A 57,671-nucleotide genomic window follows, 5' to 3' on the forward strand; every position below is an offset into this window, starting at 1 on the left:
TGCCATAGCAACAAGGAAAAGCCGATTCTTTTTTTCTGTGCGTAGAAAAAATAGTCATTAAAAATGAGAAAGGATTCGTACAAATTGGTGAAGTATCGAATTTTGCTCACGATAAAATATCTACAAGGTATTTTATTGTCCTGTTTCATCAAAAGGTGAGGAACAAAAGATACTTGTATGAAACGCTTTTTTTGTCAGCTCTTTGAAAAAAGGATAAGCTAATAATAAGAAAGTTATTTTAGTGGAGGGAATCTGAAATGAAAGAAGTACCATTGATTGATGTAAAAATAACCGAAATCAAAAAGCGTTACCAACAAGGGTATCATATGTTAGAAGAGTTACGAAAAGAAGCCAATTCACCGGTTGTAAAGGCCAAGATTTTTAATAAAGAAGCCATTGTCATTTATGGAAAAGATGCAGCTAAAATTTTTTATGATCCACGAAATTTTAAACGCAAAGGAGCGATGCCCAAGTTAGTATTAAAAACTTTGTTTGGAAAAGATGGCGTACAAACATTAGATGGGGCAAAACATCATCATCGCAAAGCCATCTTTATGGATTTGATGACGCCTGATAAAATGGAAGAGTATCATCTTATTCTAGATAGAAATTTAGCTCATGCGCTAGAGGCACAACATGGTCAATTTGAATTATTTGATTTAAGTAAGCAAGTGTTATTTACATCCATTTGTGAATGGGCAGGAATCAACTTATCCGAATGGTCAAGTGAAGAAATCGATCAACTAGCTGATTACCAAATTTCAATGATTAGTGGAACTTTCACTTCTCCGATTGATCACATTAAAGGTGTAGAAAATCGCAAAAAATCAGAAAAATGGGCGCAAAAATTGATCGAATCAGCACGACAAAATCCCGTACCAGGAAAAGAAAATGTTGCTCTTTATGCGTTTGCTCAAGCAACCGATTTAGACGGCAGTTTACTTCCGATAAAAGTTGCTGCTGTGGAATTATTAAATATTATTCGTCCAACAGTAGCATTAACGGTTTGGGTTGCTTTGATGGGACATGCGCTATTTAGTCGTCCCGATTTAAAACAACAATTAAAGAACCATTTTTCTGAACTACAAGACCCATTTATTCAAGAGATGCGACGCTACTATCCGTTTTTCCCAATGCTACCAGCATTTGCTTTACAAGACGTAGTAGTAGATGGCTACCTTATTCCAAAAGATAGTTGGGTTATTTTGGACTTATATGGAACAAATCATGACGAACGAACAATTGAAGCACCAGAAGCATTCATGATCAAGCGCTATGTAGGAAAAGCAAAAGATATTTCTTATAAGGAAGAGTATGAAATGATTGCACAAGGTGGCGGCGATTTTCGACAAATGCATCGTTGTGCAGGAGAATGGATTACGTTGCACAGTTTACGTGTTTTTTCTGATCAGTTAGTCAACGACTATGATTTTGCTGTGCCTGAGCAAGATTGGACCATCCCAATCAATCAATTCCCAACTTATCCTAAAAGCCGAGCCTTGTTGTATAAAGAGTAAAAATCAGATGAAATGAGGTTAGGGCAACAATCTTCTCAAAAAACTTAATACCAAAAACGGTATGTGTTCAAATGAGTTTCTTCATAAGCTTATCCAAAATAAAATGGAAACAGTCATTTTATTTTGGATAAGCATCTTATTTACTCAAGTAAATTCGCTGAGCAAACCACTTCATTTTAACCTTTTTTCTCAAGGATTCACTTAAAATTCTTTAAATAGCTGATCAATGGTTTGATAATCTTCATTAGACAAATGGATATCTAAAGCCCGAGCATTGTCAGCTACTTGTTCTGGTTTTTTTGCGCCTGGGATAACGATAGAGATGCCAGGATTTTTCATATACCAAGCTAAGACAAGCTGAGAAATTGTTGCTTGTTTGTTTTTTGCTAGGGGGGCTAATTGTTCCACGGCTTGAATGATTTTTTCAAAGCGCTCTCCTTGAAAGTCTGGCTTTTGTCTTCTGGGATCATTTTCAGACATTTCTTGAAGGCTATTCAAATGATACTTTCCTGTTAATAAGCCAGAAGCCAGTGGGAAGTAAGGAACAAAACTGATATGATGTTGTTTTAGATAAGGCCATCTTTCTTTTTCAGCTATTCGGTGAATCAAACTGTATTTATCTTCAACGACATCCACATAGCCTTGTGCATTGGCTTCTTTTAATTGCTCGATTGAAAAATTAGAAACACCGATTGCTCGGATTTTCCCTTCTTCTTTTAGACGATGCAAAGCTGCGACAGCCTCATTTTTTGGCGTTTCTTTATCAGGAAAATGAATATAAAAAATATCAATATAATCTGTTTGCAAACGACGTAGCGCCTCTTCAACAGAATGAGTCAAAAATTCTGGGGAGTTGTTAAAAATGCCTTTTTGGTCTGGCACATGAGCAGCTTTGGTAGCAATGATTACACGAGAACGATCAAATTCTTTTTCTTGAAGTACTTCTCCGATCAATTCTTCCGAGCGACCATTCCCATAAGCATAAGCCGTATCAATTAGATTGATTCCGTTATTCAAGGCGGTTCGAACGACTGCTTTTCCTGTTTCATCAGTTAGATTAGCAAAGAGATTGTGACCGCCAACCGCATTTGCACCTAGCCCTAATTGTTCTGCATAAACTTGAGAGTGACCAATTCTTATTTCTGCCATTATCAATTCCTCCTTTTCATTTAGTCTAAAACAAAAGGATAAAAAGCTAAACTAAAAGAACTTCAAAATGATAGTGGATTTATCAAGTAAGACATAGAAAATGAAATCCTAGGAGTAATGAACAAATACCTCTTAAATTAAAAGAAATTTATCCGCTTTTTGGTTTTTTGGGGAAGCTTCTTTGCTTTTTAGGGCTAGAAGATCGCTATTCTGATTAAAAGGACAGATTTTTCTTGACTTTGGTTCTTGTTTTTAGTAGGTTATAGATAATATTGAAAATATCTATGAAAGAGCGAGTAAGTTTCTAATGCTTAATAAGAGAGGATCATCTAGGCTGAAAATGATCTAAAGTTTTTAGGTTCTAAAAGACACTCTGGAGATGGACGAGTGAAAAGCCGTCCCGTGTACGAGCGTTAATCGTAAGAGGAAAGAGCAATCTTTCGAAAATAGGTGGTACCGTGTATGAAATAGTCATTCACCCTTGTTCATAGTGAACAAGGGTGAATTTTTTGTTTACATAGAAAAGAAAAGGGGAGAAAAAAATGAGTTTCCAAAGACCAAAAGGAACAAATGATATTTTGCCTGGTGAATCGGAGAAATGGCAATTTGTAGAAGAAACTGCACGTTTGTTGTTTAGAGATTACCAATACAATGAAATTCGCACACCAATTTTTGAACACTACGAAGTGATTTCTCGAAGCGTCGGAGATACAACCGATATCGTGTCAAAAGAAATGTATGATTTCTACGATAAAGGAGAGCGTCATGTTACTTTACGCCCAGAAGGTACAGCACCAATTGTGCGTTCGTTTGTAGAACATAAATTGTTTGGACCGGAATATGCAAAACCATATAAAACATTTTATATGGGACCTATGTTTCGTTATGAACGTCCGCAAAAAGGGCGTCTACGTCAGTTCCATCAAATCGGCGTAGAGGCTTTTGGTTCAGACAATCCTGCAACTGATGTCGAAAGTATGGTGATGGCATTAGATTTCTTCAAGCAGTTAGGCATCACACAAATTCGTTTAGTGATCAATTCTCTAGGTGATAAAGACACTCGTCAAGCGTATCGTCAGGCATTGATTGATTATCTTGTGCCGTTTCAAGAAGAGCTAAGTGAAGATTCGCAGAGACGTTTGCATGAAAATCCTTTACGTGTCCTAGATAGTAAAGATAAACGCGATCAAAAATTTGTGGAAAATGCACCTTCTATTTTAGATTTTTTAAGTGAAGCAGCAAAAAAACATTTTGAGACAGTCGTGGCTATGTTGGATGCGTTGAATGTTCCATATGAAATCGACAGTACGATGGTTCGAGGATTAGATTATTATACACACACGATTTTTGAAATCATGAGCGATGCACCAAAAATGGGCGCGCAAGCAACTATTTGTGCAGGTGGTCGTTACGATAACTTGGTTGAAGAACTGGGAGGACCACAAACACCTGGTTTTGGTTTTGCTATGGGAATTGAACGCTTGCTTTTAACAATGGAAGCAGAAGAAGTGGTTATTCCTGCATTTAATGAGCTAGACGCTTATGTCGTGGCTTTAGGGGAAGAAACCAATATTGAAGCGTTAAAACTCGTGCAAACGATTCGTAACTTTGGTTTTTCTGCTGATCGTGATTTTATGGATCGTAAAGCAAAAGCTCAGTTTAAGACGGCGGATAAAGCAAACGCTAAGTTAGTGTTAGTGATTGGCGCAGATGAATTAGAAAACCAAACAGTGACAATTAAGTCAATGGCTAAAAGAAAAGAAAAAAGCTTCCGTTTAGCAGAAGTATATGAACATTTCGATGAAGTTTATGATGAAATGACTTTATTCGAGTAGGAGGAAAAAGGAAAATGACACAAAGAACAACTTATTGCGGTTTGATTTCAGCAAAAGAATTAGACCAAACTGTTACATTAAAAGGCTGGGTGCAAAAACGCCGAGACCTTGGTGGCGTGATTTTTATTGATTTACGTGACCGTGAAGGGATCGTTCAAATCGTTTTTAATCCAGAAGTAAACAAAGAAGCTTGGGAAATTGCTGACAAATGTCGTAGCGAATATGTGATTGAAGTGAGAGGCGTTGTTCGTAAACGTGACGATTTAGCGATCAATCCTAAAATGGCAACCGGTGAATTTGAAGTATTTGCTAGTGAAATTGTCATTTTAAATAAAGCGAAGACACCACCATTTTTGATTGAGGACGATCAAACAGTGGGTGATGAAATTCGCATGAAGTATCGTTATTTAGACTTACGTCGTCCAAAAATGACAAAAAATATCAAAATGAGATATGCAACAACAAAAGCGATTCGTCATTATTTAGACGACAATGACTTTATGGACATTGAAACACCTTATTTAGGTAAATCAACGCCAGAAGGTGCACGTGACTATTTGGTTCCTTCTCGTGTGCATCCAGGCCATTTTTATGCGTTACCTCAATCACCACAATTATTCAAACAATTATTGATGAATGCCGGTTTTGATCGCTATTATCAAATTGTTCGTTGTTTCCGTGATGAAGATTTACGTGGGGATCGCCAACCAGAATTTACTCAAGTAGATATTGAAACAACTTTCTTAACTGCTGAAGAGATCCAAACGTATACAGAAGGTTTAATCGCTAAAGTAATGAAAGATGTACGAGGAATTGAAGTTACTTTACCGTTTCCTAGAATGACTTACGATGAAGCAATGAATCGCTATGGTAGTGACAAACCAGATACTCGCTTTGCTATGGAATTAATTGATTTAAGTGAAACAGTCAAAGACGTTGATTTTAAAGTTTTCCAAATGGCACTTGAAAAAGGTGGCGTGGTAAAAGTTCTTAACGCTAAAAATGCTTCAAGTAAATATTCTCGTAAAGATTTAGACAATCTAGGGCAGTATGCTTCTCAGTTTGGAGCAAAAGGTTTAGCTTGGTTGAAAGTAGAAGAAGACGGATTAAAAGGACCAATCGCTAAATTCATGGGCGAGGCAACTGAAGCAATTGTTGCAAAAACAAACGCTGAAGTGGGCGACATTTTATTATTTGGCGCTGATACAAAAGAGATTGTGGCAGCAACACTTGGGGCGATCCGTACACGTTTAGGAAAAGAATTAGGACTAATTGATGAAACAAAATTCAATTTCTTATGGATCACAGAATGGCCACAATTTGAATATTCAGCAGAAGAAGGACGTTACGTATCTGCACACCATCCGTTCACTATGCCAAAAGCAGAAGACATCGAACGATTAAGCACGGATCCAGCAAGTGTCTATGCCGAAGCTTATGATATCGTATTAAATGGCTATGAATTAGGTGGCGGTTCTATCCGTATCCATACACGTGAAATCCAAGAAAAAGTACTTGAGACGTTAGGATTTACGAAGGAACAAATGGAAGAACAATTTGGCTTCCTTCTAACCGCTTTAGATTACGGTTTCCCTCCACATGGCGGTATTGCGCTTGGATTAGACCGCTTTGTGATGTTACTAGCTGGTGAAGAAAACATTCGTGAAGTCATCGCCTTTCCTAAAAACGGGAAAGCAGCTGATGTCATGAGTGATGCACCAAGTACGGTATCGGATGCCCAATTATTTGATTTGAGTATTGACGTAACCAATGTTGAATAAGTTAATCATGTACTAATCAAAAGTTTCATCATCATCTTTCATTATTATAAAAAAGTACACTAGCTTAGATAACTAATGTCGTTCTAACTATTGTACTTTTTTGTTTCATCGTTGTCTTGATTTAATTGTAAAACCCTTTATAATTAAGCCATAATATATAAAGCGAGGCCTTTTCATGAAAAAAACTTTCGAAAATTGGGCGTACCATGATTACACGACCAAACTTTCGGTATCAATCGTCTATTCTTTGATCGCGTCAGTGGCACTGAACTTTTTTTATCAACCAGGACACATTTATTCAAGTGGTATCACTGGGTTAGCACAAATATTGACCACATTATCTAAATCGTGGCTTGGGTATGAAGTGCCAGTATCCACAACTTTGTACTTATTGAATATTCCATTATTTGTACTGGCTTGGTGTAAAATTGGGAAGAAATTTACTATTTTTACCTTTATCACGGTAACATTGACTTCCCTTTGTATCCATCTCCTTCCTCAAACCGTACTTTCCACTGATCCTATTATTTGCGCACTGTTTGGTGGAGCGGTAATGGGTCTAGGGATCGGAATGGCATTGAGAAATGGGATCTCTTCGGGAGGTTTGGATATTGTCAGTATTACGATTCGCAAAAAAACTGGGAAATCAATCGGTTCAATTTCGATTTATTTTAATGCGCTGATTGTTTTTGTTGCTGGACTTCTCTTTGGTTGGCAGTATATGTTTTATAGCGCTCTTTCCATTTTTGTTAGTGGAAAGGTAACTGATGTCATGTATACGAAACAAAAGAAAATGCAAGTTATGATCGTGACAAAACACCCAGAAAGAGTGATCAATGAAATTCAAAAATGTATGCGTCGCGGTATTACAATCATCAATGAGGCAGAAGGAGCCTACAAACACGATAAGCAGACAGTGTTAATGACGATTGTCACACGCTATGAATTGCCTTTATTAAGAGAAGCAATGAAAGCTTCTGATCCGCAAGCATTTGTCAGCATCGCAGAAAATGTTCAAATTCTTGGTCGTTTTTATGAAGAGGGTATTTAAACAACAAATGAATGTCAAACAAATGAAAGTGGATGCATATACATCTAAGAGAGAATCATGACACTTTTACAGTTGGTGCTTATATTAGTGAGGACAAGTAACCACAGGAAATGTAAACCGAATCATCCGAAAATAGAAGTTCTTATTTTTGGGTTGATTCGGTTTGTTCCTTCGTTGCTCGTTTTAGTTTTTGATACCTCTCTTTTTACGTAAATGTGTCTTCATTTTTGATATAGGTAAAGCATATCAGCCATGTAGAATGAAAAATAGGATGAAATAGTTTTATAAAAATAGTTAAAAGTTTTTTTAGAAAAGGTAGGCATGTTTGAAATTTTATTAAAGTTAAGAAAATAGATATTCTTTTTTTTTAATTTATGGGATTATAAAGATGATAGTAAAAAATTAATTTAATTTTTCTTGCTATTTTTATACAATACACGTATATTACGAATGAAAAAAGTTTATGAAAAGTTGGAATATAGAATGGAAAAAAAGAAAAGGTTAAAAAATAGCCGCTATATCACTGGCTTTGATGGTATTCGTTCTTTAGCTGTGGTTGGAGTGATTTTGTATCATTTATTACCAACGAGCATGAAGGGCGGCTATTTGGGGGTTCCGATATTTTTTGTGGTATCTGGCTACTTAATTACCGATTTATTGCGGCAAGAATGGGAACAAAATGGAAAAATCAATATTTGGCAGTTTTATGTCCGGCGAATGAAAAGGTTATATCCTGGATTAGTCTTTTTGTTAGTCACTGCTTCAGCTTATATCACGTTATTTCAACGAGGATTATTAAATAATCTGCGGGGAATTGTTGTTAGCAGTTTGCTCTATTACAATAATTGGTGGCAAATTAATAATGGGCTATCGTATTTTGATCGATTCGCCAATGAATCGCCTTTTACGCATATTTGGTCATTAGCGGTAGAAGGGCAGAACTATTTGATTTGGCCCATTCTTTTTGTTATCTTTATGGTTTTTGTCCGTAAGAAGAAATGGATCGTCTATACTTTATTAGGCATATCACTTCTTTCAGCTATTTTGATGATGATCATGTATACGCCAGGTGGGGACCCAACTCGTGTCTATTACGGAACAGATACACGTTTGTTTTCTATTTGGTTAGGAAGTGCCTTGGCATTTATTTGGCCAAGTACGCGGTTAAAGAAAAACATTCCTAAACAAGCAAAAAGAGTGTTAAATTTGGCAGGTCTGATTTCACTCACTGCATTGGTTCTCTTCTTTTTCTTTTTAGATGACCATTACAGTTTTGTTTATTATGGCGGTATGCTTTTAGTAAGTATTTTTTGCATGATTTTAGTGGCAGTAACGGCACATCCTGGGGCAAGCATGAATAAATGGTTGACGAATCCTGTATTTACTTGGATCGGCAAACGAAGTTACGGTATTTATTTGTATCAGTTCCCAGTGATGATCTTTTATGAAGCTAAAGTATCTTCTATTGCTGATCATGTCTTACTGCATACGTTGATTGAAATTTCATTGATTTTGATTATTAGCGAGTTATCTTATCGTTACATTGAGCGTCCTTTAGCTCGATTTGATTATAGTAAGACGTTTTCAACAATTAAAGGCTGGTTTACTAAACCAATAATAAGCAAACAAAAGCCATGGGTTATCCCAGGTACTTTAATGCTAATCATCGCTCTCGTTGGCTTTGTGACTGCACCGAAAAACTCAGTGACTGCTGATCAAAAAAAATTGCAGGCGCAAATTGCAGAAAGTAAAAGATTAGCAGAAGAAAGTCAAAAAGATTCGGAGAACGATGCTGGTAAAGTTGATCAAGCGGTTCTAGATAAATATGATTTAACTGCTCAACAAGAAAAAAAAGCACAAAAACTAGAATTGACTGCTTTTGGTGATTCAGTGATGTTGGATGCGGCAACAGATTTAAAAGAACTTTATCCTAAAGTTGTGGTGGATGGTGATGTTGGCCGACAGTTATATGCCAGTGAACCATATATTGAAGAACTGAAAAAACAAAATTTATTAAAAGATACCGTTTTGATTGGTCTTGGAACCAATGGTGCGTTTTCTGAATCACAATTTGATAGTATTATGAGCGCATTAGGGGATCGTAAAGTTTATTGGGTAAACGTCCGTGTCCCTACAAAACGTTGGCAAAATGATGTCAATGCTTTATTAGAACAGATGACCAAAAAATACGACAATCTGACATTGATTGATTGGTATGGGTACAGTAATAGTCATAGTGATTGGTTTTACGATGATCAAGTCCATCCAAATCCAGAAGGTATGACCCATTACATCCACTTAGTAAGTGAAGCGCTGCTAGGTAAAGACAAAACGAAAAAGACAAGTACAAGTGAAACAAATAGTAAAAGTAATGAAAGCTTAAATAGTTCTGTCACTGAGAATAGTACAACTGAGTAAATGAATGTATAAAATGTGACGAGTAATCGTAAACGTAACAAGCCGAAGAATCCGAAAATAGTTTTTCCTATTTTCTGGATTCCTCGGCTTGTTTTTTAGATAGTATGAAATTTTAAACATTCTTCTTAACCAAATTTTATTTACATTCTCTTTCCATTTTTGGTAACTCACAAGAGGAATGTGTTTTTAAGTAGCGCTCTTTTTGTGGGCGGCTTAACTTTTTAAAGGCTGCTTCGGCTTTGGTAGCTTCACTTCTTGTAGCAAAACACTCGGCGTGGATCATTTTTGTCGGTCTGCGTTTTTCTAAACGAGTGTATTTTGCTCCTGTCCCACGATTATGTTCTTCTAGCCTTCGAGAAAGGTCTGTAGTATACCCCCCATAAAACGTTTGATCTTTGCAAAATAAGACATAAAAAAAGTGTTCACTTGCCATAAAGCATTTCTCTCACTTCTGGTGTATAGTTTCCCTCAAGATCGTAAGTGATTAACGGTGAAGCGACTTTAAAGCCATCCAACTTGCCATCTTTTATCCCCTCAACTAATAAAATATTGGCATCTTTTCCCATTTTAGGATAAACGAATTGGATTTTTTTAGGTGCGATATGGTATTCTTCCATTAAGTTGATGATTTCCAAAAAACGATCGGGGCGGTGAACCATTGCAAAACGTCCATTTGTTTTTAATAATTTACTAGAAATTCGGATCACATCTTCAAGTGTTGTATGGATTTCATGTCTAGCAATGGCAAGATGTTCATTGGGATTTTTTTTATTTGTCGGTAGTCCTTTGAAATAAGGAGGATTGCACACCACTAAATCACATGAATTGTGTCGAACAACGGATAAACTATCATTTAAATCAATGGTATGAATCGTCATTTGTTGTTCCAAGTGATTTAATTGAACGCTACGTCTTGCCATATCTGCTAGACGGGGCTGAATTTCGATTCCGTCAATGAAGGCATTCGTGCGTTTGCTTAAAAAAAGTCCCACGGCACCATTTCCTGCACATAAGTCAACAATTTGGCCTCTTTTTGGCACACGGGCAAAATGGGCTAATAAGACAGCGTCAAGTGAAAAAGAAAAAACGTGTGGGCTTTGAATGATTTTGATATCTTTTGCGTATAATTGGTCGATCCGTTCATCTTCGTGAAGCATTTGTTCCCTCCAAATGAAAAAAATAGTTGATTGTATTATACTATTTTTATAAAAAAGAACCAAGGTACCTTGTAAAGTTACTCGATTTTAGGCATACTATGACCATACGATCTAGAAAGGAAGAGAATATGTTCTATCGATTTATGAGAGGGCTGGTCTGTGTCATTTTAGCATTAATTAACGGAAATGCTCGTTATGAAAATAAAGAAGTTTTACCCCAAGATGAGAATTACATATTGGTTGCGCCACATCGTACTTGGTGGGACCCATTATATCTTGCGGTAGCAGCTTCCCCAAAAGAATTTAGTTTTATGGCTAAAGAAGAATTATTCAAAAATCCAATCTTGCGTTTTATCTTGACGCATTCAAATGCTTTTCCAGTGAAAAGAGAAAATCCTGGTCCTAGCGTGATTAAAACACCTGTTAAAATTTTAAAATCTACACATTTAGGTTTGATTATGTTTCCAAGTGGAACAAGGCATGCAACGGAGTTAAAAGGTGGGATGGCTCTGATTTCTAAAATGTCAAAAGCTAAAATTGTGCCAGCAGTTTATCAAGGCCCGCTTACTTTAGGAGACTTGTTTAAACGAAAACGAGTGATCGTTCGTTTCGGGGAACCGATTGATTTATCTGATATTAAAAAAACAGATAAAGAAGGCATGGCAGAAATCGAACGCCGCACACAAGCTGCCTTTGATCAATTAGATAAAGAAGTGAATCCTGACTTTAAATACGAGATCAAAAAGAAAGAATAATTCTATTTTTGATTGATAAAAAAACTGATTAAGGTTATGACAACAGCATCCATTTATTCAAAGACGACTTAGAGCGTGTTTGGAAAAAAAGGAGAGGATTGTCATGCCTTTTTTGATTTGATTAACCAATAATCGAATGTATCATGTAATGAATGGAAGTGTTATAATTATAAGAAGGACATTTTTTGAGGTGATAAGATGCGCTTTTTACATACAGCTGACTGGCATATTGGGAAAAAACTCCAAGGTTATGATCGAATCAAGGAACAAAAACATGTACTTTCTAAAATATTAGAAATTGCTAAAGAAGAACAAGTAGATGCGATTGTCATTGCAGGTGATCTTTATGATCGAAGTGTACCATCCGTTGAGGCCATTGAAGTCTTCAATCAACTGATGGTCAAGTGGAATTTAAATGAACGTTTTCCGATTTTTGCGATCTCAGGCAATCATGACAGCGGAATTCGTCTTTCTGCTGGGACTCCTTGGTTCAGCCAGACAGATTATTATTTAAGAACTAGATTAGAAGAAGCTTTTGAACCAATTGTATTTCAAGATGCGCAATTTTTTTTATTGCCATATTTTGAGCCAATTTCAGCAAGGATTTACTTTGATGACGATCAAATTCGTACGATTCAACAAGCAATGGAAAAAGTCATCAATAAAATGAGCGAACAGTTTGACCCAACAAAAAAACAAGTTTTAGTAAGCCATTTTTTTGTGATGGGAAGTACGAAATCAGATTCTGAGACGAAAATCGAAGTTGGGGGATTAGGTGCTGTTTCCGGAGAATTGTTTGAATCATTTGACTATGTCGCTTTGGGGCATTTACACAATCAAGCGGCGCTACAACAAAAAAATGCACGTTATAGTGGGTCGCCTTTAAAATTCTCTCTTTCAGAAATCAATCAAAAAAAAGGCGTGTGGATTGTTGATTTAAACGAAAATGTGATATTTAATTTTCGTGAGTTGACGCCATTATATGAAATCGAAGAAATAACGGCAAGTTTTAAAGAGTTACTTAATCCCGATTTTTATCAGTCAATTAACCGCGAAAATTATCTCCAGATTTATTTGAATGATCGGACGATTATCCCAAATATGATGAATCAATTAAGAAAAATTTATCCACGGATACTAGGCGTTGAACGTTCAAACGGCCGAGTGGAACGACTCCAAAGACAGCAAAAAAGGATTCTTACAAAAGATCCTCAAAAATTGGCGCAAGGATTCTTTAAGGAAGTGACAAAGGAAAATTTGACAGAAAAACAAGAGCTTTGGCTAAGCGAAACATTACAAGAACTCATGGAAACGGAATGAACGGTAATGAAACCTAAAAAACTACGTTTAAAAAACTTTGGACCATTTATTGAAGAGACAATTGATTTTTCGAAACTCACAGAAGTTCCTCTATTTTTGATTACTGGAAAAACTGGTGCAGGAAAAACGACACTCTTTGATGGCATGACTTATGCTTTATTCGGTGAAACTTCTGGGAGGCTACGTACCGGCAAAGAAATGCGATCGCTTTTTGCCACCCCAGAGGAAGAAACGAGTGTGTACTTTTCATTTGAGCACCAAGGAATGAGTTACGAAATCGAACGTAAACCAGAACAAATACTTGCTAAACGTAAAGGGGAAGGAAATAGAAAACAAGCAGCCAAAATCACTTTAACGATCTTTGATGACAAAGGAAAAGAAATGCGACAATTGACGAAACGAAATGAAGTAGATCAATTGATCAAAGAGCTAATAAACCTTGATGCGAAACAATTTTCTCAGATTATCTTATTGCCTCAAGGAGAGTTTCGCCATTTTTTAATTTCATCAAGCAGTGAAAAAGAGATTGTTTTACGCAATTTGTTTGGTACGCACTATTTCCAACAACTAAATGAACAATTAAAAGAAAAAGCAAAACTTTATCAAAAAAAATTAGATCACCTTGAACAAGAATTGACGATGCTACAAAAAAGATTTATACCAGTCACTGAAGAGCCCACTCATAAAAATGAAAACTTTGACGCTATCTTAACTTGTTGGCAAGAAGAACAAGCAATATTACAAGCGAATATTCTACAAGAAAAAACAGCACTTTCTGATTTACAGGAACAGCAAAAACAAATGGAAGACACATACTATCGTTTCCAGACGCTACAAACGAGACAGGAAGAAAAGCGAAGATTAGATAAAAAGAAAGAAGAACTCCTTCAACAAGAACAGGTGATTAATGAAATAAAACAGTGGATCACTCATTACGAATTTGCTGAAAAATTAATGGATTCATTAACAAGAAAGCAAGAATACCAAAGTGAACAAGAAGAATGGCAAATAAAAGAAAAAGATTGCTTCAAAGAGCTCGCTCAACAAAAAAAAACTTATCTTGAATGGGAAAAACTTGAACCACAACGGATAAATACCCAACAAGAAATGGAACAATTAGCTGATAAATTACAAGAAATGAAACGGTTGATTCCAATTGCTAAAGAATGGCAGAACAAACAGATAGAAAGAAATACTTTACGCACAGAAAAGAAAAAAAACGAAGAAACAAAACAAAACATTGTTCAAGAAAAACGACAAGTACAAGAAGAACAAAAGAAGTTGCTAGAAAAATTGGCCGATCAGGAATCATTACACGAAGACCAAATGCGCTTTGAAAAACTACGTCAAGAACAAGAAAAATATCAAGAAATTCTTGTACAATCTCAGCAGATGAATGAACAATTAAAAATATGTCAGCAGCGATTAGTAGCAATCAACGAACAACATCAAAAAAGCCAAACTTTATTAAGTGAACAAACGCAACAGGTGGCCACGTTAAAAAGCCAATGGGCAAGCCAACAAATTGCTCGATTACAATTGTTACTGTTACCTGGGGAACCATGTCCCGTCTGTGGTTCACTAGAACATCCTAAAGAACTGCGTAACCATGAACTGCCTGAAAAAAAACAAGTCATCAAACTTGAAGAAGAATTAGCCGAAGCCGAAGCTCGACTTGAGCAGATCAATCAAAAAATTGGTCGTAATAAAGCAGAAGAAACACAAATAAAACAGAGAATAAACGAGCTTTCAACCTCTATTTTAGAAAAGCAAGAAGAAATGGAGCGAATCAAAGAAAGCTTGAAATGTTCACTTGAAAAATCTTTCCAGTTTATAACGGCGGATGATCCTATCGTATCTTTGGAAGAAATTCAACAAAATTTAGCAACTCGTGAGGAGCTAATTGCAAAATCCAAAGTTTCTTATGAACAGGTGACTGAACATTTAACCGTCATTGATGATAAACTAAATAGTATAGAAGAACAACTTGCTCAAAATAAAGAAAAACTCCAACAAGGACAAGGAGAGCTTAATAGTTTAAAGAAACAGTTGGGAGATAAGGACATTCAAAATTTAGTAGATGATGTCAAACAATTAGAAGAAAATGTTTCTATGAAAGCAAAATGGCTAGCAGAAGAAAAAGAGAAGGCCATTCTTTTATCCCAAGAAATCAAACTACTGCAAGCGCAACAAGAAAATATTCATGAGCAACAAACGAGAAATATTCAGAAATTACAACTTCTTCAAGAAAAAATTACTCAGAAGTTGTTGGAACAAACCTATTTTAAACAAGAAGATGAGATAAGATCCTTTGCCCAACAAACAGATATGTATCAACATAATCGTCAAGCCATTGCGTCCTATGAAGAAGAACGATTAATTGTGGAGGATCGATTAACTCAGCTAGAAAGTTTTCCTTTAAAAGAGACACTTCCAGATTTAAATAAATTAAAACAAGAATTGTCTGAATTAAAAAGCAAAATAACAAAACAACAAGAAAACTATTATCGATTGTATGAACAAGAACGCACGAATCAGAAAATCATTGAAGAATTTTCTGACATCTATCAAGCAAGTCAAGAGCAATTGGATGAATTGATTCAACTTCAACAATTATCACAAACCATTAACGGAGAAAATCCTAGAAAAACTAGTTTAGAAAGATATGTTTTACAAGTTTATTTACAAGAGGTGCTGCAAGTTGCTAATGTTCGCTTACAACGATTGACAAAAAATCGTTATCAATTTGAACTAGCAGAAGAAATCGGCAGTTATCGTGGAAAAACTGGATTAGAAATCAATGTTTACGATGATGAGGCAGGATTGACTCGTGGGGCACATACTTTATCTGGTGGTGAAAGTTTCATTGCAGCTTTGTCCTTAGCGCTAGCTTTAGCAGAAGTCATCCAAACGCAAACAGGAGGGGTATCTATCGAAGCCTTATTTATTGATGAAGGATTTGGCTCCTTAGATGAAGAAGCACTTGAAATGGCGATTGAAGCATTAGAAACAATTGAAAGTGAAGGAAGAATGATTGGGATTATCAGTCATGTTAGAGAATTAAAAGAACGAATAGTACAACAAATAAGAATCGAAACAGAAGGTAGCGGCCAAAGTAAAGTACGCTATCATCTTGGATAACGGGGGGATTGGTAACTTATGAAATGGAGCATTCCAGAAAAAGTCATTGCAAGAGGACGTCAATATTTGCAAGAAGGACGCGTGTTATCGGTAGTCCCTGACCAAGAAGAAAAAGTTTGGCATGCGGAAGTCTTAGGTAGTGAATTATACATGGTCGATTTAGATGGAACCGCAAAAGAAGTTGATTTTTGCCAATGCCCATATTGGGAAGAACATAAGTATTGCAAGCATACGGTTGCCGTCGAATTGTATTTACGTTCAAAAAATCTTTCACGAATACTAAAAGCAGATCAAACAATCATAGAACCAATTAAAAGAAGCAGTGAAGGCGAAATTCTAACAAAAGGATTTTCAAGATTGAAAGAAAAATCTACTTCTCAACTACTCCAACCATTAATTATTGAATATCAAGTGGAAACCGTTGAGACCAATCATTATCACCCAGAACTAGCAACATTAGCAGTATATTTGCGTATTGGTTATTTAGAGAATCCAAAAAAAACCTATATCGTTAAAAATATTTTTGATTTTTTACATGCCTATACTGAAAATGAACGTTACACTATCAATAAACAATACCAATTTCACTTAGATAAACGGGCGTTTCAAGGAGAAGACCAAGCTATTTTAACGAACTTAGCAGGCTGTGCACAAACCCAAATTTTGCTAGGAGCAAATGGTCTTCAAGTGAAAGGGAAATTAGATAAGCGTTATTTGTTGTTGCCTATTGAACAGGCAAAACAATTATTAGAACAGATGAATCAAACCACAAGATTACAAATGAAAATGGAAGAATTCAATTATCAAGCCATTCATTTTTCAAAAAATGAGAAACCTTTAGCATTTGAAGTAACAAAAAAAGATGATGCTTATCAATTAAAAACGATAAGAGATTTTGAATTATTCTTTACCCACTATCAGTGGGGGATGATTCAAGGAACATTTTTCTCATTAACAAAGCATCAGCAAGCCATTTATTTGACGTGGAAACAACTGATGAGACGATTTGAAGAGCCAGAAATTTTATTTATGAAACAGGAACTTTCTTCCTTATTCAAAGAAATACTTCCTTTACTCTCTGAAATTGGAGATGTCAATGTTAGTGAGGATGTAAAAGCAGAAGTTGCAGATGTACCCGTAGAATTTGTCTTTTTCTTTAGAAAAGCGAAAGGCAAAATTCAAGCTCGGATTGATTTTGTTTATCAAGATGTTATTTTTTCAACGGATGAAAAACATGAAGTGATTCCTGAAAACTCTTCAGAAATTTTGCGGGATAAAGCACAAGAACAACGTGTATTGGATTTATATAAAATGTATCATTACCGAAAAAACGAGACCGGTTATGAACGTGTATTACCTAAAGGCGAAGAGTTATATGCCTTTTTCCGAACAGAATTAGCTGTTTTTCGTCAATTTGGCGAAGTTCGTCTTGGGAAAAAACTCCGAGAACTATATTTAGATGCGCATCGACATCAACCAAAAATTGAAGTCGAAGAAACAAATTCATGGCTAGATATCCGCTTTGATGTAACAGGTATCGAGGAACAAGAAATTGATCAAGTACTACAAAGTTTACTACGTAATGATGCTTTTTATACTTTAGAAAATGGGCAAGTTTTATCATTTGATTCAGAAGAATTTCAACAAACAAGTCAAATTTTACAACAATTCCGAGAATCTATACGTATGGAAGCAGGGACCATCCATGTACCAAAAAATCAAGGTTTGATTATTCAAGATAAATTATCAGGTAGTGAAGCAACGTTTGGCGATTCTTATCAAAAAATGATCCAAGACTTAATTCAACCTGAACAATATCAAGCAACTTTGCCTACAGGTTTACAAGCTGATTTACGGGATTACCAAAAGCAAGGCTTTAAATGGCTTAAAATGTTGGGAAATTACCAATTTGGCGGGATTTTAGCAGATGAAATGGGACTTGGGAAAACCTTACAAACGATTGCTTATTTACTTTCTGAAAAAGAAGAAAAAGGTGAACTTGCTGCTTTGATTGTCGCTCCTGCAAGCTTGATTTATAACTGGCAAGCAGAAGTGAAAAAATTTGCGCCTACTTTAAGTGTTCAGGTAGTGAATGGCAATAAAAAAGAAAGAGAAGAACTACTGTCACGCGACGTAGATATCAGAATTACTTCTTACGCTAGTCTAAGGCAAGATTTAACGGATTATCAAAAACGTTCGATCAACTATTTAATCCTTGATGAGGCACAAATGGTTAAAAATAGTAGTACGAAGACTGCTCAAGCGTTGCGTGAACTAAATGTACCACAACGTTTTGCATTAAGTGGTACACCAATTGAAAATAATTTAGAAGAATTGTGGTCTTTATTTGGAACAATTATGCCTGGATTTTTCCCGAATAAAACACGTTTTAGAGAGTTGTCGCCAGAAGAAATTGCACAAATGATCCGTCCTTTTGTGTTACGCAGAGATAAGCAAACAGTATTAAATGATCTTCCTGAAAAAACAGAGATGAATCTCTATTCTGCCCTTACGGAAGAACAGAAAACAGTGTATCTGGCTTATTTACGACAAATGAGAGAAGAAATTTCTTCGATGGATTCAGAGTCCTTTAAAAAGAATCGAATTAGCATTTTGGCTGGTCTAACAAGATTGCGACAAGTTTGCTGTGATCCACGACTGTTTCTTGAAGATTACCAAGGTGGTTCTGGAAAATTAGAACAAGTCAAAGATTTATTAGTAGCAGCAAAAGAAAACAATCGCAGGGTCCTTTTGTTTTCTCAATTTACAGGAATGTTAACCATCTTACAAGAAGAATTAGCAGAATTGGGATTGTCTACCTTTTACTTAAGAGGAAGCACAAAACCACAAGATCGTTTAACAATGGTTGATGCCTTTAATGAAGGAGAAAGAGATGTCTTTTTGATTTCATTAAAAGCAGGCGGTACCGGATTGAATTTAACTGGAGCAGATACCGTTATATTATATGATCTTTGGTGGAACCCAGCGATTGAAGAACAAGCAGCAGGTCGTGCGCATAGAATTGGGCAAAAGAATGTAGTTGAAGTATGGCGAATGATCGCTGAAGGGACAATTGAAGAACGAATGGACTCCTTGCAACAAGAAAAAAGAGAGCTATTCCAAAAAGTGATCCAAGGCAGTGAAGAACAATTGACAAAATTAACAGAAGAAGATATCCGCATGATTTTAAGTGCAGGAGAATTAGAAGCTTGAATGCTTGGTGAAAAAGAATTATATTTACAGCCATTAAAAAAAGAGGCAGGGACAGAAGCGTTTAGCTCTGATAAATAAGCCGAAACTCACGAAATTTGTTTTTCAAATTTTTGTAAGTTTCGGCTTATTTTTCGAAGGAATTGCTGTTGTTCCCACCATTTATGACATGTGGTCGTGAAAGTAGTGGTCAGCTTCGAGCAAATGAACGCTAAATTTTTAAAATAGCTCCACATATTTTAGAAATTTAGCGCTTATAGTTGAGGAGTTGCTACTTGAATACCGTTGATAGGTTGTAAAGAGGCTACTCTTCATCAAGCGATAAGAACGAATAAGAGAAGCTTTTCATATTTTCCTTTGCTTGGTCACCGCAGAAGTAATACTTTGAGCTCCGTTTAACCGTTTCTAAATGTTTGAAATAGACAGATTTGACACTTTCATATTCTTTTATTTACCTCTATCTAGTAGCTTATTGTTGCTAAGTAGAAGTTATCCAAAAATAACTTTCATCGTTTCTAATAATTGATCAAAGGAAGTAATTTCGATATCGCAAGTTGAAGTTCCCTCGATTTTTCGTTCACGATGGTTAAACCAAAGTGTTTTCCAACCGGCACCTTTCGCTCCTAAAACATCATTATCATAATTGTCGCCTACATATAATGTTTCTTGAGGAGAAAGATTGAAACGCTCTTCAGCAAGTTGGAAAATTTCTTTTTCTGGTTTTTGATAGCCAGTGGCTTGCGAGACAATCATATGTTGTGTAGGAATCCATTTTGCTAATTGAAGTTGTTCCAATTTTTTTGTTTGGTGATCTGTGGGACCATTTGTAATAATTCCGAGCGGGATTTCTAATTCTGCCAAAAAGTCTAATGTTTTTTTCACTTCTTCATGAAGACAAATATTATTTAATTCTTCTTCATAAACTTGTTGAAAATAAAGTCCATCAGCTTCGGTAATATGAGGATAATCTAAGTCTTTTAGTGATTGGCTAATTCGATGTGCCCGCATGTATTCCAATGTCCAATTTCCTGCCATTACTTTAGGAAAATTTTCATCACTATGATGACGGAATCTAAGATATAAAGAACTCATATCTTCATCTGAAACTAGCGGAACAACTTTTTTGACCGCATTTCTAAATGGCTGCTGTTGATCGTACATCGTATCATCAACGTCAAAAACAACTGACTTAATCAATTTCTACACGCCTTTCGGTTTTCATCATTTTTTTCATAAATCCTGAACTATTGTAACAGAAAAAATCTCGCCAAAACGTTGCTAAATAAAGGTTTTTATTACTGTATTTCTAATTGCTTGACAGAACTGGATTTATAAATTACAGTTTTTTTCACTAAAATAGAAAACAAAAGAAAATCAGTGTATTTAATGAATAAATAAAGGGGCTAGGTAAAAATAGAAAGGGGATTTTTAATTCAACGAAATTATTTTATAATAAAATTTATTTTTTTTAATACAGAGAAATTAAAAAACTTAAAATATAAAATAACGTTAATAGACAAGATACTGTCGTTTTTTAGTCGCTCATATTTTGTGAGATTTGTCATAGAGGTCATTGATTCTCTTGCGAGTGAAATAAGCGTTATGTTAAAATAAATTAATTGTTGCAATAGCGAACAAAATGAAGCATAATTAAATAAAAAACATAATTTGTTTTAAGTAAACGTTTTCTTGGATGATGATTAATTAAATAATAGTACAATTTTATTAGCTGTTTTAGTTCTTATTTAAATTTGAATAAGATTGGAAAACTCTCATTTTTTAATAGGTAATTAAACGTGAAATGCTGGTTTTAAAGCCTATAAATCTTAGATAACTTTCATTTTTTTTAAAAAATTATGAAAAAAGCCTAGCTATTTAAAAGTCATTTATGTATAATAGGGAACAGATAGAAGATTATAATGATCTTCTGTTACAAAAAAGTGACTATGGTCATGAAAAGGAGTGGTGCACGTTGTTAACACTATATACTTCCCCAAGTTGTACTTCCTGTAGAAAGGCTCGCGCGTGGTTACAAGAACATCAAATACCATTTGTTGAGCGCAATATTTTCTCTGAGCCGTTGAATAGTTCAGAATTAAAAGCAATCTTGCAAATGACAGAAGATGGTACAGAAGAAATCATTTCGACACGTTCAAAAGTTTTCCAAAAACTAAACATGGATCTTGATGACTTACCGTTGCAAGAACTACTAGAACTTGTCCAAAATAACCCTGGATTATTACGCCGCCCGATAATGATTGATGATAAACGTCTACAAGTTGGCTTTAATGAAGATGAAATCCGTCGATTCTTACCACGTGATGTCCGTCAATTAGAATTACGTCAAGCACAATTAATGGCTGGTTTATAGAAAGTAAATCTTAACTTAGAAAAACTATTTAATAGTTTTTCTAAGTTTTTTTGTCATAAAAGGAATAAGAAACATGGAATTTTCAAGATAGGATTCGTGTAGTAGATGGAGCAGAAAAATAAGGCTTGTTGCTTGTATGCAGAAGTTTTCCGTAAGCGCAGTATATTTTGTATGAATTGATGTACTTTGATTAAAATTTCTTTTCTTTAGGAAAATATCACTTATTTTTTTGAAGAAACATAAAAGAAGAATGAGTTCTTAGTAAATAAGAAAAGTAAACAAAATTTGATGGTGTCAAGTAGAAAGTCAAAACTTATTTTGATTTTAATTGTTAATTTTTTTCTTTACTTTTAAGCTTATTTCGCTACAATGAAGTTATATTGATAGTTGTGGTAAAGTGAGGTGTAGCAAGATGGAAATGGAATATATTAATGAAAACACGATACGAGTAATGATTGGTCATGAAGATTTAGAAGAGCGAGGCGTCTCATTTCTAGATTTACTTGGTAACCATAGAGAAATTGAAAATTTTTTCTATAGTATTTTAGAAGAAGTCGATATTGAAGATGAGTTTCGTAGTAGCGAAGCTGTGACTTTTCAAGTCCTTCCCAAAGGAGACGGTTTAGAGCTTTTTATTAGTAAAAATTTACCAAATGAAGAGTTAATTGAAGAAAGTGACGATTCTTTGGATTCCGATGATGTCACTGAATTTATTCAGCAACAGATCTTGAATAATGAAGAAGAAGTTGAATCCAGTGAACGCATTTCCAATGAAATAGAACACCAAGCGATTTTTGCTTTTGAAGATTTTGAACAAATGATACAATTAGCCAATAATGTAGAATTAGAATCAGCGTGGACAGATTTATATTTACTAGAGGGTGTCTACTATTTAGCTGTGCATTTTTGGATGGAAGACCTTAATCAGACCGATGTTGACAATGAAGTAGCACGTATCTTAGAGTATGCGGATAGAAGTGATCGAACCATTGAAACATTGAATGAGTATGGTCAAATGATTATGGAACGAAATGCATTGGAACGAACCAAATTTTATTTTACCTAGTGATGAATAGTAACCTTTTTTTGAGTATGAATAAAAAAATAATTAAAAGGATCTGATGATTTGTAGTCATCAGGTTTTTTTTGCGTATCTTTCTTCTAGGAGGGAAATAAATGATGATTGCAGTAGATGAGAAGAATAAGAGATACGTTGCTAGTGAATGTAATAAACATCAAACTCTTTATTGTCCAGGATGTCAAGAACCAGTTATCTTGAAAATAGGTAAACAAAAAAAGGCGCATTTCGCACATCAAAATCGAAGGAATTGTCATGGTTTAAGTGAAGGCGAAACAAGCGAACACCTAGAACTAAAAAAGATATTTTTTTATTGGTGTCTAAAAACGGTGCACGATAGACCAATTCAGCTGGAAGCCAGTCTGCCATCCCTTCTTCAAAGACCTGATATATTATGTGGACGTTTAGCTGTAGAAATACAATGTTCCTCAATAACATATAAGAAAATGGCTGAACGGACCAAAGGCTATTTAACGAATGGCTATAGTGTATGGTGGGTTTTAGGTTCTTCTTTTTAAAAAAAGATCACTTAACATCACGAGAAAAATATTTTTATCTATACAATGAAACAAGAAAGCTTCATGTGTGGAAACTGGATTGGTTAACGAAAAAATTATGGTTGTTTTATTGTGTGAAAGAATCAATCGAGGGTAAAATGACATGTGAAAAAATGAGTTGGTCTTGTGGTAGTGAATCGCCAATTCAATTACTGGCAAATGAACAGAACAGTTGCACATTAAAAAAAGTTTCTTCAAAAACAATAGGTAAAAAATGGTTACAGAAAAAACTTTATTATCGTCAAAGCAAGTATCTGTCTTTATAAAAAGAATGTTATCTAAGAGGGAAACACTTATTATATTTATCTGCTTGGATTTATGAAGATAGTCAATTTTTCTTTTATTTTCAGGAAAAAATTTTCTTTTATCGATTTCTATTTGAAGAAGTGATGAATGAACAAATGGGTCGTAGTAAGCAGTGGAGATATATAAATTGGTTACAAAAAATTGAACCAAATAAAATAAATTGGATTTTTCCTATGATTAATAAAAAGATGATTTATGCATTATTTTACAAGGAGTGTGAAGAAATATTCTTTGTATAAAACAGAATTAAGTTGTGCTAAAATAAACAGGAGTAGCTGATTTCAAGTAAGTCTATTCTTTTTTCTATCTTTATCGAAGGATAAGAAAAATAAGTAATGTAAAAAATAAAGGAGTGTATTCAATGAGTGAAGCGACCCAATTACCAAAAAGAGAAGAATTGCCTGAAGAATTAACTTGGGATTTAACCAAAATTTTTTCTAGTGATCAAGAATTTGATGAAAAATACCAAGCATTGACAGAAGAGTTAAAAAATTCCGATACTTACAAAGGAACTTTGGCAAACGGTGCGACCGCATTTTTGAATGCTCTTGAATTTGTGTTAGATGTTTATCGAAAAGTTGAAGTTATCTATGTTTATTCACACTTGAAAAATGACCAAGATACTGCAAATACTACTTATCAAGCTTTATATGCAAGAGCTGGGAGCTTATTTTCTAAAGTCAGTGAAGCTGTTTCATGGTATGAACCAGAAGTCCTTCAACTTTCAGATGAACAAATTTGGCAATACTTTGAACAAGAACCAAAATTAGAAATTTATCGCCATTATGTCAAGCAAATGGTTGATAATCGTGCACATGTTTTATCTGCAGAACAAGAATCATTGCTTGCTGGGGCTGGGGAAATATTTGGTGCTTCTAGTGATACGTTTGCGGTTTTAAATAATGCAGATTTAGAGTTTCCAACGATTATGGGAGAAGATGGTAAGAAAATCCAACTTTCTCATGGTGTTTATGGTCAATTAATCGAAAGTACCAACCGAGCAGTTAGAGAAGCAGCGTTTAAAGGGCTTTATAGTGTATATGAACAGTTTAAAAACACCTTTGCTTCTACATTGAGTACTCATATTAAAGGACATAACTATAAAGCAAAAGTTCGTCATTACAATTCCGCACGAGAAGCGTCTTTGAGTAATAATCATATTCCCGAAAGTGTTTATGATACTTTAGTAGAGGTAGTAAATAACCATCTTCCGTTACTTCATCGTTACATGGAATTACGTAAACGTCTCTTAGATGTAGATGAATTGCATATGTATGATTTATATACGCCAGTGTTAGGTGAGGCACCTATTAAGTTTACTTATGAAGAAGCGAAAGCTAAAGCCTTGGAGGCATTGAAGCCAATGGGTGAGGAATACATGGCTATCGTAGAAAAAGCTTTTTCTGATCGATGGATTGACGTTGTAGAAAATAAAGGAAAACGAAGTGGCGCTTATTCTTCAGGTAGCTATGATACCAATCCTTATATTTTAATGAACTGGCATGATACATTGGACCAATTATTTACATTGGTGCATGAAATGGGGCATAGCGTTCACAGTTATTTCACGCGTTCAAATCAACCGTTTGTTTATGGAGATTATTCTATTTTCTTAGCTGAAATTGCTTCAACTACAAACGAAAATATTTTAACAGAATATCTATTAGAGACAGAACAAGATCCAAGAGTTCGTGCCTATGTATTGAATCATTATTTAGATGGGGTAAAAGGAACAATTTTCCGACAAACTCAATTTGCTGAATTTGAACATTTTATGCATGTAGAAGATGCAAAAGGTGTACCTTTAACTAGCGAATATTTGAGTGAAAGTTATGGTCAATTGAATACGAAATATTATGGACCAGCAGTAGAAGAAGACCCAGAGATCAAATTTGAATGGTCACGTATCCCGCATTTTTACTATAATTACTACGTTTACCAATATGCAACAGGCTTTTCGGCAGCTTCTGCTTTAGCACAGAAGATTTGGGATCAAGAACCTCATGCTTTAGATAAATACCTTACTTATCTAAAATCTGGAAATAGCGACTACCCAGTTGAAGTGATGAAAAAAGCTGGTGTTGATATGACAAAATCAGACTACATTGAAGCAGCAATGAAAATGTTTGAAAAACGTTTGAATGAATTAGAAGAGCTAATAGAAAAATTGTAGAAAAAGGTTGTGAACAGCATGTTCTGCTTCAAGAATTAAGAACGAAAATGCGAAAATAGATTTTCATATTTTTGCATTTTTGGGCTTAATTCCGCAGAAGCAATGCTTTGAACACCGTGGGTAAGGTCGTGAAAGAAGCGATTAGTTCCGAGCAAATAAGAAATGATTTTCTAAAATAGCTCCTCATATTTTTGAGCTTAATTCCGTCAATACAAACTTATGTACACCTAAAGCCGTTTTTTACTCCAAAAAATAGAGGCTGAAATTCATAAAATTTATTCTTTCAATTTTATGAATTTCGGCTATTTGTATTATAACAAACAGAAATATGATTATTTTATCTTTTTATACCTGAATGATTTCATTAACGTTTGATTTATTTTTTTCTATGCTAAAGAAAAAGATGACAAGAATTTTGTGAACAATTGTTAAAATAAGTTGTTCATAATTGAAGTGAAAAATAGAAATGGAAGGATGAATAATGTCTTTTTGGGGATTTGAATAAGAGCCAGATGAAGTGGTTTTCATGTATGCTAATTGTCAGGTACGCTGTTTACAAGAAGCTGCACGTTTAGAAATGAAAAAAAGAAAATCTCGGAAAAATAGCTTCAAAAAAATAAAAAATAGTAAGGGAAGGAGTGAGGAAAATGTTCAAAGTGCATATAACAAGAAAAAGTGAATTGACAGAAGGTGGCTGTAATGCATGTGGAATAGTTGATGCAACTGTGTATCTATTGGAACTAGGGACAAAAAAAGCGACAATTTCAGAGTTGACTGTGGGTTCATTAGTCGACAGCCTAGCACTTTTGGAAGGATATGGAGCAGAAGACATTTATGAAATGCTTGATGAAGTGCGCCAATTGAAAAAGGCAGACAGATGCATCAATGTTCATTATGAACATGGAGATGTACAATTTCAAATGGGTAATGAACGAGTTAAAGTAAAAAACTCACTGGAACGACCTGCTTTGTATGAACAAGTGAATCAAATTTTAGAACAATTTTTTGATTTAGGTCCGTATGTTTTTATTGAAACAAAAGAAAGTATTCATTTAAACCCTGAATGGCAAAAATTGATGGAAGATCAAACAGAAAACACCTATTTATTTCAATAAGAAAAGGAAGTTAACATTTATTAACCTTAACAAGTGGTTAGCAAATAAAAAATAGAAAGGATCAACCACGTGACTTTTGTCAGTCTCTTGGTCGATCCTTTTATTTGAATAAGCTATTCATACGTCTATTTTAGGGAATAAATATTTATTTTCATACGTTTAAAGAAACGTCAGGTATCAAATTGTTGGCATTCATTTGATTACCTGCTTACTCCACAAAGTCTTAAGTAGAAACGATTGACGGGGTAACTTTTGTAGCACCGTTTCCGATATGGGCCACGTAAAATTCTGGTGCGTAGCCTATGACTTTTAAGTATTCATCATACATATTGTTTTTAAAGTTTGGGATGTTTTCTTCTTTCACTAAGGCAATGGCACAACCACCAAAGCCAGCTCCTGTCATCCGTGCACCTAGTACGCCATCTTGTTTTTGGGCAGCATCGACTAATGTATCAAGTTCAATACCTGTTACTTCATAATCATTTTTTAGTGAATCATGAGAGGCATTTAATAATTTGCCAAAAGCAGTTAGATTCCCATGTTCTAGCTCTGTCTTCGCTTTTAACGTTCGTTGGTTTTCGGTAACCGCATGGCGCGCACGACGAATCAAGGTGTCATTTTTAATTAAGTCAAGGTTTGCTTCGAACGTTTCTTCATCTAAATCACCTAACGCTTGAATATTCAATTTTTGTTGTAATTGTTTCAACGCTTCTTCGCACTCACTACGGCGTTCATTATATTTAGAATCTGCTAATTCTCGGCGTTTATTGGTATTCATGATCACTATGGCATAACCATCTAGTTTTATTGGAACCATTTCATATTTTAATGTGTTGGTATCCAGTAAAATGGCTTTATCTAATTCGCCAAAACCAATGGCAAATTGATCCATGATGCCTGAATTTACACCAATAAATTCATTTTCAACTTTTTTTCCAATTTGTACTAATTCCAGTCGGTCAATCGACCAATTGAATAAATCTTCGATGGCAACACCCACTAATAATTCGAGTGAGGCACTGCTTGAAAGACCGGCGCCATTAGGGATTGTTCCTTCTACTAGCAATTCGAAGCCATGGTCAATCGTGTACCCCGCTTCTTTTAATTTAACAATCATCCCTTTCACGTAGTTTGCCCAACCCGCTTGTTTGTCATAATTAAGCTGATCTAAAGTAAAACTGATGACCCCATTGTCTTCAAAATTAGTTGAATACACTAATATTTTGTTATCATTTCGCAAAGCTGCAACTCCTTGGGTTCCGTAAGTGATAGAAGCTGGAAAAACATGCCCACCGTTATAATCGGTGTGTTCACCAATCAAGTTGATTCTTCCTGGGGAAAAGTATTGTGTCGTTTCTTTAGGTCCAAAAATTTCTGCAAATTTTGTTGTTAAGCTTCGTTTGATTTCCATGGCTAAACATCCTCTCTAAAATCGATTTTAAATTCTGTGACTGTTTCAAATGTAGTGTGAGGGGCTAAACGAATATCTCCAAAAGTCGGATATTGTTCTGCCCCAGGAGCTACTTGCGTTTCAAAAGTGATCCCACCATGATTGGCTAATTTTTTGCCGTACATTTCTGGGGTATCTTCACCAAAATTCGCTGTAAAAACAACGATACTTGGACAATCGGTAGAAACACTTATTTTAATTTTTTCATCTGGGCTAAGTAACCATGCAGAGATATTTTCAAGTCCTGGATGGTTTAAGAAGAAGGGATGATCTATTCCGTCAAAGTATTTTTTTTGCTCAAAATCACTAGAAAAGACAGTGGCTAATTTTTGTGGTGTTTGAAAATCAAACGGTGTACCAGCTACCGTTGCTTTTTTACCAATAGGGATACTATCTGTTCTTAAGGGAGCAAAATGGTTGCTATCTAGCCAAAGCGTGTGTTGATCAATTGGTTGTGTGACATCCCCAGTAAGATTGAAATAGACATGATTTGTCGGATTAAACAGTGTTTCTTTGTCACTGATTGCTCGTGTTTTTATGCGCCAAATATTCTCTTGTGTCAGGGTATAACAAACTTCAACAGATAAGTTTCCAGGAAAACCGTGTTCGCCATCAGGAATCGTAGTGAGAAATTTAACAGAGCTTTCTTCTTCATTCTCAGAAAGTTGATAAGACCATTTTTTTGTTTCGAATCCTGGGGAGCCTCCATGAAGTGAATGACCTGTTTTAGGATCAGTCTGCAATTGATAGGATTGTTCCTCGAAAGAAAATCGACCGTTTTCGATCCTACCAGCTGTGCGACCAATAGAAGCACCAATATAGGGATCTTTTGTTAGATATTCTTGGGCAGAATCAAACCCTAAAATTAATTCTCGTTGATTGGCTGTTAATCGAACAATGCGTGCACCTAAATCAGTCACTGCTAACTGTAGTCCTTGCTTATTTGTTAAAGTAATTAACCGATAGCCTTGTCCAAAATCTTTTTCTGTAATCGTCATCATATAATTCCTCTCTTAATGTTGTGGGATGATAAAATCGTCTTTTAAAATCGTTTGGCTTTCTTGTGGAGAAATGAGTTTATTTTCTAATTCTTTTACGATTTGTGCATGTTTCTCTTCCGTCAAACGAATTTTCCAAGCAAAGATAATGGCAGAAAAGAACATTAGTACTGCCGGAACATAAAACGCATAGGCTTTAAAAGTGACAATGCCATGTGCCGTAATATCAGCGGCTGACGCATTACCAGTCATTCCAGCTGCAATCGCCACAAAACCTACGATTCCATTGGATAAAGCACCTGCAATTTTGTCTAACAATGGTCGAATGGATAAAGTGACTGCTTCATTACGAATCCCATTTTTCCATTGTCCGTATTCCACAGAATCAGTAATTGTCATTAAAGCCGATAAGAAAATCAACTGTTGTGGGAAGTAGAATAAAATAAGTCCAATGATTACAATAGGTAAACTGGTATTTGCAATGGAGAAGAAAAAATAGGAGCTAATCATCATTGCAATCCCCCCTAAGTACACATAACGACGAGAAATTAAGTGGGTCAATGTTGGAAATAGTGGGACGGCAATTAGACCAAGCAAAGCTGCAATTAAGCCTACAAGCCAGAATTGCGTTGGTTGTCCTAAGACGTATTTGAAGAAGTAAAATAAAACCGCAGTTGTTGCCACATTTGCAATGGCATAAGCGATATAAGAAAGGGACAACCACATCAGTTGATCATTTTGAGCAATTGCTTTGAAGACATCCTTGATGTTTGCTTTTTCATTTTGTTGTCTGATTGCTGAATTTACTTCTTTTGTTCCTAATGCAGTGATAATGGCTGTTCCAGCAGAGATAATTGCGGTGATCATTCCAAACCAAAACCAGCCTGAAGCACCTTCTGTATGGTGTGCGGTGACTAAGTAAGTGAAAAATGTGACAATGGGTACAACAACAAGCGTTGTACCATTTGCACCTAAGGAAGAACCGAATCGTGCAAATGTCGCAAATTTTTCTCTTTCCTTCGTTTCAGTACTCAAAGCGGGAATCATGGACCAAAAAGCAATATCTTTGAAGGAATAGAAACTATCTAACAAAATAAAAACAATTGTAAAAAGAAAAATAAACAACGTGGTATTGTGTGTTGCTAGTCCAAAGAAATTAGTAAAAAGGAAAATCAAAAGCAAGGAACTTACAACCCCACCAATTACAAGCCAAGGCTTAAATTTACCGAATTTTGTATGGGTGTTGTCGATGATCCCACCAATCAATGGATCGAAAAAGATTTCAATTAAACGAATACCTACAACTAAACTTGTAACAGTCGCAATCATATGTGCTGTTGTTGTTTTATCGGTACCTGCAAACATTTCACTTGTAACAAAAACCATGAAATAAGTACTAAGTGTGACATAAAAAGTATCATGACCGAATGCGCCTAAAGCATAAGAGAAACGTTGAATCATTTTGTTTTTCATAATTATCGAATCCTTTCTTAAGTTAAATATACAACAAAAAAATGAACTGGTTATAATAAATGATATCGTTTGCTACTATTGAATTTATCAAGAAAACGCTTCCTTTTGAATGTCTTTCTGTGACTATTATTTAACTTTTTGTTGCATGATAAAGAATAAACAGTGTAAAGTAAATAAAAAGGGGTGGTGTGTATGGAACAAGCAATATTTTTAAAAAAAGAACACCAACAAGTAAAAAAAGAGTTGGATTTTGATTTTTGTGGTTTTTCAAAAACCTTACCCTATCATTCATTTGGTCCTGCGATTAGACAAGATTATGTATTACATGTGGTCATGGAAGGAAAAGGAACTTATCACGTGAAGGAGCAGCAATACCATTTAAAAAAAGGCGATCTTTTTTTAATACGTCCAGGAGATTCAACTTTTTATTTAGCAGATGGCGACGATCCTTGGATGTATTGCTGGCTATCTTTCAATGGTCCTCTAGCCCAAAAAATTATCCAACGTTCATTATTTAAAGAGGATCAATATACAATGGTTTCATCGGGTATCTCTGCTTATATTGATATCATTTTAGAATGTATGCATCATTCACAAGAAGATCTAGTAAACGAATTGGAACTAACGGCATTAACCTATCGTTTCTTAAGCCTATTGTTAAAAGATGGCGGAAAAGTAGGTCTTGGTGAACAAAAAGTTTATTCCTCTTTAGTGATCGAGACCGTGAAATATATTGAGGGCCATTATCCTCATCACTTAACAGTAGAAGAAATTGCTCAACAGTTATCAATTAACCGTAGTCATTTGTCTAGGGTATTTAAAAACCAATTAGGAACAAGTATCAAAGAATATTTAATTGGTGTCCGCATTAATCGGGCAGCATTTTTACTTTCTTTGACGAATGATTCTGTGGAAAGCATCGCTTATCAGGTTGGATTTAACAGTTTGGTGGTATTTAGTCGAATGTTCAAAAAAACGACAGGGGAAACAGCTACCAGCTACCGTAAACGGATGAAAAATGAAGAATCACGGAATCTTTCTTTAGATACATTGAAAAAAGAATTAGCAGAACAAGCAATTATTTCGTGGTCAACATAAGGTAAAAGCAGGATAACCATCACATTCTTTGTTCTATGCTAAACTATAAAGCGACATGAATAAAGAGGAGTAAAGAAAATGAAAAGTTTGATTATTGTTAGCCATCCATCGATTGAAACTTCTTTAAATCAACAATTTTTTAAAGAAGCGACTAAATCATTAGACGTTACTTGGCACCATCTAGAAAAATGTTATCCAGATGGAGAGATAGAACTTGAAAAAGAGTTAGCATTGCTAAATTCACACGATCGAATTATTTTTCAATTTCCATTTTATTGGTACAGCGCACCTGCCTATTTAAAAGTATGGCAAGACACTGTGTTAGAACATGCAACAAAAGTGCTAAAGCAAAAAGAATTAGGAATTGTATTAACCACTGGTGTCTCTGAAAAAGAATATCAAGCTGGCGGTAAAGAAGAATATACGATTTCAGAATTTTTAAGACCATTTCAACGTATTGCTCATAAGTTTGAGATGACTTTTTTACCTCCATTTGTTATGGCGCAGTTTATGTATCAAACAGAAGAAAAAAAATGGGAACGTTTAATCGCTTATCAACAATATCTGACATTAGAGGGTCAAGCGACTTTAGCCAATCGAATCGACTGGTTTATTAAACAACTAAGAGATAATTCTTCTTTACGAGAAAAAGATCAAGTAAAACAGGAACATATAATCGAGTATTTATCTAGTAAAAAAGAAGAACTTGAAGATTTAATATTTACTTTACGAGAGCTAAAAGGGTGATGAGATGACGGATAAATGGCTATTCAAACAATTAGAAGAATGGAGTGCAACAGCAAACTACGAGACAAAAGCGTTGTTGTATGAAACAAAAAAACTTTTACTAGAAATTTCTGAAAGGAAAGAACAATTGCAAGGAGAAATTGATGGAGAATCTTGGAATCATCAAAAATGGTGAAATTTCTGTATAAATAACACAGTTTAAAATGTTCAGAAGTCTGAAAATTTGCTACAATGGAAATAAAGTAGAAGTGATAACGCTATTTTCTATACTAATGGGTGGTGAAAAAAATGAATGAAGAAAACGAGCGAAGAGTAAACGTTCGGATGGCTCGCAGACAACAGCAAAAAAAGGAAACACGAATGCGTTTCATTAAAATAGGCTCTGCAGTGGCGGTTTTTCTTATAGTTATTGGTGCTATTGCAGGACTTTATTTTCATGGTAAGAATCAATCTAGTGCGAAAAGCGCAGTAGTAAAACCGAGCGAAACTACGTCAAAAAAAGCAACTTCAACGACTAAGACAACAAGTACTACTGAAGACAGCTCAACACAAGCATCTGAAAAAGGGACACTTGAAAAAGAATTACAAAGCATACTAACCACGTATACGCAGAAAATCAAAGAACAAACACCACGTTTAATCGAAGAATATCAAGCCGAGATTCAGAATAATCAAAATGGAGTAACAGGCTTATCGGCGATTGCCAACCAAAAAGCTCGTGAACTTCAAGCAATTTCTGATGAAGGAATCAATCAATTACAGAAAAAATATCAAACAGCTGAAACAAAAGATGGGATAGATCTTTCCACGTGGGTTAATCAACTTTCGGCAAATTATACAGAACATGTTGCCCAAATTTCCGATATTTACCTACGAACAAGTGCTTCGTTGCAAGCAGAAAATTCAAGTAGTCAAGAAACAAGTGAGACTGACACAGAGACAGAACAAACGACAGAATCATCAACTACTACACCGTCGTCTACTCATCAAGAAATGCAAGATCAGTCAACGAGTGCCTCATCTAGTGAACAATATGCGCAAGGAACCACTGTTGTTCAACAAGGAGAAGGACCGACTCAAATTGCGCAACGGACAGGGGTTCCTGTGGAGACTATTTTGTCTTTAAACGGTATGACGATGGATGACTATTTTTTCAAACCTGGAGATGTGTTGAAGTTAAACTAAACATTTCCGCTATTTTATTTATATAGACAAGATACTGCAAATAAAGACAGGCACTACTCAATTGAGTGATGCCTGTCTTTATTTTTTAGTAAAAATAGACGTTAGGCTTTCTTTTTAAGCCTTCCTTCTCTTACAAAATAATGAATAGTCATATAACCTAGAAATACAAAGCCAATGATCAATGGAATCCTTGTTTCTGGGTTGATCATCATAAAGATCAAGACTAATGCTAAGAATAGCAAAGATAGATAGTTGGTATAAGGAGAAAATGGCATTTTAAAAGGATGGGTTTTCATTTCCTCTTGGTGTTGTTTTCTAAATTTAATTTCACTGAGTAAAATTACGACCCAAGGCACCATCCCTGGTAAAATACTTGAACTATAAACAAAAACAAAGAGATCTTCGGTATGAGCAACAAATAAAGGCAATAAATAATTTAAAATTAAACCAATGAATATACCGCTAGAAATTGCGACAACCGGATAGAATGGAACGCCATGACTTGTCAGTTTTAAAAATTTCTTTGACATTTTTCCGTTAATAGCCAAGGTATAGATCATACGGCTGGCACTGAAAATACCTGAGTTGCAACCAGATAAAGCAGCCGTTAAAACAACAAAGTTGATCAACCCAGCAGCAAACGTAATGCCCACTTTAGAAAATGTTTGAACAAACGGGGAACCAATTGTTCCTAACTGATTCCATGGATAGATGCTGACGATAATAAAAATAGCTCCGATGTAAAAAATCAAAATACGCCCAATCGTTGATTGGACTGCTTCAATGATCGTCTTTTTGGGATTTGCTGCTTCACCAGCTGCCATACCAATTAGTTCAATACCTTGATAAGAAGCGACAACAATAGATAAAGCAAAAAAGAAGCCCTTCAAACCACCAGTAAAGAAACCACCATTTTTCCAAAGATTTGAGATTCCGACTTCCTGTCCATGGTTTCCAAAACCAAACAGGATAACCCCGAGACCAACAAGTATCATTAAAATAATTGTGCCTACTTTAATAAGTGAAAACCAAAACTCTAATTCACCGAACGCTTTAACTGAAACCAAGTTAGCTAATGTTAAGAAAAGAATGACCACTATTCCTGGTACGATAGTTGGCAAATGCGGCCACCAATAATTCATATATTCGCCAACAGCGATGACTTCACTAATCCCGACAACGACAAATTGAAAAATGTTACTCCATGCAGTGAGGTAACCTGCGACAGGATGAATATAATCACTGGCATAATTTGCAAAAGAACCTGTTGAAGGATCAATATAAAGCATTTCTCCTAGTGCACGCATGATCAAGTATAAAAAGAATCCTGCGACAGCATACGCTACCATTACGGAAGGTCCTGTCCAACGAATGGTTGAAGAAGCACCCATAAACAATCCTACACCGATTGTCCCTCCTAAGGCAATCATCTGAATATGACGTGCACTAAGGCTTCGAGTTAATTTTTCTTCTTTCACACCAAAACTCCTTTCTTTTTTGAGTAAAACAAGCAAATACAATAATTTCCCTACACCTGTTGATGATGAATAAATGAAAGATACAATCATTTGCTTTTCCAACTCTTGATGTGATTCTACAGAAAATTTACGTAAATTGCGAGCACTTCTTAAAAATTTTTTTTAGATACTTGTAAATATCCATGACTTTAGTTAAACTGTATTTAAAATAAAAGTTAGGTAAACCTAAAAAAGGAGGAAGGAATGTCTAAATCGATCATCATTATTAAACAGCTGACAGTCGCTTATCAAGGGAAGCTGGCGTTAAAAGAAATAGAAGTGGCGATTCAATCGAAAAAAATCACTGGAATTATTGGTCCAAATGGCGCAGGAAAATCAACTTTTATAAAGGCGGTAATTGAACTGATTCCAAAACTTTCAGGAGATATTATTTTCGGGGAACACTCGCTAAAAGAGGCACGTAAAAAAATAGCCTATGTGGAACAACGAAATGAATTGGATCTTTCTTTTCCGATTGATGTTTTAGGTGTTGTTTTGTTAGGAACCTATCCTTCTTTAAAACTTGGGCAACGGCCTGGAAAAAAAGAAAAAGTTCAAGCAAAACAAGCATTGAAAAAAGTTGGTATGGAGATGTATGAAAAACGTCAAATCAGTGAACTTTCTGGCGGACAGTTACAACGGGTTTTTATTGCGAAAGCATTGGCACAAAAAGCAGAATGGATTTTTCTTGATGAACCGTTTGTTGGTATTGATGCACTCAGTGAGAAAAAAATTTTTTCGATTCTTCAAGAATTACAAGCAGAAGGAAAAACAATTGTTATTGTCCATCATGATTTGCATAAAGTAGAAGAATATTTTGATGAAGTGATTTTGCTTAATAAGCAACTAGTTGCAGCTGGACCAGTGTTAGAAACTTTTACTTCCGAAAATTTAAAAATAGCTTATGGTGAGGTAATTGGACAATTGGTGAAAGGGGAAAATCAAGGATGATTCAATCTTTTATTGAAGGCATATGGAATTACCAGTTTTTACAATATGCGCTAATTACGTCAATGCTTGTTGGTTTTTCTTCTGGTGTGATTGGTTCATTTATCATTTTACGAGGAATGTCATTGATGGGGTATGCAATCTCACATGCTGTTTTACCAGGTGTCGCCCTTTCTTATATGTTTGGGTTTAGTTATCTTTTAGGTGCCACCGTTTTTGGCATGTTGACGGCTAGTATCATTGGTTTTGTGACACAGCGAAGTCGGTTGAAAAATGACACAGCCATCGGGATCGTTTTTAGTTCGTTTTTTGCATTGGGAATCATATTGATTTCTTTTGCTCAAAGTGCTACTGATCTTTACCACATACTATTTGGAAATGTCTTAGCCGTGCGAGAAAGCGATTTATTGATGACTGCTATCGTTAGTGTGATCGTTTTATGCTTTGTATTGTTTTTCTATAAAGAATTGAAAATCACTTCCTTTGATCCGACAATGGCCAAAGCCTATGGACTAAACATCACATTGATCCATTATCTGCTCATGTTCTTTCTAACCTTAGTTGCGGTAGTAAGCTTACAAACAGTAGGAACCATTTTAGTGATTGCTATGCTGATCATACCAGCTGCTACGGCTTATTTATTAACAAACAGTTTAGCAAAAATGATTGTCATTTCCTCATTAGTTGGGGTTTTAAGTGCCATCTTAGGCGTATTCTTTAGCTATAGCTATAATTGGCCGTCAGGTGCAACGATTGTCTTAGCCTGTGCGGTATTCTTTACACTTGCTTTTTTCTTTTCTCCTTCTAAAGGCATTTTGTTTACGAAGAAAAAAGTAAAAACAAGCGAACTCAAATAATTCAAATAACAAGTCAATAAAAATAGTAGAAAGAAGGCATGACGACATGAAAAATAAATATCGTTTCTTATGGGTAATAGTGGTAAGCTTTTTTCTTTTAGTGGGCTGTGGTAAACAAGCAAGTAATGAAAATAAAATTGATACATTGAATGTGGTAGCAACTAATTCAATTTTAGCTGATATGGCAAAAGAAGTAGGTAAAGACCACATCGCAGTTCATAGTATCGTCCCTGTTGGTACTGACCCCCATGAATATGAAGTGTTACCAGAAGATATAAAAAAAGCGAGCGATGCAGATATTATTTTATATAATGGGTTAAATCTAGAAACAGGCAATGGCTGGTTTATGAATTTGATGGCGACAGCTAAAAAAGAAGAAGAAAAAGACTATTTTGCAGTTAGTAAAAAAGTTGCGCCGATTTACTTATCAGGAAAATCAGCTGAATCAAAAGCCGATCCACATGCTTGGTTAGATTTGTCTAACGGGATAAAATATGTAGAAGAAATAGGACGGATCTTTTCAGAAAAAGACCCAGAGAATCAAGCATCGTATGAAGAAAACGTTCAGAACTATGTGAATAAATTAAAAGAATTGGATAAAAAAGCCAAAGAAAGTTTTCAATTAATTGATGAAAATAAAAAATTATTAGTAACTAGTGAAGGAGCCTTCAAGTATTTTTCAAAAGCTTATGGCATACCGGCAGCTTATATTTGGGAGATCAATACGGAAAGTCAGGGAACCCCTGAGCAAATGAAACAGATTGTTAACCAAGTAAGAAAGTCCAATGTACCAGTCTTATTTGTTGAAACCAGTGTGGACTCAAGAAGCATGGAACGAGTGGCGAAAGAAACTGGCGTAAGTATTTACGACAAACTTTATACAGATTCCATTGATAAAAAAGGTGAAAAAGGCGATTCTTATTACAAGATGATGGATTGGAATATCCAAACGATTCATGATGGATTGACTCAAGGAGAATAGGTAAGAAAAATCGAAATAATATAAAAAATCACTAAAATGATTAGGCTATGATTGAACAGTTTCATACTGAATAGCAAAGAAATAAGTTTTTGGTAAAAAATATCCAATTTCGTACTATAACCCAGAATATCTGAAAATAGTCTCTTCTATTTTCAGATATTCTGGGTTATTTTTGATAGCAAAACTTTTAAAACAATAGTATGGATTAAAAGGATGGCTATTTGGAAAACGATGATAAAAATTAACAAAAAACAAAAAATAACAATTTACATTAAAATAAAAAGATATATAGTATATCTAAGTAACCGTTTTCAAAAAGTGGGATATCATGAAAAAAGTAACTTTTTTATTGGTTAGCTCTATAGCTCTTCTATTTTCTTTTACCGCTAAGTCTCATGCAGATGTAGAGTTGCACACACAGATACCAGTGGTAGATTCTTTGGAATGGCAACGAGGTGTTGATACTATTAATTTTTATGAGTATGTATATATGCAAAACAAGCCACATGGTTCAAGCCGATGGATACCAAGTGAAACAAAAATTTGGCAAGTGAGGTATAAAAACGGGAAAAAGTATCAAGGGTATGTAAATTGGACAGGACAGTATAAAAATGGTACCCATATTGGCGCATATTACCAATATGCAGGATTATTATTTAGAGCTTAGAAGGGAGCAATAACATGAAAAAATATATGGCTTATTTTTTAGTAAGTATGACTCTAGCATCGCTTGCTACTCCGATAGTTAATGTTTCTGCTACAACTGGGGAAGCTGATAGTTTTGTATCTTTGAAACAACAGGAAAATGAACTTCAACTATCCTTAGACGAACTTAAGAAAAATCCGGATGTGACAGTAGAAGTAAATGGAGATGATTTTACTATTTCGTTTAATGATTCAACTCTATATAATGTAATTAATAGTCAGCAAAGTTTCATATTTCTTAAGACACCTAGAGCAGCAGGAGTAACTAAAATACAAGGGAAATTGAGTTCGGGTAATTTCAAAGTTTATTTGAGTAAGAATACTCTCAATGCGGTTCAGGCTGTGGGTGGTTCAGCTATAAGTTGACTCCTTGGTGGTGGATGGGGATTTATTGGGTCTTCAATTTATAATATTATACGCGCAGATAGAAATTTTTTGCATGGACGAGTTTTTATTTATTCAGGGTTCCGTTACCAATACTGGTATTATCAGTGAGAGACAACATGCCTCGATAATAGAAAGGTAAGTGTCATATGAAAAAAACATCTGATATAAGAAATTTAAGAATGATAAAGATTGTGCAGATATCTTTATTGGTATTTAATGTTTTATTCTTTGTTTGGGAACAGCCATACATTGGTGCATTACTGCTACTTATTGCTGCGGGTCTTGAATTGCTTGTCCCTAGTGAATACTCATGGGGGGGAAGAGCGAAAAAAAGTGTTTTTTTTAAAGGTTTATCTGGAATATGGGAAAATTTGCTTCTCCTAGTAATTACAGCACTGATCGCAGTTATAATGGCAATCTTTATTTAAAGAGTGATACAAAAGAGTTGATACAATGTATTAACTCTTTTGTTGGGTCATTTTTTACGGATATTTATTTGGTAGTTCTATGAAGACAGAAATGAAAAGTTTTGGAGATAGTCAGGTAGATTGAAGAGTGTAAAACAAAAGATTAACCATCCGAAAAACTTCCTGTTCCTACGCTTTCGGCAAAATTTATTTTTACTGATTAAAAGTATGCAATGGAAGTAAATTTTAACGTGTTTGATTCGGCTGTAATTCTTGTAATTTCTTTACATTTTTTGCAAAATAAAATGAACAGTCAAAACGATTATCTTTTTGAGTAAGCATTTCATAAAAGATGATTTGTATTCTCCCGAAAATAAAAAAATTGAAGTTCTAAAAATAAGTAAAAAAACTGTTTATTTTTATGAGTTTCAGATACCCTTTTCTGTCGATTTCCGTTATAGTTAAAGATAGGAAAGGAAGGTAAAGCTATGAATTTTACGCGTAAAGATAAACAACAAATCAAAGAAGAAATCTTCAAGTTAATTCAGCAACAGGAATGCTCTAACAAAGATCAAGACCTTCAATTTCTTGAAACAGAAATGGCTAAATTATTCATAGCACATCCAAATGAAACGGATGAAGAATGTTATCCGGGGAAATGGCTTTTTGATGAGTTTCAGCCATTAGATGATGAAACTGGTATTGGTTATTTTGTCTTCATTTCTTCGGTAGGATTTACACCAGGAGTATTAGTCAAACAAAACAATGAAATCACTATTAAAGCATGGCCAGCTCTATTTTCCGTAATGGGAACAGAAGGAGTCATTGAAAAAATACAATCGGCTTACTATAAAAGCGCCTTTATTGCTAACAGTAAATTAATGAACACTTTTTATAATCGACTGGTTCAAATTGCTCGGCCAGGTGAAATTCCACAAACATTTACCTACTCACAGCAAAGAAATCTTTACGAGGAAACGCTCTATTCTAGAGACCTCTCGACTTTTTCAGCAATAGAACAAGTGCGTCTGCATGAATTATTGCATACAAAACCTGTGTCACTCAACTTTTTTCAGGCACTAGATAATCAAAGGAAATGGCTGTCAGTCAATTATTGGGAAATTTTTGCCACTAGAAAACGATGGTTGGAAGAACGGAAAATTGCTGACCAACAAATCCAGTTTGTCCAATTAAAAAAAGACCGACTTTACTATGGTATTTATAGTAGATAACGATTGGAATGGGTGAGAAAATGGTAAAAACCTTAAAAGAAGAAATTATTGAAGAAAGTAAACGTTTAGGGATTGATAAAATTGGCTTTACTACAGCTGAGCCTTTCGATTATTTAAAAGAATCTTTAGAAGAACAAAAAGCAGCTGGACATACCTCAGGCTTTGAACATCCAGTGATTGAAGAACGTTTATATATAGAAAAAACGTTTGAAGATCCTCAATCTATTATTTCAATCGCATTGGCTTACCCAACGAAGATTCAAGAAGAAGTACCCAAAGATGAAAAAAGAGGACAATTTGCTCGGGCTTCGTGGGGAATTGATTATCATGACATCTTACGAGATCGACTCAATCAATTAATTACCTTTATTCAAAGTAGAGCTGACAAGTGGCAACAAGAAGAACAGTGGCGGTTTGCGCCACAAGTGGATACAGGCGAACTTGTGGATGTTGCTGTTGCACAAAGAGCTGGACTAGGGTTTATTGGACGAAATGGTCTATTAATCACAGAGGAATTTGGATCATTTGTCTATTTAGGAGAAATTGTGACGAATATTGTTTTTGAACCCGATGAACCCGGTGTTTTTGGTTGTGGAGATTGTACTCGTTGTATCTCAGCTTGTCCAACGAAAGCCTTGCTAGGAGATGGCAGGATGAATGCCCAAAAGTGTTTATCTTATCAAACACAAACGAAAGGGATAATGCCTAACGAGTATCGTAAAAAAATGCGTAACGTCATTTATGGGTGTGACATTTGTCAGCTGGTTTGCCCATATAATAGAGGAAAAGATTTCCATTTTCACAAAGAAATGGAACCACAAGTAGATGAAGTTTATCCTAAGTTAAAACCGATGCTTTCTTTAACGAATAAAGAATTTAAAGAACAATTTGGTCATTTAGCGGGTTCATGGCGTGGAAAGAAACCTCTGCAAAGAAATGCCTTGATTGCCTTAGCAAACCTGGGAGACACCTCAGCTTTGCCTGAAATTGAAGATTGCTTAAATGATGTACGCCCTGTGATACGAGCAACAGCGGCTTGGGCAATCGGTCGTTTGGGGCGAAAAGAACCAGATATCTGGATAGAGACTCTAGAAAAAAGACAAAAAATAGAAGAAGATCAAGAGGTAATAATTGAAATTCAGCAAGCTAAAAAGATGCTAGTAAGAAAAACACAGCCCAAAAGAGAGTAAAATGGTTCGTTTTCTTCCATAATTTTACAAATTTGTCCAGTAATGGTTGTAACAATTACTGGATTTTTTCTGTTTTTTTCTATTTTATAATAAAAATTCGACTTTTTTAGATAAAAAATAAAAGAAAAAGATTAAAAATAAAAGTGAATGTTACAAAACATAAGTTTTTCTAAACATTATAAGATTTTATTAAAAAACGATTTCTTCTTTGATACATAAAGCTTTTAAGACTTTAGTCGTATTTTTTTATCCTTCGTTGTGTTACAAATATTAAAAAAATGATTATTTTGTCATTAAATGTCATATTTCTTTCACCTATGAAATATTTCTAAATGATAAAGTTAATGACGTTGATAAATACACGAGAAAAAAAGGAGATAAACATGAATTCAATTAAAAAGATCGTTTTAGGAACAACTTTTGCTGCTGGTGCAACTGCAATGTTTGTAGGTACAACTGCTCATGCTGATGAAGTTTATACAATTAAATCAGGTGATTCATTATCAAAAATCTCACAAAAATTTGCTGGAGATAACTCATTGATTCAGGCAATCGCTGAAAAAAATGGTATTAAAGACATCAATCGCATTTATGTTGGTGAAGAATTGACGATTCCAACTTCAAGTGAAACTTCAGCACAAACAGTTGAAGCACCAAAAACAACTGAAACAGCAACGAAAGAATATACATACGTTGCTCCAGTTGAAACAGTTGAAGTAGCTCAAGCTGCCCCAGCTGCTACAACAGCAACAACTCCAAGCAATACAAGTTCTGCAAAAGAATGGATTGCAAATAAAGAATCAGGTGGTTCTTATACAGCTACTAACGGACGTTATATCGGACGTTATCAATTAGATGCGTCTTACTTAAATGGCGATTATTCTGCTGAAAACCAAGAACGTGTCGCTGATCAATATGTGTCATCACGTTATGGTTCATGGGATGCTGCTCAAGCATTCTGGTTAGCAAACGGCTGGTACTAAGTCGAGTAATGATGAATAAAAAACCAAGAAATCAAAAGATTGATTTCTTGGTTTTTTTGTTGATTCACTCATTATTTGCTGCACAAATTCTGACAGTTCTTACAACTATTTTTTGATATATTCACCGATATTTTTTTGGTAGTCTTCACCATACCATTTACCTGTATTTAAGTACTTCGCTAAGAGATAACCAATATAAGGTCCAGTTGTTAAGCCAGAAGAACCCAAACCACTAGCTACTAAAAGAGTGGTATCGTAAGGCAAAGGTCCAAAAAATGGGGAAAAATCTGATGTATAAGCTCTTGTTCCTACTTGTAGATGATAGGGCTGTTTTAGTAATTTTTCAGGTTCAGCCAAAAAAGTTTTGGTACTTTCGGTTAATTGAATGTAAGCTTCTTTGGTAGGTGTGAGATCCCACATGGCTTCATTTTCGTGCGTAGCCCCTAGCAAAATTTTTCCATGATTAAATGGGATAAGGTCTGCTTCACCGTCTAACATAGCAACTGGCCAATTTTGACTTTGGTTATAAGGCGTGTCAAAAGCAATCAATTGTCCTTTTTGTGGGCGAATATCTACTCGATAGCCTAATGGTTTTAGTAAAGATTTCAATGAAGGACCAGCTGTTAGTATGACACGGTCAAATAGATTTTCATTAACCGCTCCTTGAATTAACCAGCTATCACTTCTTTTTTGTAGCTGAACCTTATCATTGATGATAGTGATCCCTTTCCTTTCTAAACAATCAGATAGATAGTGTAAATAGGCTTTACCATTTAATCTACCACCACCTGTGACATATAAAGAAGGGATTTGGTTTAATAAAGGAAGTAAATGAGCTGTTTGTTCTGCCGCTAGTAATTTAAGTTCTCCGATTTCTGGTGCTTCTTTTTTTCGTTCTTCCGCTAATTCCAGTAATTCGGTTAGCTTTTCTTTTTTTCGAATGATAAGCGTACCCGTTTGAGCATAGATTGATGAATCCAGTGCAAAGTCTTGCACAATTTTTGGGAAAAACGCCGCTCCGTCTTTTGCTAAACGATACCAAGTTTTATTTCTTCGTTTGGAAAGCCAAGGAGAAATAATGCCAGCACTCGCTTTTGTTGCTTGACCAACACCATAATCAAATAAAGTAATCTTGAATTGGTCAGTATCTAAATAATTGGCTGTGGTCATACCAATAATTCCACCACCAATAATGGCAATTTTTTCCATAGAGAAAGCCTCCTTTTTCTACAAATGGTATTTTTACCTATTTCATTTAAAAAGACAATTACAAATGTCTGCCGTTTTGATTCAGACTCGTTTTTTTGGTGTAAAACAGTAGCGAATAAATAGTAGAAAACGAATAATCAATAAAATAAGTAAGACACCTAAAGCGCTTTTTGAGCCCAGAGTTGTAGCAGCTTGGTAGCTAAGATCAGCATGAGATTGTACAAGATTGATAATGACTGCGACCAACGAAGTCGCTACGGCTCCTGAAAATTGCTGTAAAGTGTTAAAAACCGCATTTCCGTCACTTTGGTATTCATCTGATAAAGCGTTCATACCTGTCGTCATCATATTACTATAAGATAAACCAATACCAATCATATAAATAAAGTGACAAGTAATCAATAATGGCAATGACACATGACCAATCAGAAAAACGAGGGCAGACCAACCAATAAGAGCCAGCAATAAACCTGAAAAAATAGGTTTTTTGGGACCATGTTGATCAAGTAGTTTTCCAGAAAATGGAGATAAAACCGCCCCGATAGTTGCCCCAGGAAGCATCGCAATTCCAGCAATAAATGGGCTATTACCTTGAACGATTTGAATAAAATTTGGCAACACAAATGAAACACCTAATAATAAAAATTGATAAATTAAAAAACTAAATAAGAATAATCGAAAAGTTTTATTTGAAAAAATAGATAAATTTATCAAAGGATACTCGGCTGTTTTTGATCGTTGATAAAATAAGATGGCACCAATTCCTGCGATCAACAGCGCTAGCCAACTAAGTGGTTGTCCGAGCATACTTAAAAAAGTTAAACTGCCACTAAATAAGAGACACAAACTGAACACACTGAGCATATCTAAGCGTCCACTTTTTTGAACAGGCATGTTAGGAATGGCAAATAAACCAATGCCAAGAGAAAGGAGTAATACAGGGATTAGAAAAAGAAAAATATGGTTCCAAGTAAAGTTAGAAGTTAAGATTCCTCCATAACTAGGACCAATTGCAGGAGCAATCGCGGTCGTTAACGTTCCAATACCTATCATTGCTCCACGACGATTCATCGGTGCAAAAGTTAAAATAATATGGAACATTAAGGGCAAAGCGATCCCAGTAGCAGCGCCTTGTAAAAGTCTACCGAGTAATAAAACGAGATAAGTCGGTGAAAAGAAATCCACAATAATACCAACTAAAAATAAAAGATTTGAAAGTAAAAAAAGACTTCTTAAGCTAAAATTACGCGTTAAATAAGTAGAAAGTGGCACAATAATGGAAATCATCAATAAATAAATGGTCGTCACCCATTGGACTTGTGCAGTCGTTAATTGAAATTGCTTGATCAAAGTTGGAAAAGTCACGTTCATTGCTGTTTCGATCAAGACACCAGCAAAAGACATCATGCCTGTTGCGATGACTGCTGGAACTAAAAGTAAATGTTTTTGTTTTGTCATATCCTCACCTCAAAAAAATTTCGTAAAAAAAGAGAGTGATTTCTATTATAAAAATAGAAACCGCCTCTCTATCGACACGTAATATACGTGTTATCTGTACGATTTATTCCACCGCTTATTCTAGCATAGAGGTAAAAATAGTGTCAACCAAGTTAGCCAAGAGTTCTTAAAAGAGTTATGATAGTAGACGATGAATGATTTTAGGAGGGAAAAAATGAATCCATTCGATTGGAAAAAAAATGAACCTGGTTACAGTAGTAGAAAAAAGCCTCAAATTTTAACATTATCGCCTCAAAATTTCTTTTGTATTCATGGGGTAGGTGACCCAAATGAAGAAGATTTTCAACGTCGTGTGGCAGCATTATATGCAGCCAGCTATGCCATACGGATGTCTCCAAAGAACGATTGGTCGATTCCCAATTACGCTTCTTATACTGTCTATCCATTAGAAGGTCAATGGGGATTGCAAGAACAGTATTTAAATGAACCTGTGATGGAAAAAAAACATTTTGCTTACCAACTGATGATCAAACAGCCAGATTTTGTCACAAAAGAAGTGGCAAAAGAAGCCCTCAAAAGAGCAGCAAATAAGATTCCTAGCGATCTATTAAAGGAAGTCGTCTTCCTTACCAAAGAAGAAGGTTTAGTTGCTCAAATGTTACATGTGGGTCCTTATGATAATGAAAAACAGACCTTTGAACAATTAGAGCATTTTATTCAAGAGCAAGGATATCAAAGACTTTCTAAAGAACATAAAGAAATCTATTTAGGTGATCCTAGAAGAGCAAACCCAGAAAAATTGAGAACCATCTTGCGTGTGAAAATTGCGCCATCAGTAGAAAAAGAAGATTAAAAATTAAAGTATAAAATACCAAAAAAGCAGAAAAATCATTATTTTTTTGCTATAATCAAAGACAAGAGGTGTTCACTATGAAGAAAAATCAACGACAAGCATTAATTCGTCAAATAATTATGGAACAGCCTATCAGCACACAAGAAGAACTATTGCTTTGTTTACAAAAAGCAGGTGTGACAGCGACGCAAGCAACGATTTCTCGAGATATTCGTGAAATGAAATTGGTTAAGACACAAGATGAAAATAAACAAGTTCGCTACAATCTTTTTAACCAACCCACCGACACGCGAAAAGAAGAACGGCTCCAATCTGCTGTTAAAAGGGAAGTCTTAAAAATCCAGGTAGTCCAGTTTATGGTTGTAGTGTTGACTGAAAAAGATGGAGCCGATGTTGTAACGAATTGGCTGGATGAAGTGTCATATTCGGAAGTGGTTGCAACCATTGCAGGTGTAGATACATTTATTGTGATTTGTCGTTCGGAAGTGGAAGCACAAAACTTTGCAGAAAAACTAGAGAAAATGCGAGAATAAAAGAAAGGGGTATGAGGTATGTCTTTTTTGAAAGCGCGACAAAAAGGTTCCGATATACGTGGAATTGCGATCACTACAAAAAACCACCAAGCCAATTTTACACAAGAGGAAATAAAAAAAATCAGTTTTGGTTTCGTCAACTGGCTAAAGCAAAAAGAAACCTCCAAATATCAAGAAGGAAATTTAACAATAGGAATAGGTCGGGATAGTAGAATTAGCGGTCCAGCGCTGAAAGAAGCGTTAATGGAAGGATTGATCCAACAAGGGGTGAATGTGATTGATTTTGATCTTGCAACCACTCCTGCGATGTTCATGGCTACACAGTTTTCACAATTTAAGTGTGATGCCAGCATAATGCTAACCGCTAGTCATTTGCCTTTTTACTTCAATGGAATGAAATTTTTTACAGCAAATGGTGGTGCAGAAAAAGAAGACATTGCCTTTATTTTATCCGAAACAGAACCTAGCATAAATAAACACAAAGGGACTATTCAGAAAGCGGATCTTTTATCCCCGTATGCCACCGACTTAGTGAACAAAATCAAAAAAGGAATGGGCATAGAAGAAACAGGCGAAACGCAACCATTAGCGGGTTTTAAAATCATTGTTGATGCTGGGAATGGTTCGGGTGGTTTTTTTGCTGAAAAAGTACTACAAAAATTAGGTGCTGATACCACTGGCTCACAATTTTTAGAACCTGATGGCCGATTTCCTCATCATGTTCCTAATCCTGACAATCAAGAAGCGATGAGAAGTATTCAAAAAGCCGTTTTAGAGAATCAAGCTGATTTAGGAGTGATTTTTGATACGGATGTTGATCGATCGGCTTTAGTCAGTGCGAGTGGACAAGTCATTAACCGTAACCATTTAATTGCTTTGTTAAGTACAATTGTATTGAAAGAACAGCCAGGAGCAACGATTGTGACAAATTCACCCACCTCCAATCATTTACAGACATTTATTGAGGCAAAAGGTGGCAAACAGATTCGCTATATCTCTGGCTATCGTAATGTCATTAATAAAGCAATTTCTTGCAATAAAGTGGGCATTAATGTTCCATTAGCTATCGAAACAAGTGGTCATGCGGCATTCAGGGAAAATTACTTTTTAGATGATGGTGCGTATGTGATTGCTAAAATTTTGATGCTTTTACCAGAATTGAAAAGAACACATAAAACATTGGAAGAGATCATTCAAGAATTAAAACAACCAAAAGAAGCCCAAGAAATTAGATTACAGTTGACTGGTAAAGAACCCAAAAAACAAGGGGAAGCAATTATTCAAGAATTAGCGAATCAATTAAAAGAAATAAACGGGTTAGTTTTTCATCCAGAAAATGAAGAAGGGATTCGATTTGATTTAAAAGAACCTTATGGAAAGGGATGGTTTTTATTACGTTTAAGCTTGCATGAGCCTTTATTAGTATTACAAATTGAAAATGATGAAGTTGGAAAAAATAAAGAAGTATTACTATTATTAGACAATCTTCTGAAAAAATATTCAACGATAGAATCATTGTTCATAAAAAATGAAGCAAGAAAGGAGAATGAAAAGTAAAAAAATGCTTGTAAATATGGTTATTTTTTTAACAATATTGGTTTATGGAGTTAATTTTTTGGTTTTTTTCTACATTAAAATCAATCATATCAATAATTGTTTAGAAAAGATGGCCATCTATCTAGGGATAAATATGACGTTGTTATTTACCAGTGGGATTTTTCTCTTTTTTGAGAAAATCATTGAAGATGGTGTTCTTACGTTTGAATAGTAAGAACTATTTGCCTAGGCTTAGTGAGGAATCAAATACGATAAAAGTTTACAAAAAGCAAAATCTTTGAACAAACCGCTAGATACGCTTACACTAAATATAGACAAAGTGTCCTATCGAAAGGAGTAGTACAATGAAAAAATTATACGAAACAGCGATGATCAATCACGGCGGACGAGAAGGAGAAGTCGAAGCACCAAATGGTTCCATGCACATGAAAATCACTCCTCCTGGTATCCATGCAGAAGGAACAAATCCTGAACAGCTATTTGCAGCTGGATATGCTTCATGTTTCAATGGTGCGCTTCAACATATGATCAAAGAAGCGAATTTATCGGTGGATTCAACAGTTAAAGCACGAGTTTCCCTTTATACCCTTGATGAAGGTGGCTACAAAATCGGTGTGGTTTTAGAAGTCCATGTCGATGATGTGAGTGAAGAAGAAGCAAAGAAATTGGCCGAAGATGCCCATGACTATTGCCCTTATTCAAAAGCAACAAGAGGAAATATTGATGTTGAAGTCGTGATAGTTTAAAAGTTCCTGCTATAGAAATTTTTGGATATCTATTTGTTTTTATAAAAAAGCTAGAACCGATAGAAGTTACTTGTAGTGACCTCCAAAAGTTAGATTTTCAGATCTAACTTTTGGGAGGGCGGGATAACTTTCGGTTCTAGCTTTTTTTGTTCTAAACTAGTTTATAGTGATGAAGACAGGATGAGCAACAAGGAGTAAAAAATCAACGTGATAGATTTTCTTTCGTTTGTCTTTGAGTAACTGATTTATTTTTGTGTTCCGTGCTAGTGGAAAGTAAGTCAGAGAGTGGTTGATACCCGCTAGGTATTGTTTTATTGGTTAAAGAATCTTTTAAAAATTTATAGGAATTCCATTTCTTTAATTCTTTTGAATCAGAAGTAAATACTTTAAAAAAACTAAAGTCTTCTTCAGTGCTTAGGCTTCCGGCTTTTCTAATCGTTTCAGACGTATTAGGATGGTCAAGCGTTTTTTGTAAAAAATAATTAGCTAAAAAACGGTTTATTGTAATTTGATCTGGGGAAAGTATCTCCCCCTTATCTTTTTTCTCCTTACAATATTCCTGCCATACTTTTTCACAATAATCTTTGTCTTTTCTGTTTTCATATATTTGCCATAACGCTTGGTAATAGTGATTGATTTCTTTCTCGTTTTCGATAAAGGTTTGAAAAAAATGTTTATGGAAATCTTTGGAAGTTCCCATTTTTGGTTTAAATCGATTACTTATTGTATGTTTAAAAATATTATGCTTACAATTATATAGTGCGATACGTAAAGTGGCGAGTGGTTCATTTATGGGACAATTGGGAATGCCTCGATAACCTGACCAATCAACTGCTAAATGTTTTCTTTCTTTTACACCTAAAGTGTCAATACTAGCAGCAATATCAACTTTACTTTCTGTATGATGTTCTTGTTTGCTTAAAAAAAGAATTTGACTCAGTAAAGGCATTTCCTTTTCGGTTATTTTTGTATAAAAATTAGCGTATTCGAAGATATTACCGGATGAATTAATGTTATGTAGCTTATCCGTTTTTGTTACGACGTATTGCTCTTCTTTTTTATGTATAAGTAAGCAGTGAACATGATCATGAAGGTATTTTTCTGTTTTATAAACTGGAATAATCATAAAACTTGTATTATCATCATTCTTCAAATTTTCTAACAGTTTTTCGACTTCCTTATCTGTTTTAGCATTGTAAAATTCAATGGTATGATCTAAGGATTGAAGCACCGATTCTTTTGCCTCTTTATTCACTAATTGATCCTGATGGTCATTTTCAATCATTTTTTTAAACTGAGAAAATAAGAATTGATAATTCTCTGCGCCTTGTTCGCCTACTACTTCAAAACCTGTTGCTTCTGCAAGTCTAAGACCCATTGCTAAAATATGTTGTTTCTTTTCATCTTTCATTTCTGTCATCCTTTCTTTAAGGGGATCATGTTCAAACAACGATAAAAGTTTAAAGAATAAATATTTTTGTTTTTTTATGTTGCTTATTAGAATTACTAGCATAAGGATAAAAGACAATTTACTTACTTATTTCTTACTTTACTATAATTGTGGTACAAATCTTACCTTATTTTTCTTTTTTTGAAAAAAACAGTTTTTTTTTTGTTGTTATAAAAAATAAATGATAGTGAGTTGGTGACTGCTAGTTCATGAATAATCTCCTATGAAGAAATAGTCATATGTAATATAAGGAATAAAAAAGGTGAAAATTCTTTATTAGTTGGTTTAGATTAGGTAAATTGAGCGATGAAAACCGAAAAAGACAAAGAAATCAATGATGCGAAACAAATATAAACTTTCCTATTTGTAAATAAATTATCCATATTCTATGACTTAATGATTAGTGCAAATAAAGAGAATATGATCTTGTTTCCTTGTCATGTTTCACTTGGAGAAGAACCAAAATAAAAAAACGACCAACGAGCTACTTCTACTCATAATAGTAGGAAAGAAACTAGCTCGTTGGTCGATTATTTTCATTTTATTGGGTGACGAAATACACCAAGGCGGTTGACCACAAACACTTTTTCATGTTTTATTTTTTACTTGGTGGTGTTCCATACATTTTTGGTGTTACTCGTTGCAGTGTTGGTTTTGCCCCTTCAATTTTTGGTTCTGCTAACCATTGGTATTCGCCTTCACCATCTAACGCTTCACCACTTGCCCAAGAACCTTCACGGCTTTCATCGCCTTCAGAGAAGTTATAGAAGTCATACGCAATATCTTTGCGTTCATTTTCACGATTAAATGTGCTTGGTACAAGGATGGAACCTTCATTTTCTTCTAGTTCTTTGACGGCACTTGCCCATAAATTTTGATGGTAGCTATCTCTAGCTAGTAAGACAGCTAATAAATCTTTGACTCCTCGATCATCGATCATTTCATAAATACGAGCCACTTGTAAACGTCCTTGAGATTCTGCATTCAAGTTGGCACGAAAATCAGCTAATAAGTTTCCACTAGCAATGATGTAACCCCCACTCCAAGGATTTCCCATGCTATCAGCTGGACGTGGTCCTAAGCCTGCCACAATGGCATGTTGCGGATTCATCCCAGAAATGATCGCACCGATTGTAGGATCATTTGCCATTGCTTTTTCTTGTTCTTCCACTGGTGCATCTTCTAATAAACGTGCAACCATCGTTGCTAACATTTCGACATGCCCCAGTTCTTCTGTGCAATATCCATCAACATATCTTTGTATTTTTCTTCTCCTCGGCAACTCCAACCTTGAAATAAGTATTGCATAGCTACACTCATTTCTCCATATTGTCCGCCAATAAGCTCTTGTAAATATTTTGCGATTAATGGATTGGGACGATCTGGTTTTGCTTCAAACTGTAATTCTTTTTGGTGTCTGAACATTAAAATTCCTCCTAATCTTTAATTAATACAATTTCATTCTGCTACTAATTATTAAAAAATACAAAGAAACTGCTTGCTTTTTTTTATTTTCTTTAATCATCGCAAAAAATAGAATGATTTTATTATAGGGAAAACACGAAACTTTTTGAGAAGTGTTGCTAGGAGGAATATGAAAATGAGGAATGGCGCTAACACCGCCTCATTATTTACAACGTTAAAAGCATAGTGACAGAATATCAATTATTTGTGCAACATTTGTGGGTCAGTTCATTATTTCTTTTTGTCATTTTTTATAGAAGAGACATCCGACTATAATATTGTAATGTAATAAAGGTATCATAATTAAGTTTATGACGGTAACTTCTTAAGGGGGATACCTATGCGCATTTTCCTACTTTGTCGAAGGGAGTAGCATTTTTTGTCTGTTGCTGAAACAATTGATTGGGGATGATTCAATTTGGCTCATTTGTCATTGGCTTGGTTGGCATTATGCTAACAGTTAGCAAGAACAACAAAAAATAAAACCGACATAATCTTTCGCTAGGATTGACGGTTTTATTTCCATATTAAATTCAGCTACCGTCTTAAACGGGCTACACTTTAGGGAGCTATGTTAGCGTATTGTATTATAATTTAAATAGTGAAAAATGAAATAAATAGAGTATTTTTATCAAAATTTCTGTCGTTTGTATTTTTCTGATGCTTATGAAAAGGGATAAAAAATATGGTTACTTGTCACGTCAAGCCTTCTTTGTTATGGTAATAGCAAGATAAAAAGTGGGAGGACGACAACATGGCAAAAATTATGGTCGTAGAAGACGAAGAGATCATTCGCCAACTTATTATGGAAGAATTAGAGAAATGGAAGTTTGAAACGTTTGGAACTTCTGATTTTAATCAGGTACTAGAAGATTTTGAAAGAGAAGAACCTCAGCTTGTTTTGTTAGATATCAACCTTCCAGTATTTGATGGATATTACTGGTGTCAAAAAATTCGGGAAGTTTCAAAAGTACCAATTATTTTTATTTCTAGTCGCAATACCAATATGGACATGATTATGGCAATGAATATGGGCGCAGACGATTTTGTGACCAAACCTTTTCAAATTGACGTATTAATCGCAAAAATCAATGCTCTACTTCGTCGTTCTTATAATTATGGCGAATTATCAAGTGAAATAATGAGTCACAATGGGATCACTTTAAATGTTGACAATGGTAGCATGGAAATCAATGGTGAGATGATTGATCTAAGTAAAAATGAATATCGTTTGCTATTTATCTTGATGAAACAGCATGGAAAAATTTTAAGTCGTGAGAAGCTGTTACGTGCACTTTGGGATGATGAACGTTTTGTAGATGATAATACATTGACTGTTAATATCAATCGATTGCGTCGAAAAATTGAACAAGCAGGTATTGAAGGATACATTGAAACAAAAGTCGGACAGGGGTATATCGTTCCCTGAAAGGATGAAAGCAAAAAATGAATTTCTTTAAATATTTAAAAGATCAATGGTCATTGATCTTGGGGTGGCTCTTTTTTGTCATACTAACGGCTTTTGTGATGTGGTTAGCTCCTAATATTACGGTAGATTGGTCAACCATTGGATATCTTGCACTGATTCAAAGTGTGTTTCTGCTCGTTTATTTACTTGTCCATTATTTAAATAAACGTCACTGGTGGGAGAAGCTTGCTAATTTAAAACAAACTTCTCCTTTACAAAATTATTTAAGTGGCGCACATGCAGAGGAAGAAAAAATGATTGAAGAGTACATCAATCAATTGATTCGTGAACACCAAGATGTCATGCAAGAAGCAATTAGCAATCAACAAGATCAAAAAGATTACATTGATTCATGGGTCCATGAAATCAAGGTTCCCTTAGCGGCCACTGAACTTTTGTTACGTTCCATTGAATTTGACATTGATGATCAAAAATATATCCTTTTGGAAAATGAACTGTCAAAGATTGATGAATATGTCGAGCAAGTTCTTTATTATGCCCGTTTAGATAGTTTTTCAAGAGATTATTTGATTCAGGAGTATGACTTGAAAAGTATCATTCAGCCGGTTATTCGCAGTCAAGCCAATTATTTTATTCAAAAAAATCTTCGCTACGAAATCGTGGGTGAGGATCAAAAAATTTTAACAGATGCGAAATGGGTCGCTTTTATTTTTAAACAAATACTGAGTAATGCTATTAAATATACACCAGATCATAAAGAAATCGTCATTGCAATCGAAAAAAATCAGCACGGCGTTTCTTTAGCCGTTCAAGACACTGGGATTGGCATTCCTAAAGAAGATATGGCTCGGATTTTCGATAAAGGTTTTACAGGAACGAATGGCCGTTTGAACAAAACACATGCCACTGGTTTAGGTCTTTACTTGGCAAAGTCATTGGCTACAAAATTAGGCATCCAATTAACCGTTGAATCGGTAGAAGGGGAAGGAACAACGTTCACTTTATTTTTCCCCATCTTAAATTTCTATAATGAGAAACGTTAGAAATTAGTTAGAATCGAAAAAAATTACTTGTGTTGTGAACGTTTTCGCTGATAAGTTTCTTATCATGTGAAATAAAAGGAGATTAGTTATGGAAATTTTAATAGCATTAATCCCTATGGTAGCATGGGGAAGTATCGGTTTAGTAAGTGGGAAAATTGGAGGCGATGCCAATCAGCAAACATTAGGCATGACGATTGGTGCATTTATTTTTTCATTGGTTGCCTTTTTTATCGTTAGTCCAACCATTACACCTTGGATTTTCCTAATTGGCTTTTTATCAGGTTTAGCATGGAGTGTCGGACAAAATGGACAATTCCATGGGATGAAATTTATGGGTGTTTCTGTAGGGTTACCTTTGTCAACTGGTTTTCAATTAATTTTGAATACGATTGCGGGTGCCGTTTTCTTCCATGAATGGACACAAACAAAAGATTATGTATACGGTATTATGGCTTTAGCTCTTCTTGTTAGCGGTGCCTACTTGACTGCTCGCCAAGACGATGAAGGAAAAGTAGATACAGATAATAAAATGCTTGATTTTGGTAAAGGATTTAGAGCGTTAATTTATTCTACAATTGGATACGGTGTTTATACGATCATTGTTAACTGGGCCAATTTGGATGCGATGTCAATTATCTTACCACAAAGTATTGGAATGATCTTAGGGGCAAGTTTCTTTGCTTTTCGTAAAGTGAAAGTGGATCAATTTGTTTGGAAAAATATGATTTGCGGACTTTTATGGGGAATTGGGAATGTATGTATGCTCTTGACTGTTAAATCCCTTGGTTTGGCTGTTGGATTTTCGTTATCACAAATGGGAATTATCATCTCAACTTTAGGTGGTATTTTTATTTTAGGAGAAAAGAAAACAAAAAAAGAACTTGTTTATGTTATTGTTGGTTGCCTTTTAGTCATTTTAGGTGGTATCATTTTAGGGTATATGAAAACGGCTTAATTGCCGTTTTTTAAACTAAAATGCGGAGGTAATGCAATGGATTTGTTTCGTAAGAAAGAAATCAATCTCAATCAGTCAAGTGGGATGAAGAAAGATTTAAAAACGTCAGATTTAATTATGCTTGGAATTGGCGCAATTATTGGGACAGGAATATTTGTGGTGACAGGGGTGGCAGCTAATCAAAATGCTGGTCCAGCTCTGTCACTTTCGTTTGTTTTAGCTGCAATTGTTGTCATTTTATCGGGGTTAAGCTTTGCAGAGTTTGCCTCACGAGTGCCGGTGATTGGTGGACCTTATGCGTATCTTTACGTTGTTTTTGGTGAATTTGCTGCTTGGTTAACAGGTTGGTTGCTCATTGGTGAATTTTTATTAGCCGTTTCGTCTGTTGCATCTGGTTGGTCGGGGTATGTCCAAGGTTTCTTAGAAGGCTTTGGAGTAAATCTGCCACAAGCTTTGACTAGTGGCTATAATCCTGACAACGGCACTTATGTCGATTTGATTGCTGTACTAGTGGTTGTGTTTGTGACTTATATTGTTTCTTTAGAAGCTAAAAAAGCCTTACGCTTGAATAATATGATGGTTTTTGTAAAATTTGGCATTATTGCATTATTTATTATCGTAGGTATTTTCTTCGTCAAACCTGAAAATTGGCAACCATTTACGCCTTTTGGCTTTTCTGGTGTCTTAGATGGCGCAGCGTTAGTCTTCTTTGCCTTTTTAGGTTTTGATTCAGTGGCGATGGCTGCAGAAGAAGTGAAGGAGCCACAAAAAGATGTGCCTAGAGGAATTATTGGGTCAATTTTAATTGCAACTGCGTTATATATCGTTGTGACGTTGATTTTGACAGGAATTGTTCCGTTCACTGAGTTAGGAGTAAATGACCCAGTGGCTTTTGCCATGCGCTATGTTGGTCATGGAACAATTGGAGCCATTATTGCGGTTGGAGCTATCTTAACTCTCTTGACGGTTACGATTTCTATGATGTATTCTTTAGCACGTTTATTGTTTGCAGTTAGTAAAGATGGCCTTTTACCGAAGTTTATGACAGAAATTGATGAAAAACATCGTACACCGAGAAAAGCGACGTATGCTGCAGGTGTCGCTGCTTTGTTCTTTGCTGGATTTTTCCCATTGAATATTCTAGCTGAAATTACCAATATCTTAGCTTTAACTTACCTGGTGTTAGTTAGTCTAGGGCTACTGAAGTTAAGAAAAATGTTTGGTAAACCAAAGCCAGGTGAATTTAAAGTACCGTTTGTCCCTGTACTACCGATTATTTCTATTGTTACTTGTGTAGTATTGATGCTACGCTTACAAGCGGTGACATGGATTGTATTTGGTATCGTCATGGTGATCGGTTTAGCTATTTACTTCGGTTACGGCTATAAACATAGTAAAATGAATCAATAAAACAAAAAAACTTTCGATACGATTTTTTAATCGTCGAAAGTTTTTTGTTTTATTAAAAGGATGAATGGTTATTGCGTTAAATCCAGCAATTTTTGTTTTAAATCATCTTCCATATGAGTCAATTCGACTTCTGCATGACGACGTTTTTCTTTTCCTTCTTTTTGAATACGTAACGTTTCTTGGATCGTTTCAATCAAATCATTTTGTGTGGTTTGTAAGGTTTCGATATCAACGATTCCTCGTTCGTTTTCTTTGGCTGTTTCAATCGCAGAAATTTTAAGCATTTCTGAATTTTTCTTCAATAAATCATTAGTGGTTTCTGATACTTGTCGTTGAGCGGTAACCGCATCTTTTTGACGAAGTAATGTCAAGGCAATGACAACTTGATTTTTCCATAATGGAATAGCCGTTGTAATGGATGCTTGGATTTTTTCTGCTAAGGCTTGATTGGTATTTTGAATTAAACGAATT

At 35.1% G+C, this 57,671-nt stretch carries 50 protein-coding genes and 1 pseudogene (1 of these 51 running past the window's edge); 38 read left to right on the top strand and 13 right to left on the bottom strand.

Annotated features, from left to right (window positions below; genetic code table 11):
• The first annotated feature begins 257 nt into the window (after positions 1–257).
• Positions 258–1,517, top strand: a complete 1,260-nt coding sequence (locus EVI01_RS06490) for a cytochrome P450 (protein WP_010750340.1) — start codon at positions 258–260, stop codon at positions 1,515–1,517.
• A gap of 201 nt (positions 1,518–1,718) precedes the next feature.
• On the opposite strand, the gene EVI01_RS06495 is transcribed toward EVI01_RS06490, so the two are convergent.
• Complete coding sequence (locus EVI01_RS06495) at positions 1,719–2,666, bottom strand: aldo/keto reductase (protein ID WP_010750341.1); 948 nt, start codon at positions 2,664–2,666, stop codon at positions 1,719–1,721.
• Between the two features lie 542 nt (positions 2,667–3,208).
• On the opposite strand from EVI01_RS06495, the gene hisS reads away from it, so the two are divergent.
• The 4 genes from hisS (at position 3,209) to EVI01_RS06520 (ending at position 9,751) form a co-directional block, all read left to right on the top strand.
• Positions 3,209–4,501: a histidine--tRNA ligase gene (hisS, locus tag EVI01_RS06505; RefSeq protein ID WP_010750342.1), complete on the top strand. Its 1,293-nt coding sequence runs from the start codon at positions 3,209–3,211 to the stop codon at positions 4,499–4,501.
• Positions 4,502–4,515: 14 nt separating this feature from the next.
• Entirely contained in the window at positions 4,516–6,282 is a 1,767-nt protein-coding gene (gene aspS, locus EVI01_RS06510; protein WP_010750343.1) for an aspartate--tRNA ligase, read from the top strand.
• 175 nt (positions 6,283–6,457) lie between these two features.
• The gene (locus tag EVI01_RS06515) at positions 6,458–7,333 is read left to right on the top strand and encodes a YitT family protein (protein WP_010750344.1); all 876 of its coding nucleotides are present in this window, start codon (positions 6,458–6,460) and stop codon (positions 7,331–7,333) included.
• A 483-nt stretch (positions 7,334–7,816) separates the two neighbouring features.
• Positions 7,817–9,751, top strand: a complete 1,935-nt coding sequence (locus tag EVI01_RS06520; RefSeq protein ID WP_010750345.1) for an acyltransferase family protein — start codon at positions 7,817–7,819, stop codon at positions 9,749–9,751.
• A 136-nt stretch (positions 9,752–9,887) separates the two neighbouring features.
• Here the strand turns inward: EVI01_RS06520 and EVI01_RS06525 are convergent, their stop codons facing one another.
• Together EVI01_RS06525 and EVI01_RS06530 are read right to left on the bottom strand one after the other, a co-directional pair.
• Positions 9,888–10,184 carry a GIY-YIG nuclease family protein gene (locus tag EVI01_RS06525; protein WP_010750346.1) on the bottom strand — a complete coding sequence of 99 codons (297 nt, stop codon included), beginning with the start codon at positions 10,182–10,184 and terminating at the stop codon, positions 9,888–9,890.
• Positions 10,174–10,908, bottom strand: a complete 735-nt coding sequence (locus EVI01_RS06530; RefSeq protein WP_010750347.1) for a tRNA1(Val) (adenine(37)-N6)-methyltransferase — start codon at positions 10,906–10,908, stop codon at positions 10,174–10,176. The genes EVI01_RS06525 and EVI01_RS06530 overlap by 11 nt, the downstream gene beginning before the upstream one ends.
• A 128-nt stretch (positions 10,909–11,036) precedes the next feature.
• Between EVI01_RS06530 and EVI01_RS06535 the strand changes: the two genes are divergently transcribed.
• The 4 genes from EVI01_RS06535 to EVI01_RS06550 all read left to right on the top strand — a co-directional run bounded on the left by EVI01_RS06535 (position 11,037) and on the right by EVI01_RS06550 (position 19,337).
• The gene (locus EVI01_RS06535; protein WP_010750348.1) at positions 11,037–11,663 is read left to right on the top strand and encodes a lysophospholipid acyltransferase family protein; all 627 of its coding nucleotides are present in this window, start codon (positions 11,037–11,039) and stop codon (positions 11,661–11,663) included.
• A 198-nt stretch (positions 11,664–11,861) separates the two neighbouring features.
• Positions 11,862–12,983, top strand: a complete 1,122-nt coding sequence (locus EVI01_RS06540) for an exonuclease SbcCD subunit D (protein WP_010750349.1) — start codon at positions 11,862–11,864, stop codon at positions 12,981–12,983.
• A gap of 6 nt (positions 12,984–12,989) precedes the next feature.
• Positions 12,990–16,124: an AAA family ATPase gene (locus EVI01_RS06545; RefSeq protein ID WP_010750350.1), complete on the top strand. Its 3,135-nt coding sequence runs from the start codon at positions 12,990–12,992 to the stop codon at positions 16,122–16,124.
• An 18-nt stretch (positions 16,125–16,142) separates the two neighbouring features.
• Positions 16,143–19,337, top strand: a complete 3,195-nt coding sequence (locus tag EVI01_RS06550) for a DEAD/DEAH box helicase (RefSeq protein ID WP_010750351.1) — start codon at positions 16,143–16,145, stop codon at positions 19,335–19,337.
• Between the two features lie 486 nt (positions 19,338–19,823).
• On the opposite strand, the gene EVI01_RS06555 is transcribed toward EVI01_RS06550, so the two are convergent.
• The gene (locus EVI01_RS06555) at positions 19,824–20,531 is read right to left on the bottom strand and encodes an HAD family hydrolase (RefSeq protein ID WP_010750352.1); all 708 of its coding nucleotides are present in this window, start codon (positions 20,529–20,531) and stop codon (positions 19,824–19,826) included.
• A gap of 775 nt (positions 20,532–21,306) precedes the next feature.
• On the opposite strand from EVI01_RS06555, the gene spxA reads away from it, so the two are divergent.
• The 6 genes from spxA (at position 21,307) to EVI01_RS06580 (ending at position 26,934) form a co-directional block, all read left to right on the top strand.
• Positions 21,307–21,705 (top strand): transcriptional regulator SpxA, encoded by a 399-nt coding sequence (gene spxA / locus EVI01_RS06560; RefSeq protein WP_002296384.1) that lies wholly within the window; start codon positions 21,307–21,309, stop codon positions 21,703–21,705.
• A gap of 412 nt (positions 21,706–22,117) precedes the next feature.
• On the top strand, positions 22,118–22,771 hold the full coding sequence (locus EVI01_RS06565) for an adaptor protein MecA (RefSeq protein WP_010750353.1): 654 nt from the start codon (positions 22,118–22,120) through the stop codon (positions 22,769–22,771).
• A gap of 110 nt (positions 22,772–22,881) precedes the next feature.
• Entirely contained in the window at positions 22,882–23,301 is a 420-nt protein-coding gene (locus EVI01_RS06570; protein ID WP_051093417.1) for a competence protein CoiA, read from the top strand.
• Between the two features lie 137 nt (positions 23,302–23,438).
• A complete protein-coding gene (locus EVI01_RS13650) occupies positions 23,439–23,606 on the top strand; it encodes a hypothetical protein (RefSeq protein WP_010750355.1) in 168 nt (55 codons plus the stop codon).
• A gap of 401 nt (positions 23,607–24,007) precedes the next feature.
• Positions 24,008–25,819, top strand: a complete 1,812-nt coding sequence (gene pepF / locus EVI01_RS06575) for an oligoendopeptidase F (RefSeq protein WP_010750356.1) — start codon at positions 24,008–24,010, stop codon at positions 25,817–25,819.
• 647 nt (positions 25,820–26,466) lie between these two features.
• On the top strand, positions 26,467–26,934 hold the full coding sequence (locus tag EVI01_RS06580; protein WP_010750357.1) for a DUF4809 family protein: 468 nt from the start codon (positions 26,467–26,469) through the stop codon (positions 26,932–26,934).
• Positions 26,935–27,157: 223 nt separating this feature from the next.
• On the opposite strand, the gene EVI01_RS06585 is transcribed toward EVI01_RS06580, so the two are convergent.
• From EVI01_RS06585 to EVI01_RS06595, 3 genes are read right to left on the bottom strand one after another with little or no spacing between them, the layout of a single operon-like run.
• Complete coding sequence (locus tag EVI01_RS06585) at positions 27,158–28,345, bottom strand: galactokinase (protein WP_010750358.1); 1,188 nt, start codon at positions 28,343–28,345, stop codon at positions 27,158–27,160.
• Between the two features lie 2 nt (positions 28,346–28,347).
• A complete protein-coding gene (locus tag EVI01_RS06590; protein WP_010750359.1) occupies positions 28,348–29,382 on the bottom strand; it encodes an aldose epimerase family protein in 1,035 nt (344 codons plus the stop codon).
• A 15-nt stretch (positions 29,383–29,397) separates the two neighbouring features.
• The gene (locus tag EVI01_RS06595) at positions 29,398–30,855 is read right to left on the bottom strand and encodes a glycoside-pentoside-hexuronide (GPH):cation symporter (protein WP_010750360.1); all 1,458 of its coding nucleotides are present in this window, start codon (positions 30,853–30,855) and stop codon (positions 29,398–29,400) included.
• Positions 30,856–31,047: 192 nt separating this feature from the next.
• On the opposite strand from EVI01_RS06595, the gene EVI01_RS06600 reads away from it, so the two are divergent.
• The 4 genes from EVI01_RS06600 to EVI01_RS06610 all read left to right on the top strand — a co-directional run bounded on the left by EVI01_RS06600 (position 31,048) and on the right by EVI01_RS06610 (position 33,885).
• The gene (locus EVI01_RS06600) at positions 31,048–31,953 is read left to right on the top strand and encodes an AraC family transcriptional regulator (protein WP_010750361.1); all 906 of its coding nucleotides are present in this window, start codon (positions 31,048–31,050) and stop codon (positions 31,951–31,953) included.
• Between the two features lie 78 nt (positions 31,954–32,031).
• Positions 32,032–32,700: an NAD(P)H-dependent oxidoreductase gene (locus EVI01_RS06605; RefSeq protein WP_010750362.1), complete on the top strand. Its 669-nt coding sequence runs from the start codon at positions 32,032–32,034 to the stop codon at positions 32,698–32,700.
• Positions 32,701–32,704: 4 nt separating this feature from the next.
• Positions 32,705–32,875 (top strand): hypothetical protein, encoded by a 171-nt coding sequence (locus tag EVI01_RS13655; protein WP_010750363.1) that lies wholly within the window; start codon positions 32,705–32,707, stop codon positions 32,873–32,875.
• Between the two features lie 113 nt (positions 32,876–32,988).
• Positions 32,989–33,885 (top strand): LysM peptidoglycan-binding domain-containing protein, encoded by an 897-nt coding sequence (locus EVI01_RS06610; RefSeq protein WP_010750364.1) that lies wholly within the window; start codon positions 32,989–32,991, stop codon positions 33,883–33,885.
• A 101-nt stretch (positions 33,886–33,986) separates the two neighbouring features.
• Here the strand turns inward: EVI01_RS06610 and EVI01_RS06615 are convergent, their stop codons facing one another.
• Positions 33,987–35,363, bottom strand: a complete 1,377-nt coding sequence (locus EVI01_RS06615) for an amino acid permease (RefSeq protein ID WP_025480593.1) — start codon at positions 35,361–35,363, stop codon at positions 33,987–33,989.
• Between the two features lie 243 nt (positions 35,364–35,606).
• On the opposite strand from EVI01_RS06615, the gene EVI01_RS06620 reads away from it, so the two are divergent.
• The 9 genes from EVI01_RS06620 to apf all read left to right on the top strand — a co-directional run bounded on the left by EVI01_RS06620 (position 35,607) and on the right by apf (position 43,093).
• Positions 35,607–36,353: a metal ABC transporter ATP-binding protein gene (locus EVI01_RS06620; RefSeq protein WP_010750366.1), complete on the top strand. Its 747-nt coding sequence runs from the start codon at positions 35,607–35,609 to the stop codon at positions 36,351–36,353.
• The gene (locus EVI01_RS06625) at positions 36,350–37,207 is read left to right on the top strand and encodes a metal ABC transporter permease (RefSeq protein WP_010750367.1); all 858 of its coding nucleotides are present in this window, start codon (positions 36,350–36,352) and stop codon (positions 37,205–37,207) included. Before EVI01_RS06620 ends, EVI01_RS06625 begins: the two co-directional genes overlap by 4 nt.
• 46 nt (positions 37,208–37,253) lie before the next feature.
• Positions 37,254–38,189, top strand: coding sequence for an Mn/Fe ABC transporter substrate-binding lipoprotein EfaA (efaA, locus tag EVI01_RS06630; protein WP_010750368.1), 936 nt, complete (start codon positions 37,254–37,256; stop codon positions 38,187–38,189).
• A 328-nt stretch (positions 38,190–38,517) separates the two neighbouring features.
• On the top strand, positions 38,518–38,856 hold the full coding sequence (locus EVI01_RS06635; RefSeq protein ID WP_010750369.1) for a hypothetical protein: 339 nt from the start codon (positions 38,518–38,520) through the stop codon (positions 38,854–38,856).
• A gap of 14 nt (positions 38,857–38,870) precedes the next feature.
• Positions 38,871–39,260: a hypothetical protein gene (locus EVI01_RS06640; RefSeq protein ID WP_010750370.1), complete on the top strand. Its 390-nt coding sequence runs from the start codon at positions 38,871–38,873 to the stop codon at positions 39,258–39,260.
• Positions 39,261–39,427: 167 nt separating this feature from the next.
• A complete protein-coding gene (locus tag EVI01_RS06645; RefSeq protein ID WP_010750371.1) occupies positions 39,428–39,709 on the top strand; it encodes a hypothetical protein in 282 nt (93 codons plus the stop codon).
• Between the two features lie 467 nt (positions 39,710–40,176).
• Positions 40,177–40,920, top strand: coding sequence for a hypothetical protein (locus EVI01_RS06650; RefSeq protein ID WP_010750372.1), 744 nt, complete (start codon positions 40,177–40,179; stop codon positions 40,918–40,920).
• A 20-nt stretch (positions 40,921–40,940) separates the two neighbouring features.
• Complete coding sequence (gene queG / locus EVI01_RS06655; RefSeq protein WP_010750373.1) at positions 40,941–42,110, top strand: tRNA epoxyqueuosine(34) reductase QueG; 1,170 nt, start codon at positions 40,941–40,943, stop codon at positions 42,108–42,110.
• 383 nt (positions 42,111–42,493) lie between these two features.
• Complete coding sequence (gene apf / locus EVI01_RS06660) at positions 42,494–43,093, top strand: aggregation-promoting factor (protein WP_010750374.1); 600 nt, start codon at positions 42,494–42,496, stop codon at positions 43,091–43,093.
• Between the two features lie 105 nt (positions 43,094–43,198).
• Here the strand turns inward: apf and EVI01_RS06665 are convergent, their stop codons facing one another.
• Both EVI01_RS06665 and EVI01_RS06670 read right to left on the bottom strand, forming a co-directional pair.
• On the bottom strand, positions 43,199–44,302 hold the full coding sequence (locus EVI01_RS06665) for an NAD(P)/FAD-dependent oxidoreductase (protein ID WP_010750375.1): 1,104 nt from the start codon (positions 44,300–44,302) through the stop codon (positions 43,199–43,201).
• 81 nt (positions 44,303–44,383) lie between these two features.
• Positions 44,384–45,760, bottom strand: coding sequence for an MFS transporter (locus tag EVI01_RS06670; protein ID WP_010750376.1), 1,377 nt, complete (start codon positions 45,758–45,760; stop codon positions 44,384–44,386).
• Between the two features lie 214 nt (positions 45,761–45,974).
• Between EVI01_RS06670 and EVI01_RS06675 the strand changes: the two genes are divergently transcribed.
• The 5 genes from EVI01_RS06675 (at position 45,975) to EVI01_RS06695 (ending at position 49,449) form a co-directional block, all read left to right on the top strand.
• Positions 45,975–46,613, top strand: coding sequence for a GyrI-like domain-containing protein (locus EVI01_RS06675; RefSeq protein WP_010750377.1), 639 nt, complete (start codon positions 45,975–45,977; stop codon positions 46,611–46,613).
• A 77-nt stretch (positions 46,614–46,690) separates the two neighbouring features.
• Positions 46,691–47,146, top strand: coding sequence for an arginine repressor (locus EVI01_RS06680; protein ID WP_010750378.1), 456 nt, complete (start codon positions 46,691–46,693; stop codon positions 47,144–47,146).
• Between the two features lie 18 nt (positions 47,147–47,164).
• Positions 47,165–48,703 (top strand): phosphohexomutase domain-containing protein, encoded by a 1,539-nt coding sequence (locus EVI01_RS06685; protein ID WP_010750379.1) that lies wholly within the window; start codon positions 47,165–47,167, stop codon positions 48,701–48,703.
• 4 nt (positions 48,704–48,707) lie between these two features.
• The gene (locus tag EVI01_RS06690; RefSeq protein ID WP_025480594.1) at positions 48,708–48,914 is read left to right on the top strand and encodes a hypothetical protein; all 207 of its coding nucleotides are present in this window, start codon (positions 48,708–48,710) and stop codon (positions 48,912–48,914) included.
• Between the two features lie 133 nt (positions 48,915–49,047).
• Positions 49,048–49,449 (top strand): organic hydroperoxide resistance protein, encoded by a 402-nt coding sequence (locus tag EVI01_RS06695; protein WP_010750380.1) that lies wholly within the window; start codon positions 49,048–49,050, stop codon positions 49,447–49,449.
• Between the two features lie 202 nt (positions 49,450–49,651).
• Here the strand turns inward: EVI01_RS06695 and EVI01_RS06700 are convergent, their stop codons facing one another.
• Both EVI01_RS06700 and EVI01_RS06705 read right to left on the bottom strand, forming a co-directional pair.
• A complete protein-coding gene (locus EVI01_RS06700) occupies positions 49,652–50,860 on the bottom strand; it encodes a hypothetical protein (protein WP_146811578.1) in 1,209 nt (402 codons plus the stop codon).
• Positions 50,861–51,494: 634 nt separating this feature from the next.
• Positions 51,495–52,324 (bottom strand): annotated as a pseudogene (locus tag EVI01_RS06705) (manganese catalase).
• A 447-nt stretch (positions 52,325–52,771) separates the two neighbouring features.
• Here EVI01_RS06705 and EVI01_RS13855 point away from each other — a divergent pair.
• From EVI01_RS13855 to EVI01_RS06725, 5 genes are all read left to right on the top strand, one after another.
• Positions 52,772–52,846 (top strand): putative holin-like toxin, encoded by a 75-nt coding sequence (locus tag EVI01_RS13855; protein WP_222593950.1) that lies wholly within the window; start codon positions 52,772–52,774, stop codon positions 52,844–52,846.
• Positions 52,847–53,117: 271 nt separating this feature from the next.
• Positions 53,118–53,792: a two-component system response regulator SapR gene (gene sapR / locus EVI01_RS06710; protein WP_010750384.1), complete on the top strand. Its 675-nt coding sequence runs from the start codon at positions 53,118–53,120 to the stop codon at positions 53,790–53,792.
• Between the two features lie 17 nt (positions 53,793–53,809).
• Entirely contained in the window at positions 53,810–54,835 is a 1,026-nt protein-coding gene (gene sapS / locus EVI01_RS06715; protein ID WP_010750385.1) for a two-component system sensor histidine kinase SapS, read from the top strand.
• A gap of 88 nt (positions 54,836–54,923) precedes the next feature.
• Complete coding sequence (locus EVI01_RS06720) at positions 54,924–55,790, top strand: GRP family sugar transporter (RefSeq protein WP_010750386.1); 867 nt, start codon at positions 54,924–54,926, stop codon at positions 55,788–55,790.
• A 36-nt stretch (positions 55,791–55,826) separates the two neighbouring features.
• Entirely contained in the window at positions 55,827–57,200 is a 1,374-nt protein-coding gene (locus EVI01_RS06725) for an APC family permease (protein WP_010750387.1), read from the top strand.
• A gap of 68 nt (positions 57,201–57,268) precedes the next feature.
• Here EVI01_RS06725 and EVI01_RS06730 read toward each other — a convergent pair whose 3' ends face one another.
• Positions 57,269–57,671: the final stretch of a toxic anion resistance protein gene (locus tag EVI01_RS06730; RefSeq protein WP_010750388.1), read on the bottom strand. The gene runs 785 nt beyond the window's last position; 403 of the gene's 1,188 nt are visible here — the last part of the coding sequence; the start codon falls outside the window, past its right edge; its stop codon occupies positions 57,269–57,271.

Source organism: Enterococcus villorum (assembly GCF_007990225.1).
Lineage (GTDB): Bacteria > Bacillota > Bacilli > Lactobacillales > Enterococcaceae > Enterococcus_B > Enterococcus_B villorum.

Coding starts and splice junctions, on each gene's coding strand:
- EVI01_RS06520 (WP_010750345.1), top strand. CDS start 7,817: ATGGAAAAAAAGAAAAGGTTAAAAAATAGCCGCTATATCACTGGCTTT.
- EVI01_RS06585 (WP_010750358.1), bottom strand. CDS start 28,345: ATGGAAATCAAACGAAGCTTAACAACAAAATTTGCAGAAATTTTTGGA.
- EVI01_RS06530 (WP_010750347.1), bottom strand. CDS start 10,908: ATGCTTCACGAAGATGAACGGATCGACCAATTATACGCAAAAGATATC.
- EVI01_RS06625 (WP_010750367.1), top strand. CDS start 36,350: ATGATTCAATCTTTTATTGAAGGCATATGGAATTACCAGTTTTTACAA.
- EVI01_RS13650 (WP_010750355.1), top strand. CDS start 23,439: ATGACATGTGAAAAAATGAGTTGGTCTTGTGGTAGTGAATCGCCAATT.
- EVI01_RS06515 (WP_010750344.1), top strand. CDS start 6,458: ATGAAAAAAACTTTCGAAAATTGGGCGTACCATGATTACACGACCAAA.
- EVI01_RS06550 (WP_010750351.1), top strand. CDS start 16,143: ATGAAATGGAGCATTCCAGAAAAAGTCATTGCAAGAGGACGTCAATAT.
- EVI01_RS06670 (WP_010750376.1), bottom strand. CDS start 45,760: ATGACAAAACAAAAACATTTACTTTTAGTTCCAGCAGTCATCGCAACA.
- sapS (WP_010750385.1), top strand. CDS start 53,810: ATGAATTTCTTTAAATATTTAAAAGATCAATGGTCATTGATCTTGGGG.
- apf (WP_010750374.1), top strand. CDS start 42,494: ATGAATTCAATTAAAAAGATCGTTTTAGGAACAACTTTTGCTGCTGGT.
- sapR (WP_010750384.1), top strand. CDS start 53,118: ATGGCAAAAATTATGGTCGTAGAAGACGAAGAGATCATTCGCCAACTT.
- EVI01_RS06665 (WP_010750375.1), bottom strand. CDS start 44,302: ATGGAAAAAATTGCCATTATTGGTGGTGGAATTATTGGTATGACCACA.
- EVI01_RS06595 (WP_010750360.1), bottom strand. CDS start 30,855: ATGAAAAACAAAATGATTCAACGTTTCTCTTATGCTTTAGGCGCATTC.
- EVI01_RS06535 (WP_010750348.1), top strand. CDS start 11,037: ATGTTCTATCGATTTATGAGAGGGCTGGTCTGTGTCATTTTAGCATTA.
- EVI01_RS06580 (WP_010750357.1), top strand. CDS start 26,467: ATGTTCAAAGTGCATATAACAAGAAAAAGTGAATTGACAGAAGGTGGC.
- EVI01_RS06590 (WP_010750359.1), bottom strand. CDS start 29,382: ATGACGATTACAGAAAAAGATTTTGGACAAGGCTATCGGTTAATTACT.
- aspS (WP_010750343.1), top strand. CDS start 4,516: ATGACACAAAGAACAACTTATTGCGGTTTGATTTCAGCAAAAGAATTA.
- EVI01_RS06725 (WP_010750387.1), top strand. CDS start 55,827: ATGGATTTGTTTCGTAAGAAAGAAATCAATCTCAATCAGTCAAGTGGG.
- EVI01_RS06610 (WP_010750364.1), top strand. CDS start 32,989: ATGAATGAAGAAAACGAGCGAAGAGTAAACGTTCGGATGGCTCGCAGA.
- EVI01_RS06545 (WP_010750350.1), top strand. CDS start 12,990: ATGAAACCTAAAAAACTACGTTTAAAAAACTTTGGACCATTTATTGAA.
- EVI01_RS06495 (WP_010750341.1), bottom strand. CDS start 2,666: ATGGCAGAAATAAGAATTGGTCACTCTCAAGTTTATGCAGAACAATTA.
- efaA (WP_010750368.1), top strand. CDS start 37,254: ATGAAAAATAAATATCGTTTCTTATGGGTAATAGTGGTAAGCTTTTTT.
- pepF (WP_010750356.1), top strand. CDS start 24,008: ATGAGTGAAGCGACCCAATTACCAAAAAGAGAAGAATTGCCTGAAGAA.
- EVI01_RS06565 (WP_010750353.1), top strand. CDS start 22,118: ATGGAAATGGAATATATTAATGAAAACACGATACGAGTAATGATTGGT.
- EVI01_RS06685 (WP_010750379.1), top strand. CDS start 47,165: ATGTCTTTTTTGAAAGCGCGACAAAAAGGTTCCGATATACGTGGAATT.
- EVI01_RS06675 (WP_010750377.1), top strand. CDS start 45,975: ATGAATCCATTCGATTGGAAAAAAAATGAACCTGGTTACAGTAGTAGA.
- EVI01_RS06720 (WP_010750386.1), top strand. CDS start 54,924: ATGGAAATTTTAATAGCATTAATCCCTATGGTAGCATGGGGAAGTATC.
- EVI01_RS06650 (WP_010750372.1), top strand. CDS start 40,177: ATGAATTTTACGCGTAAAGATAAACAACAAATCAAAGAAGAAATCTTC.
- EVI01_RS06640 (WP_010750370.1), top strand. CDS start 38,871: ATGAAAAAATATATGGCTTATTTTTTAGTAAGTATGACTCTAGCATCG.
- EVI01_RS06645 (WP_010750371.1), top strand. CDS start 39,428: ATGAAAAAAACATCTGATATAAGAAATTTAAGAATGATAAAGATTGTG.
- EVI01_RS06570 (WP_051093417.1), top strand. CDS start 22,882: ATGATGATTGCAGTAGATGAGAAGAATAAGAGATACGTTGCTAGTGAA.
- EVI01_RS06635 (WP_010750369.1), top strand. CDS start 38,518: ATGAAAAAAGTAACTTTTTTATTGGTTAGCTCTATAGCTCTTCTATTT.
- EVI01_RS06600 (WP_010750361.1), top strand. CDS start 31,048: ATGGAACAAGCAATATTTTTAAAAAAAGAACACCAACAAGTAAAAAAA.
- queG (WP_010750373.1), top strand. CDS start 40,941: ATGGTAAAAACCTTAAAAGAAGAAATTATTGAAGAAAGTAAACGTTTA.
- EVI01_RS06690 (WP_025480594.1), top strand. CDS start 48,708: ATGCTTGTAAATATGGTTATTTTTTTAACAATATTGGTTTATGGAGTT.
- EVI01_RS06620 (WP_010750366.1), top strand. CDS start 35,607: ATGTCTAAATCGATCATCATTATTAAACAGCTGACAGTCGCTTATCAA.
- EVI01_RS06605 (WP_010750362.1), top strand. CDS start 32,032: ATGAAAAGTTTGATTATTGTTAGCCATCCATCGATTGAAACTTCTTTA.
- EVI01_RS06525 (WP_010750346.1), bottom strand. CDS start 10,184: ATGGCAAGTGAACACTTTTTTTATGTCTTATTTTGCAAAGATCAAACG.
- hisS (WP_010750342.1), top strand. CDS start 3,209: ATGAGTTTCCAAAGACCAAAAGGAACAAATGATATTTTGCCTGGTGAA.
- EVI01_RS13655 (WP_010750363.1), top strand. CDS start 32,705: ATGACGGATAAATGGCTATTCAAACAATTAGAAGAATGGAGTGCAACA.
- EVI01_RS06490 (WP_010750340.1), top strand. CDS start 258: ATGAAAGAAGTACCATTGATTGATGTAAAAATAACCGAAATCAAAAAG.
- EVI01_RS06540 (WP_010750349.1), top strand. CDS start 11,862: ATGCGCTTTTTACATACAGCTGACTGGCATATTGGGAAAAAACTCCAA.
- EVI01_RS06700 (WP_146811578.1), bottom strand. CDS start 50,860: ATGAAAGATGAAAAGAAACAACATATTTTAGCAATGGGTCTTAGACTT.
- EVI01_RS06680 (WP_010750378.1), top strand. CDS start 46,691: ATGAAGAAAAATCAACGACAAGCATTAATTCGTCAAATAATTATGGAA.
- EVI01_RS06695 (WP_010750380.1), top strand. CDS start 49,048: ATGAAAAAATTATACGAAACAGCGATGATCAATCACGGCGGACGAGAA.